Below are 56,033 nucleotides of genomic sequence, written 5' to 3'. Positions count from 1 at the left end.
CGACCAGACCCGCGCCCGGCAGATTCTGTGCGTCCCGCGGCCCGACGATTACCGCGGCGGCGGCGGTGCTGCCGAGCTGCGCGCGCAACTTGGGATTGGACAGAAAACCCAGGTGCCCGGCCTGGCCCGGCTGCAGGGTGCAGACACCACTGATGGGCGTGCTGCCATCCCCTTTGAGCTCCAGTTCGAAACGGCGCGCCAGTTCGTCCAGACGAATCGCGGACATTGCGACAGCCGGTCGATCCGGACTGCGGCTTACTTGCCGCCCTGCAGACGCTTGATGACCAGATCGGTGACGTCGACTCCAGGGGCGGCGAACACCGGATCCTGAACCACCATGTCGGCGCCTTGCTCGGTGGCGATCTCCACCACCACCTGCTTGATGCTGTTCATCAGGCTTTCGCTGAGTTCGCGATCGCGCTTCTGGAAATCCTCGCCGAACTGACGCTGCTTGTAATCGATATCGATACGCCGTGTCTGCAGGTCCTTTTCGGCCTTGGCGCGCGCATCGCTGCTCATCACGTCGGCTTCGCGGCGGAACTTCTGGGTGTCCTCGGCAAACTTGCGCGCCTCGGCTTCGAGATCGGCTTTGCGCTTCTCGAACTCGGTCTTCATCTGGTTCTGGCTGGCGGCGAACTGCGGAGAGGCCGCGACGATCTCGGCAGCACGAATGGACAGGATCTTGAGTTCGGCGTGCGCAGGCACGACAGCTCCGAAAGCAAGAACGGCAACAGCAAGGATTTTGGTCAGATTACGCATGGCGGTTTTCGGTGGTGGCACAAAAACGGGGACGGGGTTCCGGAATGATCAGAAGCCGGAGCCGAAATTGATCTGGAAGCGATCGGTGCGATCGCCGGGTTCGTTATCCAGCGGGATGGCGTACGACAAATCGAGCAGACCGAGAAACGGTGTGAACCACTGGAAGGCGAAACCGGCCGACGACCGCAGCAGATCGGCGTCGAAGTCGTTGGGCGATTCGAACACGCGGCCGATATCGTAGAACAGACTGATGCGGGTCGAGCGCTGGTCGCTCTCGAACGGCGTGGGGATCACCAGTTCGGTCTGCGCGGTGGTGCGCAGGCGGCCGCCATACGGGTTGTCGAACGGAGTGTCGCGTGGGCTCAGGGCACCGTCGCGATAACCGCGCACCGTACGCGCGCCGCCCGCGAAGAAATTCTCGTACGGTGGCACCTGCGACGCACCGCTGCCGTAATCGTCGCTGTACGCCAGATTGGTGGTGATTTCGGCGAAGAACTTCCACAGCAGCGGTACATACTGCTGGTAGCGATACGTGGTGGTGAAGTATTCCAGATCGCTACCCGGAACCTTGAGGTCCAGGTTGAGCTGGTGCAGCGATCCGCGCGAGGCGAAGAAGGTACGGTTGCGGGTGTCTCGCGCAATACCGGTTCGCAGTTCGAAGTCGGTGTATTTGGTGCCGTTGTCGGTCACGAACGCCAGCACCTGGTCCGACGAGGAATTGGCGAAGGTATCGATGGCGGTCTGTTCGACACCGAAACCTGCCCGCAGCGCGGTGTACTCGGACAGCGGGATACCGTAGGTCAGTGCCGCACCGATGGTGTTGTAGTTGAATCCGGAACTGAAGCGGATGACGGAGTCGGCGCGGCGATACGACAGCGAGATGGTCTGGCTGATACCGTCCTTGGTGAAATACGGATCGCTCCAGGACGCGTTGATAGACCGCGCGATGGTGTTGTTGTTGACCTCGAAGCTGACGCGGTTGCCGGTGCCGAGGAAGTTGGTGTGAGTCAGGCTGCCGGTGACCTGGAATCCTTGCGAACCCGAGAAACCAACGCCGAACTGTACCGATCCCGGCGGACGTTCCTTGATGTTGAAGTTGATGTCGACCAGATCGTCGGTGCCGGGCACCGGCTGGGTTTCGACCTCCGCCTCTTCGATGAACGGCAGACGCGCCAGACGCACGCGCGAACGCTCCACGCTGCTCTTGGAGAACGGCGCTGCCTCGAGCTGGCGCATCTCGCGTCGCAGCGTTTCGTCGTGGGTACGGCCATGGCCGGAGAAATTGATGCGGCGGACGTAGGCGCGCTTGCCAGGATCGACCACGAAATTCAGCGTGACTTCCTTGCTGTCCTCGTCGACTTCGGGAATCGGCGTCACCTTGGCGAACGCAAAGCCGACGTCGGACAATGCCGCTTCCACGCGGTTGGCGCTTTCGGTTGCTTCCTTGCGCGAGAACCACTCGCCGTCGCGAGTCGACAGGAACAGCTTGAGAAAGTCCGGGGTGAGCACGGTGTCGCCGGAGAAGCGGGCATCCTTGACCTTGTAGCGGTCGCCCTCCTCGACGTTGATGGTGATGTAGATGTCTTCTTTGTTGGGTGACAACTGCACCTGCACCGAGGCAATCTCGAACTTCAGGTAGCCGCGGTCCTGGTAATAGGACGACAACGCCTCCAGGTCTCCGTTTAGCTGCTGCTTGGAGTAGCGATCGGATTTCTGGAACGGCTCCCATTTATTGCTTTTGGACAGCTTGAAACTGTCCAGCAGCTCCTCGCGGCCGTAGATGGTGGCGCCGATCAGGTTGATGTCGCGGATGGTGGTGACCTTGTTCTCGGTCACGTCGATCTTCAGGTCCACCCGGTTGTTCGGCAACGGCTCCACCGTGGTCTCGATCTCCACGTCGTAGTAGCCGTTGGCGTAGTACTGGCGCTGCAATTCCTGTTCGACGCCGTCGAGTAGCTCGCGTTTGAACAGTTCGCCCTCGGTCAGCCCCAGGCTCTTGAGAGAGTCCATCAGCTCGTCGCCGCCGACCGCCTTGTTGCCCTCGATCTCGAACGAGGCGATGGCCGGTCGCTCGCGCAGCCGCACCACCAGGACTTCGCCCTCGCGTTCCAGGCGGATGTCTTCAAACAGGCCGGATGCGTACAAGCCACGCATCGCCTGGCGTGAAGTCTGGGCGTTGAGCGTGTCGCCGACCGACAGCGGCAGGTAGGTGAGCACCGTACCGACGTCAAGGCGCTCGAGTCCTTCGGCGCGTATTCCGCCAATGACGAAAGGATCGAAGGCCAGCGCGCCCGGCAGCCACATGGCCGCTGCCGCGCCCGCGATCAATCGGAGCATGAAACGCTTGTTTTTTTGACCCATCGCGGGTTTTGTCTTCCGCACCTTCAAACGAGGCGCATGATGTCGTTGAACAAAGCCAGCACCATCAGCATGCCGATGAACGCCAGACCCACGTATTGCGCTGCCACCTGGGTCCGTTCAGATAAAGGCCTGCCCTTGACCCCCTCGATCGCGTACATCACCAGATGTCCGCCGTCCAGCAGCGGAACCGGCAGCAGGTTCAGCACACCAAGACTGACGCTGACTACCGCCATGAAACTGAGGAAAGAAACCAGCCCGATCTGAGCTGAATCTCCGGCCACCTGCGCGATCTGTATCGGACCGCTGACGTTCTTGACCGAAACCTCACCGAGCACCATGTGCCAAAGCACCCGCAGCGTGAGCTGCGTGACTTGCCAAGCCTGTTCCATGGCTGCAGGAACCGCATCCATGGGGCCCAGCTGGCGCGCGGCGCGCAGATTCTGCCACAACTCCTCGTCCACGACCGGCCCCGCGCCCAGGCGCCCGACCTGGCGACCGGCTTCTTCGGCGGCGCCGACGACGACCTGGATCTCGGAACGCTGCCCGGCCCGTTCGATCTCGATGCGGGTAACACTGGCCGGTCGTTCGCGAACGGCGGCGACCAGCGCACTCCAGTCCTCGATCGGCTGGCCCTCGATGGCCAGGACCCGGTCCTGCGTTCGCAGCCCCGCAGCCTCGGCCGCGCTGCCCGGCAGGATCTGCCCCAGCACCGGTTCGATCCGGGGTTGCCACACCTCCAGGCCCAGATCGCCGAACAGGAACTGCGGGTCGCTACGCACGTTCTGCAGCGACAGCGCCACCTGACGCTCGCCGCCGTCGGCATCGCGTATCGTCAACGGCAGACTGGCGCCGCCGAGACTGCCGTCGATCAGTTCCATGCGCAGTTCGTTCCACGTCGGCACCGGCTTGCCGTCTACGGCCAGCACTTCGTCACCGGAACGCAACCCGGCTTGTGCCGCGGCGGTGCCTTCGAGCGGCGTGTCAATCAGCGGCCGCAGCCCCTGCACGCCGATCATGAACATCAGCCAGTACAGCGCGATCGCCAGCAGGAAATTGGCCGCAGGTCCGGCCACCAGTACCGCCATGCGCGTGGGCACCGACTGCCGATTGAACGCCAGATGTCGCTCGGCCGGCTCCACCGGTCCTTCGCGTTCGTCGAGCATCTTGACGTAGCCGCCGATGGGATACGGCGCCAACGCCCATTCCACGCCGTCACGGGTGCGGAAGCTCTTCCACGGCTTGCCCCAGCCCAGCGAAAAGCGCAGCACCTTGATGCCCAGCTTGCGTGCCACCCAGTAGTGGCCGAACTCGTGAAAGCACACCAGGATGCTCAGCGCCACGATGAAGCCCGCAATCGACCAGATCAGGTCAAGCATGGGTCGCTCCGCGGAGGAGGTCGTGGCAGCGTCGCCGCGCCCAAAGGTCGACGTCGAGGACCGTCTCGATGTCGGCGGGCTCGCCCAGATCGGCACCCGCCGCATCGCTGCAACACTGGTCCACCATCGCTGCGATCCCCATGAACCCCATCCGCCCTTCCAGAAACGCTCCGACCGCCACTTCGTTGGCGGCGTTCAATACATTGGGCAGATTGCCGCCGGCCTCCAGCGCCGCACGCGCCAGCCCCAGGCAGGGAAAGCGTGCGACATCCGGCGGCGCAAACCGCAACTGCCCCAGGCGCGCCAGATCCAGACCGTCGACCCCCGACCCCCAACGCTCCGGCCACGCCAGGGCGTGGGCGATAGGCACCCGCATGTCGGGCTGGCCGAGCTGCGCCAGCAGTGAGCCGTCCACGTATTCGACCAGGGAATGCACGATGCTTTCGGGGTGGATCACGACGTCGAGGTGCTCGGAGGACAGGCGATAGAGCGCACGCGCTTCAATCAGTTCCAAGCCCTTGTTCATCAACGTGGCGGAATCCACCGAGATCTTCGGTCCCATCGCCCAGTTGGGATGGCGCACAGCCTGCTCCGGCGTGACCGCCGCGAGCTGCTCGCGCGACCATTCGCGAAACGGCCCACCCGAGGCGGTGAGCACCAGCCGGCGCACGCCGCGAGGTGCCTGGCCACAGGCGTAACCCTCAGGCAGGCACTGGAAGATCGCGTTGTGCTCGCTGTCGATGGGGATGATGGTGGCGCGATGCGCCTGCGCCTCGCGCATCATCAGATCGCCCGCCATCACCAGCGGCTCCTTGTTGGCGATCAGCACGCGCTTGCCCGCGCCGATGGCGGCCCGCGTCGGCGCCAGACCCGCCGCACCGACGATGGCCGACATCACCGTGTCGGAATCGGCGGCAGCGGCCAGCGCAATGACGGCATCGGGTCCCTCCAGCACTTCGCAGGGCTGGCCGGTTACCCGCAGCTGCGCGCGCAATCTTGCCGCGGCGCCCAGGTCGGCCAGGGCCACCCGCGGCGGACGGAAGCGGCGGATCTGCCCAAACAGCGTCTCCACATCGTGGTGCGCCGCCAGGCCCACCACCGCAACGCGCTCGGCATGGCGCGCCGCAACGTCCAGCGTGCTGTGGCCAACGCTGCCGGTAGAGCCTAGAACCAGAAGCTTGCGCATGGGGCTCAGATTTTCAGCACGATCAGGCCCAGCGCCATGGTCGGCGCCGCGGCGAGCACGCTGTCCACGCGGTCCAGCATGCCGCCGTGTCCGGGCAGGATGCGACCGCTGTCCTTGATACCGGCGGCACGCTTGAACAGGCTTTCGCACAGATCGCCGACGACGGAAAAGCCCGCGACCAGCAGGCACAGCCCCAGCAGCGGCAGAACCGCCAGCGGCGTCTGCAGCCCGAACACGAAAGGCCCGGCCAGCAGCGTCCACACTGCGCTCAGGCCCAGCCCTCCGCACAGACCCTCCACGGTCTTGCCCGGCGATATCGATGGCGCCAGCTTGCGTCGCCCGTAGCGCCGGCCCGCGAAATAGGCGCCGGTATCGGCCGCGAAGACCAGGAAAAACAGGAACAGCACGCGCAAGGCCCCCTCGGGCATGGCATGCAGGACCCACAAACCCAGCATGGTCGGGACCACCATCAGCAGGCCGAACCCCAGCATCGCCGACGCCTGTGGCCGCGCATGCTGAAAATTCTCCGGGTAGCCCCGCAGCAGCGCCAACAACACGTATAGCCACCACAGCAGGGCTGCGGCCAATACCCATACCGCGTGTTGCCGGAAAAACCAGGCTACCAGCAACGCAACCGCGCAGATCGCCACAACGACCGCGCGGCCGGTAGTCGTCGATGCCGGGGCGCCCATCAGGCCGGCCCACTCCCACATAGCCAGCAAGCCGGCGACACAGAACACCGCGTAGAGGGCGGGCGGCTCCAGAAACCAGACCGCGGCAAGCAGCATCGGCAACAACACCAGGGCGGTGAGCACGCGCTGGATCAGCATGAAGAAACACCTGTAGCGACGGCGATCCGCCAGTGTATGGCCTTGGCCACTGTTTGGGGGTGGCGAGCTTGGGAGGGCCCGGTGCGCTCAGGTTCTCAGGCGCCTTCCGGGACCCGCCCGAACCGCCGCTGACGCGAGGCATACCACGCCAGCGCCTCGGCGAAATGGGTGTCGTCGAAATCCGGCCACAACACTTCGCTGAAATACAGCTCGGAGTAGGCCAGCTGCCACAGCAGAAAATTGCTGATGCGCCGCTCGCCTCCGGTGCGGATCAGCAGGTCCGGCGGCGGAATGCCGGCGGTGTCGAGTTGAGTCTCCAGGGCTTCCGGAGTGATGGTCTGCCCCCGGTCGGCGAGCTTCTGCGCGGCGGCGGCGATGTCCCACTGCCCCCCATAGCCGACCGCGACGTTCAGCTTGAGCCCGTCGTTACCGCGCGTGATCTCGACCGATCGCCGCATTTCCTCGCGCAGCGACGGCGCAAACGCACTGTGGTCGCCAATGAAGCGCATGCGCACGCCATTACGGTGCAGGGCGTCGGTCTCGCGTGCCAGCGTGCGCACGAACAACTGCATGAGCATGCTGACCTCGGTCTGCGGCCGCCGCCAGTTTTCCTGGCTGAAGGCGAACATGGTCAGGTACTCCACGCCCTGACGCCAGGCACAGCGCAAGGTGCGACGGGCGGCCCGGACGCCGGCACGATGGCCACTGGAACGCGGCTGATCGCGCTGCGTCGCCCAGCGACCGTTGCCGTCCATGATGACGGCCACGTGCAAGGGGATGCGTTCTGCAGGCAGTGGCGGCGGAACTTGGATCACGAATGGAAGGTGGAAGCCGGGTGATACTGTGGATCAGCGAACGGCGGACGGCAGCGCCTTCGCGAGCGTAGCGAATGGCCGTAAGGCAAACGACCCGGCCACCGTGCTCCAGTTCACAGCGACATCAGTTCTTTTTCCTTGGCCGCAGACATCTCGTCGATCTTGCCGACGAACTGGTCGGTCAGCTTCTGGATATCGGCTTCGCCGCGCTTTTCCTCGTCGCCGCCGATCAGCTTTTCCTTGGCCAGTTCCTTGATGTCCTGGTTGGCGTCCCGGCGCACATTGCGGATCGCCACCTTGGCCTGCTCGGCTTCAGAGCGCACCACTTTGGTCAGGTCGCGACGGCGCTCCTCGGTCAGCGGCGGCATGATGATGCGGATGATGGTGCCGGCGGTGTTGGGGGTCAGACCCAGGTCCGATTTCATGATCGCCTTCTCGATCACGGCGGTCATGTTCTTGTCCCAGGCGGTGATCGAAATGGTGCGCGCGTCTTCCACCACCACGTTGGCGGCCTGCGACAGCGGCACTTCGGAGCCGTAGTAGTCCACCGTCACATGGTCCAGCAGGCCGGCGCTGGCGCGACCCGTACGGATCTTGGCCAGACCGGACTTGAGCACGTCGATGCACTTCTGCATCCGCTCGCCGGCGTCTTTCTTGATGTCGTTGATCATGGCGTTTCACATCCTCCTGCGGGATTTGAAGCTCGCCGCGGCTCGCAGCGCGCGGCGGTTCTAACTCCGGTTGAAAGTAGGGTCGGACAGGTCCTCAGGCATGGACATGGGTGCCGATGCCGGCATCGCCCATCACGATCTGCCGCAGTGCGTGCGGGCGCTGCATGTCGTACACGCACAGCTTGATGCGGTGATCGCGGCACAACACCATGGCGGTCTGATCCATCACCCCCAGACGCCGGTCCAGCGCCTCGTCGTAGGTCAGTTCTGCGTAGCGGGTGGCCCGAGGGTCTTTCTTCGGGTCCGCGGTGTAGATGCCGTCCACCTTGGTGGCCTTGAGCATCAGGTCGGCGCCGATCTCCACCGCCCGCAGCGCTGCGGCCGAGTCGGTGGTGAAAAACGGATTGCCGGTCCCGGCGCCGAACACCAGCACCCGACCCTTCTCCAGATGACGGATGGCGCGGCGGCGGATGAAGTCCTCGCACACCTCGTTGATGCGGATGGCGGATTGAACCCGCGCCTGCAGCCCGACCCGCTCAATGGCGTCCTGCAACGCCAGCGCGTTGATAACCGTTGCCAGCATGCCCATCTGATCGCCGGTGACGCGATCCATGCCCGCACGCGCCAAGCCTTCGCCGCGAAAGATATTGCCGCCTCCCACCACCAGCGCCACCTCCACGCCGGCCGACACCACGTCACGCAACTCCTCGGCGACGAAACTCATGACCTTGGGCGAGATGCCGAAGTCGAAGTCGCCCATCAGGGCTTCTCCGCTGAGTTTCAGCAGGATGCGTTTGTAGACGGGCTGTTCGCTCATGGCCAGGGTCGCGGAGTCGATAGGAAGAGGCCCCGTTTCCGGGGCCTCCTTGCAACAGCGGGAGTCTACTGCAAGCGCTCAGACCTGCGTGGCTGCGGCGACCTCGGCTGCAAAGTCGGCCTGCTTCTTCTCGATGCCCTCGCCCACCGCCAGACGCACGAAGGCGGCGACGGCGGCCTTCTGCGCGGCCAGCACCTCGCGCACCTTGGCGTCGGACTTCAGCCCGTAGGCGTCGTTCTTGACGAAGGGCTGGCCCACCAGGGTCTGCTCGTCGAGAAACTTGGCGATCTTGCCGTCCAGCATCTTGGCGACGATCTCGGCCGGCTTGGGCTTCTTGCCGGCCTCCGCCTCTTCGGCCTGTTCCTGCGCCACCTGGGCCTCGATGATGCGACGCTCGGAGGCGACCACCTCGGCCGGGATACTGGCCGGGTCCACCGCACGCGGCGCCATGGCGGCAATGTGCATGGCCAGATCCTTGCCCAGATCCTCGCTGCCGGCCTTGAGCGCTAGCGCCACCGCGATCTTGTCGCCCGGATGGATATAGGTCACCAGCGGGCCACCGGCGGCGGTCACGATCTCCACCCGGCGGATGGTCAGGTTCTCGCCGATCCGGCCGACCAGTTCGCGGCGACGCTCGTCCAGGCTCTTGCCGCCGGATTGCAATGCCACCAGCGCTTCGATTCCGGCCGGACGCTGGTCCAGGGCCAGTTCCGCGGCGTCGCGCGCCAGGCTGCGGAAATCTTCACCCTTGGCGACGAAGTCGGTCTCGCAGTTGACCTCGACCAGGGCGATGGCCTCGGCGTTGGAGGCGACCGCCACGATGCCCTCGGCGGCGGTACGTCCGGCCTTCTTGTCGGCCTTGGCGGCACCATCCATGCGCAGCTTTTCGACCGCCTTGTCGAGATCGCCGTCGACGGCTTCGAGGGCTTTCTTGCAATCGCCCATGCCGGCGCCGGTGCGCTCGCGCAGCTCCTTGATCAGGCTGACGGAAATTGCTGCCATCGTTCAGGCCTCCGCGCGTTCGTTGCGGCCGCCGGGCTTGCGCGGGCCACGGGGGGGACGACGATCGTTACGACCTTCGGAAGCTTCGGCCTCCGGCGCTTCTTCACGCGGGGCCACCGTGTTGGAGCCGCGGCCCTCGATCACGGCGTCGGCCACGCACTGGGCGTAAACCTTGATGGCGCGGGTGGCGTCATCGTTACCCGGGATGACGATGTCCACCACCTCCGGATCGTTGTTGGAGTCGACCACCGCGATGACCGGAATGCCGAGCTTGCGCGCTTCGGCCACTGCGATCTTCTCGTAGCCGGTGTCGATCACGAACAGGCAGTCCGGCAGGCTGGGCATGTCCTTGATGCCGCCCAGCGAACGGCGCAGCTTTTCCAGCTCGCGGGTGAACATGAGCTGCTCTTTCTTGGACAGGCGGTTGATGGTGCCGTCCTCGAACTGCTTTTCCATCTCGTGCAGACGCTTGATCGAGCCCTTGATGGTCTTGAAGTTGGTCAAGGTGCCGCCCAGCCAGCGCTGGCTCACGAACGGCATGCCGCAGCGCTGTGCCTCGGCCTCGATGGCCTCGCGGGCCGCGCGCTTGGTGCCGACAAACAGCACCCGCCCGCCGCTGGCGGCCATCTTGCCGGCGTAGGCGCAGGCGTCCTTGAGCAAGGGCAGCGTGTGCTCGAGATTGATGATGTGGATCTTGTTGCGGCTGCCGAAGATGTAGGAATCCATCTTCGGGTTCCAGTAGCGGGTACGGTGGCCGAAGTGGGCCCCCGCCTCCAGCAGCTGGCGCATGGTGATGCTCGACATGTAAACCACTCCTTGGGTTGGTTCAGACCGCGCCGGTAGTGACTAAAGCAGGCACCCAAGGCCGGGGCGGATGAGTTTGCGCGTGGCGGAATACCCGCAACGTCGCTTCATTGCTAAAAAAAGCGCGGCTTTATAGCATGCGCGACGCACTCACTCAACAGCGCGCGTGCGCGTTCACTTTCCCTCCGTCGATCTCGCCGATGTATTCCGAAAGCAGCTCCAGCAAGGGCATCTCGATCAAGTCTCCGGAAGAGCAGCAGAAAATGCGCGAAGCCGGCCGCGCCGCCGCGCAGGTGCTGGAAATGATCGCGCCCCAGGTGGTCGCCGGCATCAGCACTCAGACCCTGGACGACATCTGCCACCGCTATATCACCGAAGAGCTTGGCTGCGTGCCGGCGCCGCTCAACTACCGCGGCTTTCCCAAGTCGATCTGCACCTCGGTCAATCACGTCGTATGCCACGGCATCCCGGCGGCCGCCAAGGTGCTCAAGCGCGGCGACATCATCAACATCGACATCACCGTCATTAAGGACGGCTGGCACGGCGATACCAGCCAGACTTTCTACATCGGCGAACCCGGCGTACTGGCCCGGCGTCTGGTGGAAACCACTCGCGAAGCCATGGTGACCGGCATCCGCATGATCCGCCCCGGTGTGCGCCTGGGCGACCTCGGGCAGGCCATTCAGCGCATCGCCGAACAGCATCGCTACTCGGTGGTGCGGGAATACTGCGGCCACGGCATCGGTCGCGTCTTCCACGAGGAGCCCCAGGTGCTGCACTACGGCAAGGCCGGCACCGGGGTCGAACTGCAGGCCGGCATGTGTTTTACGGTGGAACCCATGCTCAACGCCGGCCGCGCCGAGGTCAAACTGCTGCCCGATGGCTGGACCGTGGTGACCAAGGACCATTCGCTGTCGGCGCAATGGGAACATACGGTGCTGGTCACCGACAGCGGTTACGAGGTGCTGACCCTGCGTCAGGACGAAACGGTTTGAACCCGCTTGCAGGCGCCGGCTCCCGGTCCGCGGAAAGGCGTGCAACCCCGTTAGTGGAAACCGGCCACCGGAAGCCGGAGACTGTCTTCCATGGCTGAGCTCGATTTGGCGGAAGACGAAGGCGCCAGCGTATTTTCCGCGCGCAAGGTCCGCGCACGGCTGCGCGCCGACGATGGCCGGGCGATCCCGGCGTTTCGGGCCACCCTGGCCTGGGGCCGCGAGCGCCTGGTCAACCTGTTTCACGACGGCCAATCGGCCGAGTCGCTGGTGCGGGCGCGGGCACATCTGGTCGACGAAGTGCTGTCCCAAGGCTGGGAGCGGCACCTGGCCGGCGCGTCCGAAGGCGTCGCCCTGGTGGCGGTGGGCGGCTACGGCCGTGGCGAACTGCTGCCGGCTTCCGACATCGACATCCTGATCCTGCACGACGGCGCCGGCCTGGAGCGCTCGCGCAAGGCCCTGGAACTGCTCACTGCTTTCTTCTGGGACATCGGACTGGAAGTGGGCAGCAGCGTGCGCTCGGTGGAAGATTGCGTGGCCGAATCCGGCAAGGACATCACGGTCATCACCAACCTGATGGAAGCGCGCTTCCTCACCGGCGACCGCGAGCTGTTCGACCGCATGCAAGCGCAACTCACGCCCGATCGGGTGTGGCCGGTGGCGGAGTTCTTCCGCGCCAAGAAAGCCGAGCAGCAGGCGCGCTACCGCAAGTACGACGATACCGGCTACAAGCTGGAACCCAACGTCAAGGAGTCGCCCGGCGGCCTGCGCGACATCCACACCATCGCCTGGGTGGCCAAGCGCCATTTCGGCGCCGGCACCTTGGGCGAGCTGCGCGACCACGGCTTTCTGACCAAGCAGGAATGCGACGAACTGTTCGCCGGCCAGGACTTCCTGTGGCGCGTGCGCTTTGCCCTGCACATGATCACAGGCCGGCGCGAAGACCGCCTGCTGTTCGACCACCAGGTCAAGGTCGCCAGCCTGTTCGGCTACGTCAATCTCGACCCGGAGCATCCCAACCAGGCGGTCGAGCAGTTCATGCAGCTGTACTACCGCACCATCAAGTCGCTGAGCTGCCTCAACGATATGCTGCTGCAGCTCTTCGAGGAAGCCATCCTGCACCCACCCGCCGGCAACAACCCGGCCGAGATCGCCGTCAAGGCACTCAATCCGCGTTTCCAGTCGCGCAACGGCTATCTGGAAGCCCGCGACGACGCTGTATTCCGGCGCCATCCGCAGGCGCTGGTGGAACTATTCCTGCTGCTGCAGCAAAACCCTGCGCTGGAGGGCATCCGGGCGCAGACCATGCGCATGATCCTGCGCGACTCGCGACTGCTCACCGACGAAGTGCGCCGCGACGTGCGCACCCGCGCGCTGTTCATGGAAATGTTCCGCGAAGGGCGCGGCCTCACCCGCAACCTGCGCCGCATGAACCGCTACGGCGTGCTCGGCCGCTATCTGCCGCAGTTCGGCAAGATTGTCGGTCTGATGCAGTACGACCTGTTCCACACGCTGACGGTCGACGAGCACATCCTCTACGTGGTGCGCAACCTGCGGCGCTTTGCCATGGAGCGCTTCCGCAACGAGCTGCCGTTCTGCAGCGCCCTGTTCGCAAAACTGGCCAAGCCCGACGTGCTCTACCTGGCCGGTTTCTTCCACGACATGGCCAAGGGTCGCGGCGGCGATCATTCCGACATCGGCGCCAGCGAGGCGCGCGACTTCTGTCTGGATCACGGTCTGTCGCATGCCGACGCCGAACTGGTGGCCTGGCTGGTCAAGAATCACCTGGTGATGTCGCTCACCGCCCAGCGCGCCGATATCTCCGATCCGCAGGTGGTGGCCGACTTCACCCGCAAGGTCGGCGATCGCACGCATCTGGACTATCTGTTCCTGCTCACGGTGGCCGATATCCGCGCCACCAATCCGGCGCTGTGGAATTCCTGGCGCGCCTCGCTGCTGATGGACCTGTACAAGGCGACCAGCCGCTCGCTGGAGCGCGGCGTGGAAAATCCGCTGCGGCAGGAGGAAATGGTGGCGGAGACCCAGCGCGATGCGCTGGCCATTCTGGCCAGGCGCGGCGTCGACGAAGCCGCCGCGCGCAGCGTCTGGATCCGGTTCGGCGACGAGTATTTCCTGCGCCACTCGGCTGAAGAGCTGGCCTGGCATTTCCCCGCCATCCGCGATGCCACCGACGCGGACCTGCCGCTGATCCTGGTGGAAAACGTCGGCGGCCGCGGCACCACCGTGTTCGTCTACATGCGCGACCGCGATCATCTGTTCGCATTGTCCACCGGCGTGCTGTCGCGGCTGGGACTGAACATTCTCGACGCCCGCATCAACACCACCGCCGACGACTTCGTGCTCGACTCCTATGTGGTGATGGAAGGCGACGGCAGCGCCATCCAGAACCCGCATCGCTTCGGCGAGATCCGGGAACAACTGCGCGAGGTGCTGGCCGATGAGAAGCGTTCGGCCATCGCGGTCAATCGGCGCGCCTCGCAACGCCTGCGCAATTTCAATACGCCGACCAGCGTCTATTTCGGCCAGGACACCGCGCGCGAACGCACCGTGCTGGAACTGGTCACGGCCGACCAGCCAGGGCTGCTGTCCATGATCGGTCGCGTCTTCCACAAGCGCGGCATCCTGCTGGACGCCGCCAAGATCGCCACCATCGGCGAGCGCGCCGAGGACGTGTTCTTCATCACCGACCGCCAGGGCCGTCCGATCGAGGATGAACACAAGCTCGACCAGCTTGCCGAAGTGCTCACCCGCACTCTGGATCGCAGCGACAATCCTTAGTTCGAGATGACCGAGATCATGCGGCGGCGCGAAGGGCGACCATGCCCTCGACGTCACCGTTTCCCGCAGCGACTGCTGAGTGTGGCGACCCGCAGCGGGCATGATTTACCTTGCGCCTCCGCGCACATTTTTCTTCGACCCTGCAGGCCCCAAAGCCCATGAACAGCCTCATCCAAACTATCGAATCCGCCTGGGAAGGCCGCGCCGACCTTGACCGAAACGACACCACCCTCCACGAAGCGGTCAGCAGCGCAATCGCCCTGCTCGACAGCGGCAAGGCCCGCGTGGCCGAACCCGGCGCCAATGGCTGGGTGGTCAACCAGTGGCTGAAGAAAGCGGTGCTGCTGTATTTCCGCCTGCACGACAACGCGCCGATCGGCCTGGGCGCCCTGCAGGCCTACGACAAGGTGCCGCTCAAGTTCGAAGGCTGGAGCGCCAACGACTTCGTACAGCAGGGCGCCCGCGTGGTGCCGCCGGCGGCGGTGCGCAAGGGTGCCTATATCGCGCCCACTGCGGTGCTGATGCCCAGCTACGTCAACATCGGCGCCTACGTGGGCAGCGGAACCATGGTGGATACCTGGGCCAGTGTCGGTTCCTGTGCCCAGGTCGGCGCCAACTGCCACATCTCGGCGGGTTCCGGTATCGGCGGCGTGCTGGAGCCGCTGCAGGCCAACCCCACCATCATCGAAGACGACTGCTTCATCGGTGCCCGTTCGGAGGTGGTGGAGGGCGTGATCGTGGGCAAAGGCTCGGTAATCTCGATGGGCGTGTTCATCACCCAGTCCACGCCGATCTACAACCGCGAGACCCGCGAGACGATTTACGGCCGCGTTCCACCCGGCTCGGTGGTGGTGGCCGGCTCGCTACCCAAGGATGGAGGCGCTTACGCCCTGAGCTGCGCAGTCATCGTCAAGACCGTGGACGAGAAGACGCGCGCCAAGGTCGGCATCAACGAGTTGCTGCGCGATCTGTGAGCCGCACGTGAGCGAGCATCCCGACCACTCGGTCCTGGCGCTGGCGCGAGCCCTGATCGGGCGGCGGTCGCTGACCCCGGACGATGCCGGCTGCTGCGAGCTGCTGGCCGCGCGCCTGCAGGCGCTGGGATTCGCCGTTGAGTATCTCAACGCGGGCGGCGTCACCAATCTTTGGGCACGGCGCGGCGATCAGGGTCCGCTGACCGTCCTCGCCGGCCACACCGATGTGGTGCCCACCGGTCCGCTCGACCACTGGCATAGCGACCCCTTTGCGCCGGAGGTTCGCGACGGCCTGCTTTACGGCCGCGGCGCCGCCGACATGAAGTCGGGCATCGCCGCCATGGTTTGCGCGGTGGAACGCCTGCTGGCAAGCGGCGACTACGCCGGTTCGCTGGCGTTTCTGATCACCAGCGACGAAGAGGGTGCAGCAATCCACGGCACCCAACACGTGGTGCGCGAACTGCACGCGCGCGGCGTGGTGCCGGACTACGCCATCGTTGGCGAGGCCTCCAGCGACCGGAACCTCGGCGATCGCATCGTGGTCGGCCGACGCGGCTCGCTGGGCTGCAATCTCAAGGTCATCGGCCGACAGGGTCACGTGGCCTATCCGCACAAGGGCGACAACCCGATACACCGGCTGACATCGGCGCTGGCCGAGCTGGTAGCCACGCAGTGGGATCAGGGCAACGCCCACTTTCCACCCACCTCGTTCCAGATCTCCAACATCCGCGCCGGCACCGGTGCCAACAACGTGATTCCGGGCAGCGCCGAGGTCGTGTTCAATTTCCGCTACTGCACCGAATCGACCGCCGAGGATCTCAAGGCGCGCGTACAGGGCGTGCTGGACCGCTGGTGCCCTCAGTACGAGGCCGACTGGTGGCATACCGGCCAGCCTTTCCTGACCCGCAGCGGCAGGCTGATCGAGGCGGCACGCGAGGCGATCATCGAGGTCGCCGGGCTGACGCCCGCGCTGTTCACCGGCGGCGGCACCTCCGATGCGCGCTTCATTGCACCCTGGGGCGCTGAAGTGGTGGAAATCGGACCGATCAACGACAGCATCCACAAAGTCGATGAACACGTGCGGGTGGAGGACCTGATGCCGCTGTCGCGGATCTACGAGTCCGTATTGCGACGCGTCGCACAGCACTGAAGCTTGGACGCCGGATCGCCACCGACGCCGGTCGGATTTCGGCCCAGCCTGGGCCTGCGCAATGCCGCGATGCAGTCGACGCTGGCCAGCAAGCGACCGGTGCAGCGCATGTGGCGACGGCGCGGCATCGAGCTGAACCGCTTGTCCACCGCGCAGGTGCTGGACTGCCGCGAGAGTGCGCGCCTGAGCGGATACCTGACGCCACGCAGACCGGACGCGCCTGCTCGCGGTGTGGCGGTGCTGATCCACGGCTGGGCTGGCTGTCACGATTCGACCTATCTGTACTCGATGGCCGCCCGGCTGCACCACGACGGCTACGACGTGTTCCGGCTCAACCTGCGCGACCACGGCGGCAGCCATCACCTCAACCGCGACATGTTTCACTCGGCGCGCATGGGCGAGGTGCTGGACGCCGTGCAGGCCGCGAGGCGCCTGGCGCCGGAAGGTCCGCTGTTCGTCATCGGCTTTTCCCTGGGCGGCAATTTCGCCCTGCGGGTCGCCTTGCAGGGGCCGGCGATCGGGATCGACCCGGCGTTGACGATCGCGATTTCGCCTTCGATAAACCCCGGTGCCACCCTGCAGGCCATCGACCGCGGGCCGCGGCTGATCCGCTGGTATTTTCTCGACCGATGGCGCCGCACTCTGGCAATCAAACGCGAGGCGTGGCCCCACTACGATTTTTCGGCCTATGCGGGTCTCGACAGTTTCGTCGCCGTGACCCGCCGATTCGTCGCCGATTTCACCGAATACCCGAGTTGCGAAGACTATCTGGCGCAGTACACCCTGACGCCGCGGATGCTGATGGACGCACCCTCGCCCATCGCGATACTGAGCGCGGCGGACGACTCGGTGATTCCGGTCGGCGATTTCCAAGGCCTGTCGGTCCGCGGTTCGGTGGTGGGCGCCGATCTGACCGCCTACGGCGGCCACTGCGGTTTCATCTCCGACTGGCGTTTTTCCAGTTGGGCCGAGTCGCGCGTGATGCACTGGCTGCAGCCGTTTGCCGGAGCACCCAGCCGGAACTGAGGCCAGCCGCGCCGCCGCGATTCAGCGGTGGCCGCCCTTGCCCTTGACGCGTGGTTTGACGTACAGCACCAGGCTGTGGCCGACGATCTCGAAACCGTGCTTCTCGGCGATCTGGTGCTGCAGCTTCTCGATCTCGTCACTGATGAACTCGACCACCTTGCCCGAGTCCACGTCCACCATGTGATCGTGGTGCTCACCGCGATCCAGTTCGAACACCGCATGCCCGTCTTCGAAATGGTGGCGCTTGACCAGCCCCGCCTGCTCGAACTGGGTCAGCACGCGGTAAACGGTGGCCAGGCCGATGTCCTCCTCATGCTTGATCAGATCCTTGTAGATGTCTTCGGCGGACAGATGCTTGGCATCGTTGCGCTCCAGAATCTCCAGGATCTTCAGGCGCGGCAGGGTGACCTTGAGGCCGGCGTTACGCAGGTCGGTAGATTCCACGGTCGGGTCCAGGGTCGGGAGGAACGCGGTATTATCCGCGACTCACTTCAAGCGGCAACTCGAATGCGCGCTATTTTGCTCTCCTTGGTGCTGGTCGGCCTGTGCGGCTGCCAGATCATCTACAAGCTGCCGACCCGCCAGGGCAACGTTCTGGAACAGAAGGACCTCAACAAGCTGCAGCCCGGCATGACCCGCGAGCAGGTCCGCTTCGTCATGGGCACGCCGCTGGCCGCCACCCCGTTCCGCGCGGATCGCTGGGATTACGTGGGCTACTACAAGTCGCCGCGCGGCGATGTCACCCAACGTACGGTGACCGCTTTCTTCGAGGGCGACACCCTGGCACGCCTGGAAGGTGCCGAACCCGAAGCCGGCGACGCCGCGCTGTCGTCGCCCGACGCCGAGGAGATTTACGACGCCGAGGAGCGCGACCGCGCCGAAGCACGCCGGGCTGCGGAGGAAAACGATTCGGGCGTCATCCTCAATCCCGATACCCCGCGCCCTTGAGGGAAGGATTGCGCGCGCGCTGGCGGCGGCGCGTCTTGGGGTCCACCAGCAGCAGCCGGTAGATTTCCACGCGGTCGCCGTCCTGCACCGGGGTGTCCGGCGCCTGCAACCGGCCGAAGACGCCGATCCGCTCCGGCGACAGCGCCCCGGGCTCCAGCGCGACCAGGCCACTGAGTTCCACCGTCTGCAGGATCGACGTCCCGGGAGGCACCGCCAGCCGCACGCTCAACACCCGGTCCGGCGCGGCGTAGACCACCTCCACATTCAGCTGCCCGCCCACAGCCCGGCGAACCAGTCGAGCAGCCCCAGACCGTGCAGCAGCACCACCACCAGGCCCAGCCGCGCCGGGTAACGCAGGGCAAAGCGCCAGCCGGCATGCAGCCATTGCTCGCGCGGCCCCCACACCGCCAGACTTTGGTCGCGCGGTAGCACACGGGCCACGTAGATGCACAGCATCAGCCCGCCTACCGGCACGATCACGAAGCTGGTCAGAAACTGCATCCACTCGAAATAGTTCTGCCCGAACAGCCGCAGCTCGGCGGTCACCCCAAACGACAGCAGGGTGCCCACGCCCAGGGTCCATACGATCACCGCCCCGCCGGTGGCTGCAAACACGCGGGTCTGCCGATAGCGCTCCATCAGGAAACGCGTCACCGGTTCCAGCAAGGTGGCACCGGCCAGCAGGGTGACCAGGAACAGCAGCATGTAGAAGAGGATGGCCAGGGTCACGCCGACCCCACCGGCCGGTAAGGCCAGCGGAAAAGACTGAAAAAACAGGGTCAGGCCGTTGCTGGTCGGCACGCCGGCGCCCATCAGCAAGGCCAGCAGGCCCATCCCCAGCACCAGCCCGAACACACAATCGATGGCGATCACCCACAGACCCAGTTGCACCAGCGGCACGCTGGCGGGCAGATACGCGCCCAGGGTCATCATCACACCCAGCCCGAGGCCAACGGTGAAGAACGCGAGATACAGCGCCTCCACCACGCCGCGCCAGCCCAGGCGCGACAGGTCCAGGGTGAACATGGCATCGAAAGCCTCTTGCGGCGCGCCCACCCACAAGGCCAGCCCGGCAAAGGCCAGCGCCAGCAGCAAGGCCGCCGGCAACAAGCGCCGCGCGGCGCGCTCGATACCTTCGCGAAAGCCGTAGCTGACCGTCACCGTCACCATCACCATGAACAAGGTATGCCAGGCCAGGCTGCGTTCGGGATCGCGCGCCAGCTTGAGAAAAATGCGCGAAGCATCCGCGGCGTCGCGCCCGGCCAGAAACCCGCCGGCGCCGCGGAACAGATAACCCAGGCTCCAGCCGGCGATGACGCTGTAGTAGGAAAGAATGGTCACCGCGCCCACCACCGCCAGCCGGCCCAGCCATTTCCAGTGCCGATTGGCACCGCAGCTCTGCGACAGACGCGCAAACCCCGCACCCAGCTCGTCGCGCATCCAGCGGCCCAGCGACCACTCCGCCACCAGGATCGGCAGGGCCACCATCAGCAGGCACAGCAGGTACACCGCCAGGAAGGCCGGACCGCCGTACTCGCTCATCAGAAACGGCACGCGTGCGCTGCTGCCAATCCCCAGAGCCGCACCGCAGGCCACGGCCAGAAAGGCGGGCTGACTCGACCAGTAACCGTAACTGCTTTCGCGAATCTGCATGGTCGAAGTGTAGCTTCGGCGCGGTACCGAGTTCGGTGTGCGGCGACATGCCCGGCATCATCGCGATCCGTTAGCATCGACGATCCATCCCTGTTCGTCCGGAGCCCGGCATGCGTCGCGTGGTGTTCAATCAGAAAGGCGGAGTCGGCAAGACCACCATCGTCTGCAACCTCGCCGCCATTGCTGCCGCCCGCGGACTGCGCACCCTGGTGGTGGACCTGGACACCCAGGGCAACGCCACGCAGTACCTGCTCGGCGCCAACGGCGCGGTGCCCTCACGCGACATCGCCGACTTCTTCGACTCCACGCTGGCTTTCAGTCTGCAGTCGCCCGCGTTTGCCAGCTACGCCACGACCTCGCCGTTCGCAAACCTGGACGTGATCGCCTCCAGTCCGCGGCTGGAGGAACTGATCGTCAAGCTCGAAGCCAAGCAGAAGATCTACAAGCTGCGCGACGCGCTCAAGAAACTGCGCGGTTACGACGCCGTCTTCATCGATACCCCGCCGGCGATGAATTTCTATTCGCGCTCCGCGCTGATCGCTGCCGAGCGCGTACTGATCCCGTTCGATTGCGACGAGTTCGCGCGTCAGGCGCTCTACACCCTGCTGGAGAACATCCAGGAACTGCGCGCCGACCATAACGAAACGCTGATGGTCGAAGGCATCGTGGTCAACCAGTTCCAGCCGCGAGCCAAGCTGCCCATCCGCGTGGTGGAGGCGCTGCGCGAAGAGAAGCTACCGGTGCTGGCGCAGATGCTGTCCAGCTCGGTACGGGTGCGCGAATCGCACGAGCAGCATCGTCCACTGATCGCGCTGGAGCCGGGCCACCGGGTGACGCAGGAATACGTGGCGCTGTACGAGGCCCTTGCCGGCGCCGCTCGCGCGGCCTGAGGCGCGGTCGCCAACTCCGGAGCGGAGGCTGGATCCGTTTGTCGGCGGCGGTTCTTTCGCACCGCTCGCGCCCACCCGCCCCAACGAGTTCCCGGACCGGTCCGGAGAAGGACCGCGGGAATCGCCACGCTGTTGAAAGATAACTGGTGCCGGAAAGAGGAATCGAACCTCCGACCTACTGATTACGAATCAGTCGCTCTACCGACTGAGCTATCCCGGCAAGGGCGCGGATTATAGGGTCGGCGTGCGGGGCTCACAACGCAAAGCCCGGGCCGCCCCACCCCGCAATCGACCGTCCAGGCCCTTCTTCCGGGCCTGAAAACGCCGGGGGCTGACTGCGGCGCCACCCACGATCACCGGTCCAGACGCCCCGCGCACGACCGTTCGAGGCGCCAAACCGACCGATCAGCGGTCGCCGCCGCCGTTCATCGGCCTGCAAACGCCACTCGTCCCCAGACGCTGAACGGCCGATCAGCCCGCTCCGTACCTTGCTGCGATATGAACGCCAGACCCGGATTCACGCTGATCGAGCTCGTGGTGACGATCGCCATCGCCGGGATTCTGCTGGCCCTGGCCATCCCGAGCTTTCGGGAGACCACGCTTAATAATCAGCGGGCGTCGCGAACCAACCAACTGGTTACGGCCCTGAACTACGCGCGCGGACAGGCGCTGGCGCTGCGCACGAACGTCGAAATTTGCCGAACCAAAGACAGTGCCGCAGAGCCTCCCGTCTGCGATACCGGTACTGGCGGCTGGGAGGATGGGTGGGTGGTATTTGCAGACAACAATGGCGACGGGGAGCCCTCTGCCGGAGAAACGTTGAGGCGACAAGACGCGCTCCTGCCCTCCAGTCAGGCGAGCTTGGCTGATTCCGCGAAGTTCACGATGCGCGGAAACAATAACGTCAGTGACTCGATCACGTTCGCTACGACCGGGATGTCGCCCGGTTCGGTTGGAACTATTGTCGCTTGCGATTCGCGAAACGATTTCAAGAAGGGCCGAGCCGTGGTCGTCGCCAGAACCGGACGAATCCTAAGCTTTGACACCTACACCAAGAACGGGTCGGGAAGCCGCGACCCGAGACTGTCGCCCGGGGTAACGACATGCGAGCGCTGAAATGACGTCCAGCCCATGCCAAGGCGATGCCCGGCGCAGATCGTTGGGGTTCTCGCTTCTGGAGGTCCTGATCGCAATCGTTGTGCTATCGATCGGACTGCTCGGACTGGCAGGCCTCCAGTTCTCCGCTCTTCGCGGAAACAACCAAAGCTACGAACGCAGCCAGGCGCATCTTCTAGCTCAGGAGATTGCCGATTCGATGCGAGTCAATCGCCGAGAAGCAGCAACAGGTGCGTTCAGTATTGAACCTGGCGTTATTCCACCCGAAATGGATTGCCAAGGCGCCACCGTCACCTGTACGCAAGCGCAGGCGGCCGCGCATGACCTGTTTCGCTGGCACCGACGGATGCGGGAAATACTGCCCGGCAGCACCGCACGAATTTTTTGCTCCACCGACCCTTGCGCGCCCGGCGTAATGCACTCCGTGATCGTCATATGGGACGAGTACCGCAAAGGGCTACCCGTTGACAACGCCACAGCGACAAGTTGCCCACCAGGCCCGGTGGAGCCGAACGACGCCAACCCGTCAACTGACGTGTTCGACGAAGAAGATCATTTAGCTTGCGTCCGCGTGGCGTTAGTGCCATGACCAAGGCAAACAAATCGATCCACTGCCCGTTTAGGCATTTTGGTCAGCGCGGCTTTTCCCTAGTTGAACTGCTGATCGCGGTAACCCTGGGTCTGCTGATTCTGGTCGGCGTAGGGTCCGTGTTTCTGGGCAGCAAGCAGTCGTTCCGGTCTCAGGAAAGCCTCAGCCAAGTGCAGGAGGCCGGCCGTTTCGCCAATTTCATGATGGTTCCATACATCCGAAACGCCGGATTCGTAGACGACCCGCTTTCGCAGGTGGACCCCACGCTGATTTTCCTCCCGCCTAACCCGAACGACAATGCCGACGATCAGCTACGCGCAGTTTGGGGAGAGGACGACGTCGCCGATGGCACCGGAAATTTCTGGGGAGTCGATGCTGAGGAGGGCACAGACATACTCGTTGTTCGCTCTACCGGGAGGACACCGTTTGGGTCTGACCCGCCGGTAATAGAGGACGGCCATCTAGGAAACTGCCTCGGCACGCAAGGCGACCGAGATCAAATCGTAGAAAGTATATTTTTTGTCCGAAATCGCGACAACAACGCCGCAAACCCGGAATACACCCTGAGTTGTCGCGCTCGAAGATTAGGTGCCGGCGCACTAATCGTCGACACGCAGCCGTTGATCTCCGGTGTCAGGGATATGCAGATCCTCTACGGCATCGACACTGATCCTGGAGATGACAGCCCCGCCCCCCCGGCGCTGCCGGGGCTGTTCCCGAATCGGTTCGTAACTGCTGCAGATATCGCTGCCGATCCGACGCTGGACTGGCAGCGGGTCGTGGCTATAAAGCTGGAAGTTACCAATGTGGGTAGCGATCAAACAGAGAGTGCCGTAGCGGGTGCTGCCGTGACGTCGATCGACGAAGGCGCAGCCGATGCTATTGACAACGTTGAGGGACGCCGGCTGCAGCGGAGTTTCTCCACGACCGTCTCGATCCGAAATCGGCTGCGAGAATGATGATGCGAAACCGAAACTGTTGTCTCGACACGCGACCCCGGTCCCGCCAAACCGGTGCGGCCCTGGTCATCGCGCTGGTGTTCCTGATTGCCCTGACCTTGCTGGGGATCGCATCAATGGGCGGCAATGTTCTTCAGCAACGCATGACCTATAGCGTCGGCGAATCGAACCGAGCGTTTCAGGGCGCCGAAACTGGCATCGTCAACGGCGAGAACTGGTTGGATAACCAGGATCTGCGGCCCGTTCCTGATTGCGGCGAGACCGATCCGACGACCTGTTGGGACTCGCTGTCCATTTGGCGTGGGCGGCCTACGCTGCCGGAGACACCCGAAGTCAGTATCGCGAATCTGCGGACTCCGAATTGGTGGCAGAGCCGCGGACGTCCGGTCGGATGGATGTATGAGGAGGGGGCCGTAATCGGGCCAGTTGCAGGCCAGGAATATCGCGTTGGTGGCGAGGCAGTCGCCGCGAACACTGACAGCTACCCGCGCTACGTGGTCGAAGAGCTTGGGAAAGATCCGACCGGGTCGAGGACCATCGGCGGTCCAGCGGTACCAGAGCTTTGGTACTACCAAATCTCGGCGCGAGGTGGCGGCAGCTTGGCTGGCGGGCCGCCCACGATTACGCAGAGCGTTTACACCCGCGTTTACTAGCGTGCAAGGGCTCCCCCGAGCCTTTTGACGCACGCACGGAGTCAGATATGAAAGGTCCACAAACTCGCTGCGACACACCGACCGGATCTTTCGGCCCACGCAGAGTTGCGCTTGCACTGCTGGCTGGTGGCCTGATCATGATGGCGGGCCACGCAGGCGCGGCGCCGCTCACTCTGCCCGTCAACCCGCTGTTCGTCAGCACATCGATCAACCCGAACGTGATGATGATCGTGGACAACTCCGGGTCCATGGACAACGTGATCTGGGCAGATGGATTCGACCCCCTGGTCTCGTATCCAAACTACTCGCCCAACTGCAATTTTGGTGGAGGCGTCGCGCCTTGCTGGTCGCCGCTCAATGGCAACGTGATCCGAGGCAATCTGCCCAACGGTGCAGGCGGATGCGCCAGTGATCACCTGCCGGGCTTTCGAAGTGGAGACAGTGCTTTCCGCTGCATCCGCCTGCCCGACGTCCGCGGAACGCTGACCCGCTTCAACGGCAACTACATCAATTATCTCTTTGACACTTTCAGCACTCAGGGTCAGAACATCGATGTTCGCAGCTCGGTGCCCAACATCGTTCGGCTGACAGTGGCGAAGGAGGTTTCGGAAGACATCGTGGTTGCCAACCCGGATGTGAGATTCGGCATTTCATCGTTCAATCCTCCCGGAGGCAGCAGTGGGCCCGGCGGTCGAGTCAACGCGGCTTGCGGTGCCACTCAGACCAACGTCCTTTCTGCGATAGATGGATTGGACCCGGAGGCCAACACGCCACTGGCGGAAACTTACTACGAGGTCACCCGCTATTTTCGGGGCCTCGGTTCGTTCTACAACTCCAACACCAACTACACGAGTCCAGTGCAATACCGCTGTCAGAAAAATTTCGTGATTGCGGTGACCGACGGCTTCCCAACCTACGACGGCACGTTTCCCACCAACGATCCAGACGATGTCGCGAATGCGGGTGCAGCGCTCCCGAACTGGGACGGTTTGGCGCCTGCCACCTTGGCGAGCACGTATCCGAATTTCCCCCAGTTCTCGGACGGCACCACTGGACAGGACCAGCAACCCGAAGGCGCCTCGTTGTACCTGGATGATCTGGCCAAGTTTGGATACGACATCGACCTCAAGAAATCAGGCACCGATCTGACCGGCGGCTCCTATCAGGACCCGGACTTTCTTCAGCAGAATATTCTGACCTACACGGTCGGCTTCGCGGTAGAAAACCAGATGATGGAAGACGCCGCCTTCTACGGACTCGGCGGTCACGATCCCGATGCACCGCCGGCTGGCACTAGCGGCTATTTCACCGCTTCCAACGCCGATCAGTTGACGACCGCCTTGCAGACGGCGCTCAACGACATTGCTGCCCGCGCCGGCAGCTTTTCCAGTGCCTCGCTCAATTCGACCAGCCTCAATGCCGGCAGCCGGTTGTTCCAGGCCAGCTTCAACAGTGCCAACTGGACCGGCCAACTCACGTCCACGCCTATTTCCACCGGTGATGATGAGGGATCCTGCGAGGACGTCGACTTGGGACAACTTTGTGCTCAGCAATGGAACGCGGCCAGTGTGCTCAATGGCCAGAACTGGAACACCGGCCGAAACATCTTCACGTACAAACCGTCCACGGAAGCCGGTATCGCGTTTCGCTGGGGGCAGCTCGACACCGCGCAGCAGAACGCGCTGCGACTACCCTCCGATGCGGACGGCACCTTGCGGCAACCGCGTCTGCAGTACATACGCGGCAACCGCGATCAGGAATCGCCGACCGGCTTCCGCGTACGCGGCGGCGTGTTGGGCGACATCGTCAACTCCGATCCGTTCTTTGTCGGCGCGCCCAATTCCGCGCTGCCGTTCAAGGGATACTCGGCATTTCGCTCCGCCAATGCCGCTCGCGAACCAATGGTCTACGTGGGCGCCAACGATGGCATGCTGCACGGCTTTCGGGCATCGGATGGACGCGAACTGCTGGCCTACGTACCCAACATGATGTTCGGCACGTCCACTGCACCCAAGCTCGCCAGGCTCACAGCCAACCCTTACACGCACGTCTGGGGCGTCAACGGCTCGCCCAACGTGGCAGATGTGGATATCGGGTCCGAGAGCACGCCCAACTGGCGAAGCTATCTCGTCAGTGGCATGGGTTATGGCGCTCAAGGGATCTTTGCGCTTGATGTGACGAATCCCGCCAACTTCAGCGAGGCCAATGCCGCAAGTATCGTGAAATGGGAATTCTCCGACGCCAATGACGCGGACATGGGAAATGTCATGGGCACGCCGTCCATCGTCAAGATGAAGAACGGCAAGTGGGCCGCGATCTTCGGCAACGGCTACAACAGCGGCGTCAGCGATGGCAGCGCCAGCGGCACCGAGCAGGCGGCGTTGTTCATCGTGTTCCTGGACAGCCCCGGCGGAACCTGGACCCCGGGCACCCACTACGTGAAGCTGCTGGTCGGCTCGCCGAACGACGATAACGGCCTCTCCGGTCCTGCTGCCGTGGACCTGGACGGCGACAGCCTCGTGGACTACATCTACGCGGGCGACATCAAAGGCAACCTGTGGCAGTTCAACGTCAACAACGAAGATCCTGCTCTGTGGACGGTCGGCTACAGCAGCAGCCCTCTGTTCACTGCGCGCGATGCCGGCGGCGTGGCGCAACCCATTACCGCGCCCCCTGAAGTCGGCTTCAACCTGCTGACGCCGGACAAGGATGATCTCACCGTCTACGTCGGCACCGGCCGTTACGTCGCGGCAGGCGACAACACCCGGATCGGCCAGCGTACCCAGAGCTTCTACGGCATCTTCGCCAATCCGATCGAAGCGGCGGGCACCCCGCCCACCGAGACGACTACCTCGCCCAACCCCGGGCGCGGAGATCTGCTGCAGCAGTTCGTCGAGCAGGAAGTCAACCTTCCCAGTGGCGATCAAGGTCGTATCACTTCGCAGAATCCGCTGACCATCGGCACTCACAAGGGCTGGTTCATCGACCTGTTCAACACCAACGGAAACACCGCTGCCACTGGCCCCAATCTCGGCGAACGCCAGATCAGCCGACCCATCATCCGGTTCGGCCGCATTGTCTTCACCACGCTGGTGCCGTCTGACGACGCCTGCGATCCGGACGGCACTGGCTGGCTGATGGAGCTCGATGCCCGTGACGGAGGCCGGCCGCGCAAGCCTGCGCTGGATATCACCGACGATCTGATCGTCGATAACAACGACATCTATGACGAGGGCGACGCAGACGATCCGGACGACGACATCAATGTCAGTGGTATCGGTTCGCCCCAGGGCATTCTCTCGACTCCCGCGGTGCTCTATGTGGGCCGAGAGGGCATCGGCGAAGTCAAGTACTCGACTCGTTCCGACGGCAGCACGCTGGTCATCGGCGAAGCCGCTTCGGGTCGCGTCGGCCGTGTCACCTGGCGGGAGATCGCGCCTTGATCGCAAAGACTGAAACGCACCGCCGCCAGTTCGGCATCACCCTGCTGGAGCTCATGATCGCGGTGGCGATCGTGGGCATCCTGGCGGCGATTGCTTATCCGAGTTATGTCGAGTATGTGAAGCGAAGCAACCGCGCGGACGCAATGCAGGCGCTGCAACAGGGAGCCCAGCAGGCCGAGCGGTGGTTTACTCAGCAGAACAGCTATGTCGGACTAACCGACGTTTTCGCATTTGCTGGGGAAAGTACAGTCGAGGGCGACATCTACGATCTGAGCGTGGGCACTCCAACCGCAGTCACCTTTACTCTGACGGCCACACCCAAGGCTGGAACTGTCAATGCTGGTGATGGCGCCATCACCATCAACCAGGACGGCACCAAGCTCTGGAATGGCAAGGGCTGGAATGAGCGCTGACGAAGTTGGCGCGGCCTGCATCTACCAACCAGTCCTCCAAAATGAGAAAAGCCCCCAATGTATCGGGGGCTTTTCTCATTCCGGTGCTGATCGGAGCCTGATTGGCGGAGAGAGAGGGATTCGAACCCTCGATACGGTTTGACCCGTATACACGCTTTCCAGGCGTGCTCCTTAAACCACTCGGACATCTCTCCGGGGGCGGGATTATAGCCGGAGCGCCCGGCAGGACGCTGCGGCTTTAACCGGGTGTCTCTTCTACCGCGGGCGGCGGTTCGACCGGTGGCATCGGCGGCGGTTGATCGAGACAGGAGATGGTGCCGTCTTCCGCTCTTTCTCCGAATGGCACGCGATTGGCCGGGGGCGGCGGCAGTCGCAGTGCGGAGGGCGAATCCGGCAACTGGAGTCCGGCCGCGGGACGCAGTTCGGGCACGACGCCGGCGATCTGGTAGTCCTGTTGGGTGACGCAATACTTGTTGACGCCACATGCGGACAGGCTGCAGCAGGCAGCCAGCACAACCACTCGTATCATCAAATCGCTCCCGCTTGGCTCAGGGCCTTGGTCACGGTGGGTTGGAACTGCGGGTCCAGCGGGACCAGCGGCAGGCGGATACCGGACCCGATACGCCCCATCTGCTGGAGCGCCCACTTCACCGGGATGGGACTGGCCTGGCAGAACAGGTCGCGATGCAGACCCGCCAGCGGCGCATCGAGTTCCGCGGCCAGCGTTGCGTTGCGGTCAAGCGCGGCCCGGCACATGCGCTGCATGGCCCCCGGGACGACGTTGGCGGTCACCGAAATATTGCCGACAAAGCCGAGCAGGATGGACTCGCGTGCGGTGGCATCATCGCCAGAATAAAGGGCGAAGGACTGCGGCAGATTCAGTGCCAGCAGTTCGCGCACACGGCTCAGGTCGCCCTTGGCCTCCTTGGTGCCGACGATGCGGGGCACCTGCGCCAGTCGCGCGACGGTGGCCGGCAGCATGTCGACGCCCGTGCGACCGGGCACGTTGTAGAGAATCTGCGGGATGTCGACCGCCTCGGCGATCGCGCGGTGATGGCGATACAGCCCTTCCTGCGGCGGCTTGTTGTAGTAGGGCGAGACCAGCAGCACGGCGTCGACGCCCACGTCCTTGGCGGCCCGCGTCAGCTCGATGGCCTCGCTGGTGGAGTTGGCGCCGGTGCCGCCGATCACCGGCACGCGGCCGGCGGCGCGGCGGACCACGCGGCGGATCACGTCGATGTGCTCTTCGACGTCCAGCGTCGGCGACTCGCCGGTGGTGCCCACCGCGACGAGGGCGTCGGTGCCCTCGGCCAGGTGCCAGTCGACCAGCCGATCCAGGGCGTCGGTGTCGACGCGACCGTCGGCGTGCATCGGGGTCACCAGGGCAACAAGGCTGCCGTAAATCATGCGCAGGCCGCATCGGGGCTGGAAAAGGGCCGCGAAGTATACGCCGGCCTTGCGCGCCCCGCGGAAATTCGACGCGCCCCGCGGAACGCCCGAGCCCGTCCGGGGCCGCGTCCGATGCCGCCCGCAGGTTGGTCATTTGTGCCCTGCACCAATAAACTGCGGCGCATGACAGAACCCCCCCGGACCATGGCTGGACAAGACACCCTCCTCTCCATTTCCGTGCTGGCGCGCACCCGCGCCAATGTGCCGCTGGAGCTGTTTCGCGCCATCCGCGAGCGAGGTTGCGAGGTCGAGGATAGTCGCATCGCGCCCATCGGCGACCGCCTGGCCGCGAATCTGGTGGTGTCGGGCAACTGGAGCGCGCTGGGCCGGCTGGAAACCGCATTGCCGGGCATTGCCACCAAACTGGACCTGCAGGTGCGCTTCGAGCGCTGCGGACCGCGCGAGCAGAACCCGGAGTTCCGCCCCTACGCCGCCGATGTGATCGCCCCGCAGCAGCCCGACCTGCTGGTGCATCTGCTGGAATTCTTCAGCGGCCAGGACGTGGAGGTCGCCGAGATTTCCGCCCAGAAGTACGCTTCCAACTACACCGGAGCGGAGATGTGCAGCGTTCAGATGGTGCTGCACGTGCCGGTCAACCAGCACCCGCAGGCCCTGCGCGAATCCTTCATGGATCTCTGCGACGATCTGAACGCGGACGGCATGCTGGACCCGATCAAGACGTGACAACACGTGATGGGTCACCGCTGATCGGTGACTGATCGGATAGTTGAAGGCCAACCCATCGCAAATCACCGATCACCCATCACTCGGAGAACAAATGACCCTGAGCGTCGGCGACAAGATTCCCGATCTGACCCTCCCCGCCAACGGCGGCCGCGACGTCGCCTTCAAGGACTTCAAGGGCAAGAAGCTGGTGGTGTACTTCTACCCCAAGGACAACACGCCAGGCTGCACGCAGGAAGGCCAGGATTTTCGCGACCTCTACCCGCAATTCATCAAGGCCGGCGCCGACATCGTCGGCATCTCCAAGGACAGCGTGAAGTCGCACGACAACTTCGTCGCCAAGTACGAGTTTCCGTTCACCCTGCTGTCGGACAAGGACGGCGCTGCCTGCGACGCCTTTGGCGCCATCGTCGAAAAAAGCATGTACGGCAGGAAGTACATGGGGATCGACCGTTGCACCTGGCTGTTCGACGGCAAGGGCAAACTCAAACAGGTGTGGCGCGGCGTGAAGGTCAAGGACCACGCCGCCGAAGTGCTCGAAGCCGTCAAAACCCTCTGAACCCCGCAGCGCCCCGGTTTGCCTCGTCCTGACTGCGCATGCAGCCGGGCGGCCCCCTCCTCGCCATTCGACGACGACGTCCGTGAAGAAAAAAATCTTCGTGCTGGACACCAACGTGCTGATGCACGACCCCACCAGCCTGTTCCGTTTCGAGGAACATGACCTGTTCGTGCCCATGGTGGTGCTGGAAGAACTGGACGGACTCAAAAAAGGCACCAGCGAGCCTGCCCGCACCGCGCGCCAGGTCAGCCGCATGCTCGACGATATCGTCGCCGATCGCGATCAGGCGCAGATCGAACAGGGGCTCACCCTGCCGACCAGCTTCGCCAAGCGCGGTGCGACCCAGGGCGGGCGCCATGGCGAGCCGGCCAGCGGCCGGCTGTATTTCCAGACCAAGCCGACCGCCGGTTCGCTGCCCGGCATCCTGCCCGGCAACAAGCCGGACAACGCCATCCTGCTCAGCGCGCTGTCCTTGCAGGAGCAGCATCCCGACCGTCGCGTCACCCTGGTCAGCAAGGACATCAACCTTCGCATCAAGGCCACCATCGTCGGCGTCCATACCGAGGACTATCACAACGACCAGGTCCTGGAGGATGCCGATCTCCTCCCCACCGGCTACGCCGAGCTGCCGGAGAATTTCTGGGACACCCACGGCGACAAGATGGAGAGCTGGCAGGATGACCGTGGCCGCGCCTGCTACCGCATTCACGGTCCCAGCGTGAAGGACCTGTATCTGAATCAGTTCCTGTACCTGCCCGACGACGACCGCGAGCGCGGCCTGGAACTGGAGGTGCACCGGCTCGACGCCGACAGCGCGGTGCTGCGCGTCACCCGCGACTACCGCGCCGCCAAGGCGCCGGTGTGGGGCATTCACGCCAAGAACCGCGAGCAGAACTTTGCCCTCAACCTGCTGCTGGATCCCGAGATCGACTTCGTCACCATCCTGGGCACCGCCGGCACCGGCAAGACCCTGCTGACCCTGGCCGCCGGGCTTGCCCAGGTGCTGGACGAGCCACGTTATCGCGAGATCATCATGACCCGCGTCACCGTACCTCTGGGCGAGGACATCGGCTTCCTGCCCGGCACCGAGGAGGAAAAGATGACGCCCTGGATGGGCGCCTTGATGGACAACCTGGAAGTGCTCACCCAGAACGCCCACAGCGGCGACTGGGAACGCGCCGCCACCAACGACCTGCTGTCCAAGCGCATCAAGATCCGTTCGCTCAACTTCATGCGCGGCCGCACCTTCCTGAACCGCTTCATCATTCTGGACGAGGCGCAGAACCTGACCGCCAAGCAGATGAAGACCCTGATCACCCGCTGCGGGCCGGGCTCCAAGATCGTCTGCCTGGGCAACCTGTCGCAGATCGACACGCCTTACCTGTCGGAAACCACCTCGGGCCTGACCTATGTGGTCGACCGCTTCCGCGGCTGGCAGCATGGCGGCCACGTCACCCTGGCGCGCGGCGAACGTTCACGTCTGGCGGCGTACGCTTCGGACGTACTTTAGGTCGGGGGAAGCAGCATGCTGGGAAGAATCGCCAAGGGCATGAAGAACGGCGCGCTGGGAATCGCGCTGCGCGCCTATCTCAACGACCGCCTCAGCCAGTACGGCGAGGTGCTGGACTGCGACGTCGACACCGGCCGTGGCCGCATCTCCGTTCGCGCCCATCTCAAGGGCGAAAAGGAAGCCCTCAACGCCGCGGTCGAACGCTACGAACTGGTGCGCGAGGGCGACCATGTCTACGCCATCCTGCGTACCTTCTCCAGCTCGCGGCCCTGGCTGACCCTGCTCCTCGGCAAGCTGTTCACCGACAAGCGCTACAAGCTGCCGGCGGCGGTCGCCAATCTGCTGGAATGAGCACCAACCGCGAACTGCGCGTCGGCCTGGTGCAGCAGCCCTGCGTCGACAACCGCGAGCAGAATCTGGCGACCTCCGAAGCCGGCATCCGCGAGGCCGCCGAGATGGGCGCCAGACTGGTGCTGCTGCAGGAACTCCACACCTCGCTGTACTTCTGCCAGCACGAATCCACCGAGCTGTTCGACCTGGCCGAAGCCATTCCGGGGCCGTCCACACAAAGGCTGTCGGCTTTGGCCAGGGAACTGGGCATCGTGCTGGTGGGTTCGCTGTTCGAACGCCGCGCCGCCGGGCTCTATCACAACACTGCGGTGGTGTTCGAAACCGACGGCAGCATCGCCGGCCGCTATCGAAAAATGCACATCCCGGACGATCCGGGCTACTACGAGAAGTTCTACTTCACGCCCGGCGACGCCGCCTCGGATACCGGCGGCGGCTTCACGCCCATTGCCACCAGCGTCGGCAAGCTCGGCCTGCTGGTGTGCTGGGACCAGTGGTATCCCGAGGCCGCGCGCCTGATGGCCCTGGCCGGCGCCGACCTGCTGCTCTACCCCACTGCGATCGGCTGGAATCCTGCCGATGACGCGGACGAGCAGCAGCGCCAGCGCGAGGCCTGGGTCACCATCCAGCGCGCGCACGCCGTGGCCAACGGCCTGCCGGTGCTGGTCGCCAATCGCGTCGGATTCGAACCCGATCCCAGCGGCCAGACGCAGGGCTCGCGTTTCTGGGGACACAGCTTCGTCGCAGGCCCTCAGGGCGAATACCTGGCCCGTGCCGGCGAGGGTCCCGATGTGCTGGTGGTGGACGTCGACCTCAAGCGCAGCGAAGACGTGCGCAGGTGGTGGCCGTTCCTGCGTGATCGTCGCGTGGATGCTTATGCTGATCTAACCAAGCGCTATCGAGATTAAGGGGGGCGTACCGGGGCAGTGTTGTAGCCCGGGTGCAACCCGGGAAAGCTCGAGTTCAATCGACACCACACCCCCGCGTTTCACGCGGGCTACGGTCAGTTCCTACTCCGCCGGCTTCACCAGCTCGAAATCGCGAATCACTGTGCGCACCGCCTCTGGAATCGGGGCGGTTTTCTGTGCCGCGTAATCGAACCAGGCCACCACGCCTTCGGTCCTCGCGTGGCAGGTGTCGCCGACGAACAGCGCGCCCTGGGTGCCGAAACTGGAGCGCCCGATCCGCGTCACCCGCATGGCGTAATCGATCACCGCCGGGTGATGCAATTGTTCGAGGAAGTCGCAGGCGATGCGCGCCAGGATGATGTGGCTGCCTTGCGCGGCCGCTGCCAGCCGCTGCTCGAAGTAGTCGATGCGAACGTTTTCGTCGTAGGTGAAATACTTGGCGTTGTTGACGTGGCCGATACGGTCGACGTCGCCCCAGCGCGTCTGCAGGCGGCAGAAGTGGCGGAACTGCTCGCGACGCGGTCGTTCGATCATGGCTGGTCTGGGGCCCCACTCATCGGCATGCGTGTCTGCGCCTGGCGCCGGATTTCGCGGCGCCGCGCTTCGCTGACCCGCGGCCATTCGACGATCTCGCTCATCAGCCGCCCGCAGCCGATACACATGGACGACGCATCGAGCTGGCAGATGCCGATGCAGGGCGACTCCACTGCCGGCTCCGGTCGGGTTGCGGACGGCGTCATCGACCCGGCTACTGCACCGTCACCGCGAAATCCACGCGCCGGTTGGCAACGCGACCTTCCTCGCTCGCATTGTCCGCCACCGGCTCGGCTTCACCCATGCCGATGGCGACCAGCCGCGCGGGGGCGATGCCGCGCCCGACCAGGTATTGGCGCACGGACTCGGCACGCTCCTGCGACAGCAGCAGATTGAAGTTGTCGTTGCCCTCGTCGTCGGTATGGCCGGTGATCTGCGCACTGAGGTTGGGCTGGTTCTTGAGCGTGCGGGCCACCTCGTTCAGGGCGGTCTTGGCGTCGGCGGTGAGCCGGGCCGACGCCGATTCGAAGTTCACCGCACGCAGGGTCACCGACTGATCGATCAGGCAGCCGGTACCGTCGACGATCATGCCCTTGGGTGTTTCCGGACAGGCATCGACTTCGTCGAGCACGCCGTCGTCGTCGGAGTCGATCACCACACCGGCGATGATGCAGCCCTTGCTGTCCACCGCCGTGCCGGTCGGTGTTCCCGGACATTGGTCCAGGTTGTCGGCGACGCCGTCGCGATCGGAATCCGAGATGCAGTCGCTGCGCCCGGTCACCGGATCGACCACGCGGGTCGGACAATCTTCGGCCGGCGGCAGCTCAGGCGGCGCAGCGTGCGGGAAGAAGTCCAGCGGAATCTGCAGCGACAGGCGCAGATGAAAGTCGAGCAGGTAATCCTCGTCGGGCACCGATTCGTCGTTGAGCTGCGCTTGCGCCAGCGCCTCGCCACGCAGCGCCCAGCCACGCACCGGCAAGGGGAACAGAGCGCCCAGGCCGGCATCCAGCCCGGCATGAATGTGATCGTCGCCGCGTACGTCTTCCTGGATGGCGCCCAGGCCGACCAGCAGAAACGGCTTGACCTTGCCGTAAGCCGCGGGCGGGGTGAGATCGCGCACCCAGTTGGCGAACAGGCTGTGCTGATAGTCGCTGCGGCCGTCGATATCGCGATCGCGCTCGAGTGACTTGAAAGTCAGCTCCACGGCCTCGCCCGGCCGGCTCTTCAGCGGAAAGCCGACGCCGCCGAAGAACCCCACCCCATCGTCGGAATCGCGATTGGAGTCCGAAAATTCGTAGACGCCGCCGAGCAATCCGTAGGGAACATCGTATCCCTCGGTATTGACCGCGCCGGCAGTTCCCGAAACCAGCAGGGCGGTGGCAAGGGCAACGCCCGTCAGCAGAGTGCGCATGTGTTTGGAGTCCAGTGGAAGAGCCGACGACGGCGCAGATCCATCATCGAGGAACCTAGCCTCGCAGTGTACCGGAGGGTTTGGTCCGTTCGCCGTCAAGCCGCCAGCGTACGGGCGCAGGCCGCGATCAGCGCCGGACCTTCGTAGATGAATCCGGTGTACAGCTGCACCAGGTCGGCGCCGGCGGCGCGCTTGGCCAGTGCATCCTGTGCGGAGGCGATGCCGCCAACGCCGACCAGCACGAAGTCGGCGCCCACCCGTGTCCTGAGCTCGCGCAGCGTAGCGTCGGCCCTGTCTTTGAGCGGCGCACCGGACAGGCCACCGGCCTGGTCGGCGTGCACATGCCCTTCCACGCCCGCACGCGACAAGGTGGTGTTGGTGGCGATCAGCCCATCGATGCCGTGCGTGCGCGCTGCCAAGGCGATCCCTTCGATCTGCCCCCCGGAGACGTCCGGCGCAATCTTGACCAGCAGCGGCGCACGTCGCCCCTGGCGTTGCGCCAGCACCTCGCGCTCGGCGGCGATCTGCGCCAGCAGTTGGTTGAGCATCTGCTCGTCCTGCAGATCGCGCAGGTTGCGGGTGTTGGGCGAGGAGATATTGACCGTCACGTAGCTGGCGTGCGCGTGCACCTTGCGCAGGCCGGTCAGGTAATCGTCCACCGCGTGCGCCATTGGTGTGTCCGCGTTCTTGCCGATGTTGATGCCGAGCACGCCGCGGTAGGACGACTCGCGCACCCGTGCCAGCAGGTAATCCACGCCCTTGTTGTTGAAGCCCAGCCGATTGATCAGCGCGCCGTGCTCCGGCAGGCGGAACATGCGCGGCTTCGGATTGCCGGGCTGCGGTCGCGGCGTGACGGTGCCGATCTCGACAAAGCCGAACCCCAGTCGCTGCCAGGCATCGAGACACTCCCCGTTCTTGTCCAGGCCCGCGGACAAGCCGACCCGGTTGGCAAAGCGCAGGCCGAGCAACTCGACCGGATCGCTCACCGCACTGCCGGCAAAGGCTGCGGTGGCCAGCTTCGGCGAGTGCCGGAAGCTGGCGATAGTGAGGTCGTGCGCGGTTTCCGCATCCAGCTTGAACAGGGCGCTGCGCGCCAGCCGATACAGCATGCGCTCAGCTCACCTTGGCCGGGTCGCGATACCCGGGCGGCAGGATGATCGGTTTGGGCACGGCGCGCGTGATGTGCTTGGGCGTGAGCTTGGGCGGTCCACGCAGGCGCTTGCGCACGAAGTCCGGCAGCGGCAGCCGCCGCGCGAGGCGCTGACGCCAGCTGCTGGCCTGTTGGAACAGCAGGTCCTGGGTCACCGTCAACGGCAGCCGCGCCAGCGACCAGGCCATGTCGCGCGCCAGCAGCCGCTTGGAGGTGTCTTCGTACAGAGAACCGAAGCTGCCGGCAGCGGCGAACAGCGCGCGCGACAGATGCAGGTAGTCGCGCTTGATCACCACGCCGGTCTGTTGGGTGTTGGACATCAGGTGCAGCAGCGACTGCCCACGTCGATGCAGACCTTCCATGCCGCCGCGGCGCAGTTCGAACAGGAAGTTGCGCGCGGTCAGCGGCGTGACACCCTTCTTCATCAGGGTTTCGTCCAGAGCGGACTTGATCTCGCCCCAACGCTTGGCATGTTCTTCGGGCTGGGTGGACATGCGCACCAGCGAATTGGCAATCAGCGTGGTGTCCGCCAGCAGCACCGCGACCAGGTAATCCCATACCGGACCGAGCTTGCCTTCCAGGGCCACCACATTGCCCCAGTCGATCAGGTGCAGCCGACCGTCCGAGCCCACCATCACATTGCCCGGATGCAGATCGCCGTGCATTTCGTTGTAGAGGAGCAGGTGTTGCAACACCGCATAAGTCAGGCGTTCGGCGACCTGGGCCTGGAAGCGCCTGCGTTCGCGCCGGCCCATACGCGCCAGGGCGCGGGTCAGACTGGCGGCATCGGACAGGTACTCCATCTCCAGGATGCGGTGAGAATGTGCGTACAGCTCCGGTACCCGCCACTGCCGCGTGCGCAGGCTGCGCTCGTAGAAGCGCTGGTGGTTGTGCGCTTCGGATTCGAAATCCAGTTCTTCGACAAAGCCGGCAACGAACTCATCCACCTGTTCCTGCATCGCGCGCAGAAAGGGCGTGAGTTTCGAATGTGGCGCCCAGTACTGGGTGGACATGATGGCCAGCCCCAGCACCATCTTGCCGATGGCGAACTCGCGGTCGATGTTGTGGCGACCGACCTTGATCACCACCGGCTTGAGCACCTCGCGGCCGTCTTCGAGAAACGGCTTCTTGGCGAAGTAGACGCTGCCGATGGAGCCGGATTTCACCGGCTGGCTGGCATCGAAATCCAGGAACAACTGGTTGGGCAGTTTGCCGTAGCACTCCATGAACGCCTGCTCGACCTCGGCTGGGTTCATGGGCGGCACGTCTTCGTGGAACACCGCCAGTTCGCGCGCGATCTCTTCGGGCAGGAAATCGGCGTTGGCAGCAGCGACCTGCGCCATCTTCACGAAGAACGGCCCGAACTCGCCGACCATGCGCGCGACGATCTGCGCCTGCCCGGAGTAATCCTTGGGGTCGGTCTGAAAGAACGGCCGGATGTAGCGCAGTGCCTTGATCTGGCGCCGCACGATGGTCAGGTCATGACGGACCACGCCAGCGCGGCGCAGCACTTCGCGCACCTGCCACTCGTTGAAGCGGCGTCCGGCCTTGAGCACGTTGATCACTTCCACCAACAGCGGCTCGTAGGTGCGCAGCACCAGCCGCACCATGTCCACCGTCAGCTCACCCAGACCCTTGAGCTCGGGGGTGGAGAACAGCTCGTCGAAGAAATCCCAGAACTCCTGCACCAGCGCCTCGGGTACCGGCACCGGGCTGCGCGACAGCACCTGGTCCACTACATAGCGCAGCAGCTCTTCGGTGGACTGTTCGTTGGGGATGAGGTGCTTGGCGCGCAGATACGTGGTGAGGCGCCCGGTGCCTCTCATCAGCGGATGGCGATAGAAACCGTCGACCGCCTGGTCGATGGCCTGCGCCAGTTCACCGCGGGTGACATCGTGCTCGCCGGCAATGAGTTTGAGCAGGCTGCCGAATCCGCGGGTCAGCCGGTAGGTGGACACCGAAAAGCGGCTGATCTCGCGCAGCACACCGCCTTCACGTCGAGCGGCGGGCGTGGAGGCGGCGGGGCCATCGGCCACCGGCGGCTGCGGCGGGTCTTGCGGCAGCTTGGGCGCGCGGCTCACGGCAGACTGAGCCAGTGACCCAGTTTGTCGGCCTTGGCGCGCAGATAGGCCTCGTTATAAGGATTGCGTCCGGACTCCACCGGCACCCGCTCGACCACCTCGATACCGTCGCGGTTGAGGGCGTCGAGCTTGCGCGGGTTGTTGGTCATCAGGCGGATGCGCTTGAGGCCCAGCATATGCAGCAACTGCACCGCCAGGCCGTACTCGCGGGCGTCGGCTGGAAAACCAAGCTGGTGATTGGCCTCCACTGTGTCGCTGCCCCGATCCTGCAGCGCATACGCGCGAATCTTGTTGCCAAGCCCGATGCCGCGACCTTCCTGACGCAGGTACAGCACCGCGCCGCACCCCGCCTGCGCGATGGCCGACAGCGCGGCGTTGAGCTGGAAGCCACAGTCGCAGCGCAGCGAAAACAGCGCATCGCCGGTCAGGCATTCGGAATGCACGCGCACCAGCGGCGGCTCGCCGGTGGTCAGATCGCCCAGCGAAATCACCACGTGCTCCTTGGCATCGGGCGTCGCATAGACCTGGATGTTGAATTCGGCGAACGGCGTGGGTAGCCGCGCCTGGGCGATGCGTTGCAGCTCGCTCATGGTGTCAGGCAAAGGGGTCGTCGGTTTCACGGGCCGCAATGGTAGGGCAGATGGCGTCGACGCGGGGTCTATGCGCCAGCCGCTCTCCACCCTTGCGGTCCGGAATTCCGCCTTACGCGCCGACGAAATTCTGCCCACACACGCGCAAGGTCTGACCGTTGACCCCGGTCGACAACGGCGAGGCGAAGAACGTCACCGCTTCGGCGATGTCGATCGGCAGTCCGCCCTGCGACAGCGAATTCAGCCGCCGGCCCACCTCGCGATTGACCAGCGGCATGGCGGCCGTCATCTGCGTTTCGATGAAACCCGGCGCCACCGCGTTGATCGCACCGCCACGACGCGCCAGCTCGGGTGCCAGCGCTTCGGCGTAGCCGATGATGCCGGCCTTGGTGGCACCATAGTTGGTCTGGCCGGCGTTGCCGGCGATGCCGCCGATGGACGAGATGCACACCAGTCGCGCGCCATCGGCCAGGCCGTCCTGCAGCAGGCGCTCATTGATGCGCACGATGGCGCCGAGGTTGATGTCCAGCACCATGTCCCACAGATGCGGCGCCATGTTGCGCAGCATCTTGTCGCGGGTCACACCGGCGTTGTGCACCACCACGTCAAGCGGGCCACATTCGCTCACGATGCGCTCGGCCGCGTCGGCCGCGGTCACGTCCAGGGCCAGCCCGCGTCCACCGATGCGGCTCATCGATTCGCCCAGCGCGCCTTCCTCCTGCGGCCGATCCATGCCGATGACCTGCGCGCCCTCGCGTGCCAGGGTCTGCGCGATGGACGCGCCGATACCGCGTGCTGCGCCGGTCACCAGCGCGCGCTTGCCGAACAGGCTCTGACCGAACTGCGACAGCGGCGCGCCACCGGCGCCCAGGACCAAGGTCTGGCCGGTCACGAACGCCGAGTGTTCGCTCAGAAAGAACCGCAGCACGCCGGCCAGATTGTTCTGCCCGTCGTTCCCGACCTCCACCAGATTTGCGGTGGCGCCCTTGCGTCCGATCTCCTTGCCCAGCGACCGCACGAAACCGCGCAGTGCGCTGGCGGCAGTGCGTTCGCCGACCGCCGACAGCTCGCGCGGCGCGCGCGACAACACCAGCACGCGACCATGGGCGGCCAGTCGCGAAATGCGGGGCTGCAGAAAATCGTAGATCGTCCGCAAAGCGGATGCGGAATCCACCCCGCTGGCGTCGAAGACGAAGGCCTGCGGCACAAATCGTTCGCCCGAGGGCTCACCCTTGAGGGTCACGCCGAGCTTGGTCGCAGCAAACTTGATCGGCGCCAGGCCGTTGTGTTCGGGTGCCACGTAAAGGTCGGCGCCCATACCGGACAGCGCCGCCAGCACCGCCTCACCCCACTGCGCGTTCGGCGCACCTCCGATCAGGGTGGCGCGGCTTTCCAGCGGCTGTTCGCTATACCCGCCGACCGCCCGACGCAAGTGCGGCGGCGACGGCAGCCCCATCATCGAGGCGAGTTGCCTGCCGAACGCAGAGTGCGTGAACTCGAGATATCGGTCGCTCATCGGAAATCCTGCAAGTGGGAATATCGTTCGCCGCCATGCACCGGCGTATGGTGCGCATGCGTAGTGGCACGAGCTTACGAGCCCGCATGTTGCAGCCACACTGACGACAGCGACGCACATTGACGGCCGACCAGCCCCTGCGGGATAGTTCGGGGCTGTTGCGATGTAGACAACAAAGGATTGCGTTGCGGCCAATCGGAGCCAGCGGCGCCCGATAACGGGGTTATTGCATGGAGAGGGGTATGAATGGCAAGGCGCTGGTGCTGACCGCGGCGACCATCGGAGTGGCGATCTTCACGTCCGTAGGTCTCAGCTTGGTGGCGCCGATCGGGGAGGCCCAGGAAGGTCACCCGGAAAGCTTGAGCCCGGATTCTGTGTTTGACACCTCCATCGAGACCCGCGGCGAAACCGCGGAGCCGGCTCTGCAGGTCGCGGCGGCAGATACCGAAGGCAGCATGAGCGATGCGACCGCCGCCGAAGCAGCTCCAGAAGAAACAGCGCCGGCAGAGGTCGACCCGGTGGCCGAAGACGTGCCGGCCGCTGCACAGGCGGTGACGCCTGACGCCACCAGCGGTGAGCCCGCCGAGCAAAGCGACGATGCCAACGGCGACGCGGCCGAAGTTGCACCCGCGCCCACCCCTCAACTCGCCACCGCAGGTGGTGTGCCCGAAGGCGCCGGCGGCTCCTGCGCCGTGGCCGGCGTCAACACCCCTGGCGAACCCGTCGCCGCCACAATCGATGGCGCCGAGGCGACGCCCGCGGCCGAAGCGGCCCCTGCGGCTGAGCCGGCGATGGAAATTGCGCAAGCGGATACGACATCCGAATCTGCGCCGGCCGAGCCCGACGCAAGCGCGCCCGCGGAACCGGTCGCTGCAGACGATTCCGGTAGCGAAGCCGCGCCGATGGACGACAGCGCCGCTGTCACCGATACCAGCGAGGTCCAGGCGACCGGCCCGGCAGCCGAGTTTGCTGCGGCGGAAGGCACCGGCGGCTCCTGTGCGACCGGTCTGACCGACTCGGGCGAAGCACCTACGACGGTGGTTGCAGGCGGCTACCCCGGCGGCAGCGCCGACGCCACCGACGCCACGGGCTCCGCGCCGGCCGCAAGCGATTCAATGGCCCAGGATTCAGTGCCAGAGACAGAAGTGGCCGCCGCACCGGAACCCTCAACGGAGACAGCGCCTGCGGAAGCCGAGCCGGCGGCGGACACTGCTCCCTCCGAACCGGCGCCAGCTGCAGCGCCCGAGCCGACACCGGAACCTGCGCCGGAACCGGAGCCCGCACCGGAACCGGAGCCCGCGCCGGCAGCTGAACCCGAGCCGGCACCGGAGCCCGAGCCGGCGGCAGCCGAGGCGCCCGAACCCGCCGCTGCGGCACCTGCCCCCAAGCCCAAACCCGCCACACCCAAGCCGGCTCCCAAGCCGCGTGTGGCGCCGCCGGAGATCAAGAAGGCTTGGTGGCCGGCCGCGACCGCCGGCAAGCTGAACCTGGTGTACGCGGGCGAAGCCTCGTTCACCAAGGCCATCGCGCTGCTGTTCGACGGCGAGTTCGCGACGCCCGAAAGTGCGAACGCCAACATCAAGGTCAAGAACGAAAACGGCAAGACCGTTTCCGGCCGCTGGCTGGTTGCCTCCAACCCGCGCATGCTGCTGTTCAGTGCCGATCCGGGCCTGTATACGGTGGAAGTCGGCGACGGGTTGAAAGACAAGAACGATCGGGCGTTGTCGGCCGCGTCCAGCGGTCCGGTATTCGTGCCCTGAGACCGGCCCAGCTGTATCGCCAACGGCCGGTATCCGCGGCTGTCGGAATCGGGGCCGGACGTCGCGTCCGGCCCTTTTTCTTGGTGGTGATCGATCGCCTTGGCATGAAGCATTGTCCTTCGTTGCCGTTGACCGGAGAAACTGGATGACAACCCGACTGTTCGACCTCACCGGCCGCGTGGCACTGGTCACTGGCGCATCGCGTGGTATCGGCGAGGCCACCGCCCGGCTCTTGGCCGGCCAGGGCGCCCACGTGGTGCTGGCCAGCCGCAAGCAGGAAGAGCTGGATCGCGTAGCGCAGGACATCGGCGCCAACGGCGGCCGGGCCACGGCGATCGCTGCGCACCAAGGTGATTCTGCAGCGCTCAAACATCTGGTGGAGCGCATCGCCACCGAGCTCGGAAGACTGGACATCCTGGTCAACAACGCGGCCACCAATCCCTACTTCGGCCACGTCACCGATACCGATGCCGGCATGATCGACAAGACCCTGCAGGTCAACGTCAAGGGTTACTTCGAGCTGTCGTCGCTTGCGGCAAAAATGATGAAAGCGCAGGGTGGCGGCGCCATCGTCAACATCGCCAGTATCAATGGGCTGAGCCCCGGCATGTTCCAGGGCATCTACTCCATCACCAAGGCGGCGGTGATCAACATGACCCAGTCGTTTGCCAAGGAATGCGGCCCCTGGCACGTGCGCGTCAACGCAGTGCTACCCGGCCTGACCGACACCAAATTCGCCTCCGCATTGACACGCCAGGAAGCCGTCCTGAAGGGATTTCTGAGTCAGGTTCCGCTGCAACGCATGGCCCTGCCGGAGGAGATCGCACCCGCGGTGCTTTACCTGGTCAGCGACGCCGCCAGCTATGTCACCGGGGCCTGCCTGACGGTCGATGGCGGTTACACAGCCTGAAACCGGCCTGCATGGAGGGTCCCGGAACACGCGACTTGGTCGGCGCTGGAACGCCCCGGTTGCCGTCAGCGCAAGGCTGAACCAAATTCCGACACGCGACTCCAAGCGGCATACACTGTCCTGTCCTCGCCGCTGAACGTACCCATGCGCCGCATCCTGGTCCCCGTGTTGATGGCCGCCTTGATCGGCGGCGCGTGGACGGCAGCGCGTGCACAGACCGCGACCGCGGCACTGCAGTCGCCGCTGGTGGACACCGCAATCCCGCTGCCACGCGACCTCAACCTGCCGCAGATCGGCGATCCCGCCGACTCGGCCCTGTCGCCCGCCGAGGAGGCGCGGCTCGGCGCCAGCGTGGTCGCGCAGCTTTACGCCTACGAGTACCTGCTGGAAGACCCGCAACTCACCGAGTACCTGACCGCGATGGGCTGGCGCCTGGCGGCTGCCAGCGGCACTAATCCGGAGCACCTCGAACTGTTCGTGGTCAAGGATCCGCGTATCAACGCCTTCGCCCTGCCGGGCGGCTACATGGGCTTCAACGCCGGTCTGCTCACCGCCAGCAGTTCCGAAAGCGAGCTGGCGGGCGTGATGGCGCACGAACTCGCGCACGTCACCCAACGCCACATCGCGCGCGGTGCAGCGCAGAGCGGCGGCCTCAGCACCATCGCCACCTGGGCCGCGGTGCTGGCGGCCATCATTGCGGGCTCGGCCGACCCCGACGTGATCCTGGCCGCCGTCGCCGCCGGGCAGTCGATCAGCTATCAGCGGCAGGTCAATTTCACCCGAGCGCACGAACTGGAAGCCGACCGCATCGGCATCCAGACGCTGGCCGAGGCCGGCTTCGACCCGGACGGCATGGCCGGCTTCTTCCAGACCCTCGAACAGCAGTCGCGTCTCTACGGCTCGGGCATTCCCGAGTTCCTGCGCACCCACCCGGTCAACACCACGCGCGTCGCCGAAGCGCAGGCGCGGGCCGCCTCCATGCCCAAGCGCGAGGTCGCCAACTCGCTGGAGTACGGCCTGATGCGGGCACGCACACAGGTGTATGCCTCGCGCCAGCCCAGCGACGCCGTCGACGGATTTTCCGCCCTGATCGAAGCCGGCGAGGACACGCCGGCCCATCGTTACGGCCTGGCGTTCGCGCTGCATCAGCTCGGCCAGAACGAGCGTGCCATGGAAGCACTGCAACCGGTCCTCGACCGCTATCCGCGCCAGGCCAATCTCGGTCTGCTGCAGGCGTCCATCCAGGCCGGCCAGGGCCAGACCGACCCGGCGCTGGCGACCTACCTGCGCACGCTCAACCTGCACCCGCGCTGGACGCCCGCGGTGCTGGAGTACGCCGAAGCGCTCATCCATGCCGGCCAGCCGGAACTGGCGCGCGAGGTCCTGCTGTCGCACGAGCAGGCGTTTGGCACGCGGCTGGACACCTACCGTCTGCTGTCGCACGCCGCGCGCGATGTCGGCAACAACGCCGAAGCCAGCTACCAGATGGCCACGTATCTGTTTCTGCGCGGCGACCCCGGCGGTGCCCTGTCGCAACTCGACGCCGGGCTGCGCATCGCCAGCCTCACTCCGCAGGACCGCGCGCGGCTCGCCGCACGTCGCGCGGAAGTGCGCGAGGCTCTGCCGCGGAACTGGGACCCGGATCGCCGGCCGTTGCCGCGTCGCTAGCGCGCGAAGCCCGGACCGCGCCGGCTGCGGCGGACAGACCCGCCAGCGCCACACCGGTCACGCCCCGATTCAGCGCCGCTTCGATCAGGGCCGCACATTGCAACGCCGCCTCGTCGTAGCTCATTCCGGCTTGGTGGATGTTGGAGATGCAATTGCGCTCGGCATCGACGCGACCCACGCGCGGCTGCGCGGTGAGATAGATGCCCAGGCTGTCGGGCGAGGAAAGCCCGGGCCGCTCGCCGATGATGCTGGCCGCGACCCTGGCGCCGAAGCGTTGCCCGAGTTCGTCGGCCAGCGCCACGCGTGCCTGGGTGGCGACCACCACCGGTGCCACGCGCAGATGCCCGAGTCGGGGCCTGAGCGCGCGCAGCAGCGCAGGGGCGTGACGCTGCACAGCGGCGGACGACAGACCATCGCCGAGCACCAGCAACAGATCGACCCCGCGCACGCCCGGCGCGTCGTGCGCATGGTCGAGCTCGGCCCGCGATGCGTCGGACAGCGTGCGCCCCCAGTCGGGCCGCGCGAGATAACGGGCGCGGTCCTGGGCGCGACTGCAAACCTGCAGCACGGCGGGCCAGCCGTCCGCCACCAGTTCGCCGATCAACCGGGTCACGTCCAGAGGCGTGTGCACGGCGTCGCGCGCCCGCGCATGCGCCAACCCGAGCGACAGCAGCTCGCGGGTCGGCAGGCTGACGCCGCTGCGGCCCAGCGCAACCCGCGCAGGGGTCAACACCGCCAGCTCTTTCCAGCCAGCGGCCGGCTCGGTGATGGCAGTGCTGACGTCTGGAGCGGGCAGTCGTTTCATGCGTTCGCAGCGTCCACGAATCGACGCAGGTCGGTCAGCACGGCGGCCGCACCGTCGGCCGCCGGTGTGCCGGTTGCATCGACGATGCCCTGGCGCTGCAGCCAGGTCTCGAACTCCGGCGCCGGTCGCAAGCCCAACACACGACGCAGATACAGTGCATCGTGAAAGCTGGTGGACTGGTAGTTGAGCATGACGTCGTCGGCACCCGGCACGCCCATGATGTAGTTCACGCCGGCAGCACCCAGCACCGTCAGCAGGGTGTCCATGTCGTCTTGGTCGGCCTCGGCGTGGTTGGTGTAGCAGACATCCACGCCCATCGGCAGGCCCAGCAGCTTGCCGCAGAAATGGTCCTCCAGCGCCGCACGCAGAATCTGCTTGCCGTCGTACAGATACTCCGGCCCGATGAAACCGACCACGCTATTGACCAGCAGCGGCGAAAACTCCCGCGCCACCGCGTAGGCACGCGCTTCCAGGGTTTGCTGATCGACGCCATGGTGGGCATTGGCCGACAGCGCACTGCCCTGCCCGGTTTCGAAGTACATCAGGTTGGCGTCCGCGTCGCCGCGCTTGAGCGAGCGCACCGCGTCATGCGCTTCGCGCAGCCGTTCGAGATTGACGCCGAAGCTGTCGTTGAGCGCTTGCGTGCCGCCGATGGACTGGAACACCAGGTCCAGCGGCAACCCGGCCTCGATCGCCGCAATCTGGCGGGTGACGTGGGCGAGAACGCAGGACTGGGTAGGGATCTCGAAGCGCGCGATCAGTTCGTCCAGCAGCCGCCATAGCGACGCCAGCTGCGCAGGCTCGTCGCTGGCCGGATTGATGCCGATGCAGGCGTCGCCGCAGCCGAGCAGCAGACCGTCGAGTATCGACGCTGCGATGCCGCGAGCATCGTCGACCGGGTGATTGGGCTGCAGGCGCACCGCAAGAACGCCGGGGCCGCCCAGACCGCTGCGAAAGTGCGTGCGCACACGGACCTTGCGCGCCACCAGAATCAGATCCTGGTTGCGCATCAGCTTGCTCACCGCCGCCAGCATCTCCGGCATCAGGCCGGACGCCAGCGAGTTCAGCATGTTGCCGTCCACGGCGTCCGACAGCAGCCAGTCGCGAAGCGCGCCGACGCTCATCGAACGCAGCGGCGCGAAGGCCTCGGGCTCGAACCGGGTCTGGATCAGCGCCGACACCTCGTCGATCCCCGGGTCGATCACCCACTCGTCCAGAAAGCGCGTCAACGGCAGATCGGCCAGGGCCAGGCGTGCGGCCCAGCGCTCCTCGGCGCTGACCGCGGCGATGCCCGCAAGACGATCGCCTGAGCGTTCCGGCGAAGCCTTGGACAGCAATTCGCGCAGGTCCGCAAAGCGATAGCCGCGAACGCCGACGTGCGAGGTGTAGGCCATGGCCGCATTGTGGCGCGCTGCGCCGCCGTCGTCGCCTGCGATCAGGTTTGCGGCCTGCGACTGCGGCCGCTAAGTTGAGGCCCGATCATCATTTCTGGACTCGGTTGCCGATGAAACCGTGGAAGGCCGCGATGCTGGCCCTGTTCGCCGTGGCCGGCGCGCGCGCGGCAACCATCAGCGCTGACGATTCCTACCTGTGGCTGGAGGAGGTCGAGAGCGACCGCGCCCTGACCTGGGTGCGCGAACGCAACGACATTTCGCGCAAGGAATTGGAGGCCTCGCCAGCCTTCGACGCGCTGTATCAACGCCTGCTGCGGATCTACAACTCCGAAGCGCGCATTCCATCGGTCGAACAGCTGGGGGGCTGGGTCTACAACTTCTGGCGGGACGCCGCGCAGCCACGCGGGATATGGCGACGCACCACGCGCGAGGAATACCGCAAGGCGGCGCCGGCATGGGAAACGGTGCTGGACCTGGACCGCCTGGCAGCCGACGAAAACGAGAACTGGGTGTGGAAGGGCGCAACCTGCCTGTATCCCCGGTACGAGAGCTGCTTGCTCAAATTGTCGCGCGGCGGCGCCGACGCGCACGTGGTGCGCGAGTTCGATATTCCGCGCAGACGCTTCGTGGACGACGGCTTCCAACTGGCCGAGGCCAAACATGACATCGTCTGGCGCAATGCCGACAGCGTGCTGGTGGCCAGCGACTTCGGTCCAGGCAGCCTCACCGAATCCGGCTATCCGCGCATCGTCAAGCAATGGACGCGCGGCACCCCGATCAACGCGGCGCAGACCCTCTACGCGGGCGACACCAGCGATGTCGGCGTCGATGCGCTGGTCTATAACGAGCCCGACCGCCAGCGCGAGATCCTGCGCCGCGCGATCAGTTTTTTCTCGTTCGAGTACGTCCTGCGCGTCGGCGACCATCTGGCCCGACTCGACGTTCCGCAGGATGCGGAGCTGGAGCTGTTCCAGGATCACCTGCTGCTGCATCTGCGCAGCCCCTGGCGCATCACCGGCCACACATATGCCAATGGCAGCCTGATCGCGATTCCGCTGGTGGACTTCATCGAAGGACAGCGCGGCTTTGAAGTGCTGTTCGCGCCGACCCCGCAGATCACGCTGGACAGCTACAGCCGAACCCGCAACGGTCTGCTGCTCAATCTGCTCGACAGCGTGAGGGGACGTGTCCTGGCGCTGCGCTACAGCGACGGTCGCTGGCAGCGCATACCGATTGCGGTACCGGAACTGGCCGAGGTTCAGGCCGAAGGCATCGACCCCGACCACAGCGACGACTACTTCCTCACGGTGGAGGATTTCCTCAACCCCACACGCCTGCTGGAAGGCAGCATCGGCCGCACCGATCAGGAACTGCTCAAGCAATTGCCCGCCTACTTCGATACCACCGGTCTGGTCGTCGAACAGCGGCAGGCCCGCTCCCGCGACGGCACCGCGGTGCCCTACTTCCAGGTCAGCCGGCGCAAACTTGACGCCGACGGCAGCCATCCCACCTTGTTGTACGGTTATGGCGGCTTCCAGATTTCGCTGACGCCGGGTTATCAGGCCGCCACCGGCGCCGCCTGGCTCGAACAGGGCGGCGTCTACGTGGTGGCCAATATCCGCGGCGGCGGCGAATTCGGGCCCGCCTGGCACCAGGCGGCGCTGCGCGAACATCGCCAGCGCGCCTTCGACGATTTCATCGCGGTGGCCGAAGACCTGATTGCACGCCGAATCACCTCGCCAAAGCACCTCGGCATCAGCGGCGGCAGCAACGGCGGCCTGCTGGTAGGCGCCGTCATGACGCAGCGACCGGAGTTGTTTGGCGCGGTGGTGTGCCGCGTACCTTTGCTCGACATGCGCCGCTACCACCGCCTGCTCGCTGGTGCCAGCTGGATGAGCGAGTACGGCAATCCCGACCTGCCCGCGGACTGGGCGTATCTGTCGAAGTACTCGCCGTACCAGAACCTGCACAAGGACCGCGACTACCCGCGCGTATTTCTGAGCACCTCGACGCGTGACGATCGCGTGCACCCGGGGCATGCACGCAAGTTCGCCGCGCGCCTGCTCGAACAAGGCCACGACACGCTGTACTACGAGAACATCGAGGGCGGACACGGCGGCGCGGCCAACCTCGAACAACACGCCTACATGGACGCGCTGGCTTATGCGTTCCTGCTCAAGCAGCTTCGATGAATGGCGCGCATCACCTGCGCCTATCCCACTGACCTTGGGCATTGCTTACGTTGGCGGCGCCGCCCCAGAACCCGTCTGTCTCAAGCATCGGCGTGCGATCAGCCCAGGAGCAAACGATGGCCGTATTCATCACCGTGAAGGTCAAAGGCGAACACGCGCATCTGCTGGCCGCCTACGACCGCATCGCCGATTACGAGGAAGCCAACATCCCCGAACTCGGCTGCCATGTCTGCGCCCGCACCGGCGACGGCATGCTCGTCAGCGGCGTGTGGGAATCGCGGGAAGCCTTCGAACGGCTGATGGCGAGTGCGCCGTTTCAGTCCATACTCGCGGACTGCAATCTGCCGGCGCCGGAAGTCGAGTTCTACGAGGTTTACCGCTCGCGCCACTGAGCTGCGATGAACGGCCACCGCTCCGGGTCGGGAAACAGCCTCTGCGAAATTTTCGGCCTCGACCTACAAGAAGCACTTAACGCAGATGGCGTCAAACGCCTGCTGGCGACTGTAAACCTGGAAAAAGCATTTGCCACGGATGACACGGATGACACGGATGACACGGCTTGAAAATCGTCTGGTTGCCAACGCCGATCAAGTCAAACAACCCGGTAAAGCAACGATCCTCAGCAGAGCTATTTTTAATCCGTGTCATCCGTGGCCAACTACCGTTTTTACGGAGAGTGCAACGTTCGAACGCGCTATCGGCGTCCAGCTGTAGTTTTCGAGCTCAAGGGGACTGGGTTTCTGAAGCACCGGTTTCGGCGTCAGCACCCAGCTCGCGCGTGAGCCCGTACTTGCGTAGCTTTTCCACCAAGGTGGTGCGACGCGTATTGAGCAGCTTGGCGGCATGGGCGACCACGCCGTTGGATTGCGCCAGAGCCTGCTTGATCAGGGCCAGCTCGATGTTCTCGATGTGGTCCTTGAGATTGACGCCATCGGGCGGCAGCACCGTCTCTGCGCCTTCCAGCCCGCGCAGCGGCATGGTGCTCTGGGCTCCCGGCAAGGCTTGCGCCGATTGCATTGCCGGAACCGGTGGTGATGCCGGGCGCGGAACAGCGGTTGATGGCAGCGGGCCGGCGGGGGTGTCGCCGGACAGGGTCGATGTCGTGGCAGCCGCGGCGACAGCAGCGATACCGGGGCGATAGCGAGTCGGCAGATCGGCGGTCTGCACGGTTGCATGCGGATGCAACACGGCCAGGCGCTCGATCAGATTGGCCAGCTCGCGGACGTTGCCCGGCCAGTGATAGGTGCGCAGCACCTGTACAGCGTCGGACGACAGGGCGACATTGCCGTGGCCGTTGCGATCCAGGTGATGGATGAGGTCCTGGATCAGCAGCGGCAGATCGTCCAGACGCTCGCGCAGCGGCGGCATCTCGATGGGGAACACGTTGAGACGATAGAACAGATCCTCGCGGAAGCTGCCCTTGATGATGTTCTGTTCCAGATTGCGGTGGGTGGCCGCGATGATGCGTACGTCGCAGCGCTGACTGCGGTTGGAACCAACGCGCTCGTATGTGCGCTCCTGCAGCGCGCGCAGGATCTTGACCTGCATCGGCAGACTCATGTCGCCGATCTCGTCCAGAAACAGAGTGCCGCCGTCAGCCATCTCGAAGCGACCGCGCCGCGTGGTAATGGCGCCGGTGAACGCGCCTTTTTCGTGGCCGAAAAGTTCGGATTCCAGCAGGTCGGCGGGGATGGCTCCGCAATTCACCGCGACGAAAGGCTTGTCCCGCCGCGCGGAATTTTCATGGACCGCACGCGCCACCACTTCCTTGCCGGTGCCGGACTCGCCGGTGATGAGCACGGTGGTGTCATGCGGCGCCACCTGCTCGATCAGCCGCTTGACGCGCCGGATCGCCACCGAGGTTCCGGACGGACCGGCCACGCGTACGGTGGCGGCCTGCTGTTCCATGCGCACCAGTCCGGCGCGACGCAGCAGCTCGTTGAGCTGCGCATATTTCACCGGGTAATCCACCGGCAGACAGGCGCTGCGATCCAGTTCGAAGGCCGAGACCGTTTTCTCGTGATTGGGCGGCAGCACCAGCAGTGGCGGATGCAGCCGATCCCGCTTGAGCCATTGCACGAAGCCATCCAGCCCCGACCAGTCGGCCACACCGCCGACCATCACCGCCAGCCAATCCTGCGGACGATGCTCGGCCAGACTCAGGTCCTGCACGCGATCGATCAGGACCGGGTTGTAATCGATGAATTGCAGGCAGGCGCCGATGGCCTGCGCCCGCGACTCGTCGTTGTCGACCACCAGCACTCTGGACTCAGGCATGCGTGGCCCCCGCCGCGAAGCTGCGCACAATCTCGGGAATACGGTGTTCGAATTCCTGCTTGTTGACGAAGCCGTCGGCGCCCGCACCGGCGGCATGCTCGCGGTGGCTGGCGTCGTCGTAGTGACTGGCGATGACGATGCGCGGCGGTGCGTCCTGCGCCTTGATCAGCCGCGTGGCCTGCAGCCCGCCCATGCCGGGCATGGCCAGGTCCATGATGATCAGATCCGGACGCAGCTCTTCAGCCAGACGCACGGCGTCATAACCGTCGTAGCCGCAACCGACCACGTCGACCTCCGGCACCGTCGCCAACAGGTGCCGCGCCAGCACCACGAAGCCCTTGTTGTCGTCGATCAGCAGTGTTCGCACTTTTTCCATCACGCTCCCCCGCAGGCCCGGTTCACGCTAACCCACCAGGCTCAGGTGGCCGCGCCTGACCGGCACTTCGCGCCGTGCAGTGGCGGGCGCGATCTTCATCGCTTCACGGTACTTGGCGACCGTACGCCGCGCAACACGAATACCGTTGCGCAGCAGGATCGCCGCGATGGCGCCGTCGCACAGCGGATTGCGGCGACTCTCGCCATCGACGATGCGGCGGATCATGGCCTTCACCGCGGTGCCGGAGGCCTCGCTGTCGGAACCGGTGATCTGGCTCGGGAAGAACGCCTTGAAGTCGTACACGCCCCAAGGGGTCTGGATGAACTTGGCCATGGTGACGCGGCACACGGTGGACTCGTGCATGCCGATGGCCTCGGCCACCTCGCGCAAGGTCAGTGGCACCATCTTTTCTTCGCCGGATTCCAGGAAACCCTTCTGGCGCTCGAACACGGCACGGGCGGTCTTGAGCAGCGTTTCGTGGCGCATTTCCAGTCCGCGTACCAGCCAGCGCGCTTCCTGCAGCTTGTCCTTGAGCGCCTTGTGGGTGGATGAAGTCGCCACCGCACGCTCATAGGTGCTGTTGACGCGCACACGCGGCAGGCGATGCGGGTTGAGTTCGACTTTCCATGCACCGGGACGACCACTGACGATCACGTCCGGAATGGCGGCCTCGGCCGGCGCGCCCTGCGAGGCGCCGGGCTTGGGGTCCAGCGCCAGGATCAGATTGAACGCGGCCTTCATCTCGGCTTCGCCGACCTTGAGTTCAATACGAACCTGCTCCAGGCGGCGCTCGGCCACCAGGTCGAGGCAATGCGCGACCAGGTACAGCGCCACTTCGCGACCCAGCGTGTCACCTGGCAAGGCCTGCAACTGCAGCGACAGGCACTCCGGCAGGTTGCGTGCGCCAAAGCCGGTGGGCTCCACGCTCTGTACCAGCGCCAACGCCGCTTCGAGTTCAACGGCGCTGGCGTCGAATTCAGCGCCCAGCGCCGAGCCGATCTCGCCGAGCGATCCTTCCAGATAGCCGTTGTCGTCGATGTTCTCCAGGATCCTGGCGACGATGGCAGCCTCGCGCGGGGTGCCGATGATCAGGCGCAACTGCTCCAGCGCGGCAATGCGGGCATCGGAGGTTTCCGGCGCTGCGGTACGGGCGGTCCAGTGCTCCTCGTCGTCATCACCAGGCTCGCCGCCGGACCAGCTTTCGCGACTGGACCAGTCGAAGTCCGCTTCCACCTCGGAATGGGCATTGGCATCGCAGCCGGTGGCCGCGTTCACCTCGGCTTCGCCGGCGTCGCCCGCCGGCATTTCCGCGACCGCCTCGGGCACGGAATCGTCGGCGCCTTCGTCAGCTTCCAGCATGACGTTGTCTTCCAGGGCCTGCTCCACCTCCTGCTCCAGCTCCATCGCCGACAACTGCAGCAGACGGATGGACTGCAGCAACTGCGGCGTCAGCACCATCGACTGGGTGGCGCGAACGTTGAGGTTGGTTTTCATGTGGACTCCCTGGGTCATGCGTTCTCGGTGACCCATGGTTGCCCGCGGCGCTCATTCAGCTAAGCGGTCTTTTCCTGACGGCTTGTCAGGGTTTCCCTGAGGGCTGACGGAATTCCGTCAAGCTCGCCCGCCCTCACAAGCTGCGCGCGCTTGGGGCCCCAGCCCCAAGCCTTCGCCGGGCAGGACGTGCCACTGGCACGTCCTGAAACCCCCGGCTCAGTGTTCGTGCGCGTCCAGGCCCCAGCGCAGGGCAACCCGCATCAGGGCATTGGTGCCATACAGGCCCAGGGTCTGCATCAGCCGCGCTCGATGGGTTTCCACCGTCTTGACGCTCACACCCAGCAACTGCGCGATCTCCTTGGTGGAGCGCCCCTTGCCGATCAGGGTGAGCACTTGCCGTTGGCGCAAGGTGAGCTGGGCACTGTCTTCCACGCGCGTAGCGTCGCGACGGTCCAGCAGCAGATGCGACACCGCAGGGCTGATGTAGACCTGCTGCTTTTCCACCGCGCGCAGCGCCAAGCCAAGCTCCTGCGGCTCGGCCTGGCGGGTCAGGATCCCGGCCGCGCCCTGGCGCAACGCCGCCTTGACCTGCCCGGCGTCGGGCCGGCTGGCGAGCAACAGAACGGCCACCTCCGGGTAATGGCGACGGATCTGCGCCAGCGCGTCGATCCCGCTGACCACGGGAAGGTCCAGCTCCACCATGGCCGCCCGCGGGCGCAAGCGACCGACCGCAGACAGCAGCTCCTGCCCGTCAGCCACTTCGGCAACCACCTCGGCATGCGCCTGGGTTTCCAGCAGCAGGCGCAAGGCGGCGCGTATCAGGGTCTGGCTTTCGGCCAGAACGATCTTGACGGGACTCAGGCGTGGTGGGTTGGTCATTGGCACTACTGTGCCCGCATCACGCGCCGGTATGCACCCCGGCACGTTCAAAGGCCGATATCTGCAGCCATCCGGCGGGCGCGGCACCTGCGCACCAACGCGCGGGCCGTGGCGGCGATCGGACGGGGCGTCCCTTCCCGGCACCTCAGCCACCCGCGCGGGTGGTGTCACGCACCGCGGGCGTATATTACGGTCAAAGACTTCCCGAACCGACTGCCGCGAAGCGGCCCGCCCTGGCAGCGGCGATCGGAAGCTTCAACCAAGAGGAGATCTGAACGATGAATGCGCCTGCAAGCACCCCGCCGGGGACTCTCGATGCCGTGGTCATCGGCGCCGGCTTTGCCGGCCTGTACGCGCTGCACCGGCTGCGCGGAATGGGACTGAACGTGCACGGCTTCGAGGCAGGAACCGGCGTCGCCGGCACCTGGTATTGGAACCGCTATCCGGGGGCGCGTACCGATTCCGCTGCTGAGGTCTACCAATACTGGTTTTCCGACGAACTTCTCAACGACTGGAACTGGAGCGAACGCTTTCCGGCCCAGGAGGAAACCGAGCGCTATCTCAATTTCGTCGCCGACCGCCTGCAACTGCGACCACTGATCAGCTTCAACAGCCGGGTGAACGCGGCGCACTGGGACCCGGCCGCAAATGTCTGGGTGGTCAGCACCGACAAGGGTGAATCGGTTCGTTGCCGGTACCTGCTGTCCTGCCTGGGCCCGCTGTCGGAACCCAAGGTGCCGCCGTTCAAGGGACACGAAAACTTCAAGGGTCGGTTCCTGCATACCTCGCGCTGGCCCAAGGGCGGGATCGACCTGAGCGGCAAGCGGGTCGGCGTCATCGGCACCGGTGCGACAGGCGTGCAGGTGATCCAGACCATCGCCAGCCAGGTCGGCGAACTGTTCGTCTTTCAACGCACCCCGACCTACGCGATCGCGATGCGCAACAAGAAGCTGACCGACGAAGATCGCGCGGCGCTGCGCGGCCGTTACAAGGATCTGGGCGAACAGGTCAAACACTCGTTGACCGGTTTTGCCTTCAACATGCAGCCCAAGGCCTGGGCGCAGACCACCCCGGAAGAGCGCCGCAAGATCTTCGAGGAGCTGTACGCCGACGGCTCGCTGATCATGTGGGGCGGCAATTTCGGCGAGGTGCTGGTCGACCCGGTCGCAAATGAAGAGCTCTCGGAGTTCATGCGGGAGAAGATGCGCGCGCGGCTCACCAAGCCCGGCGTCGCCGACAAGCTCATCCCGAAGTACGGATTCGGCACGCGACGCCCGCCGCTGGACACCGGCTATCTGGAGGCCTACAACCG

General features: G+C 65.2%; 54 protein-coding genes and 2 tRNA genes (2 of these 56 cut by a window edge). 25 read left to right on the top strand and 31 right to left on the bottom strand.

The genetic code is table 11. The features are described from left to right. From lpxD to rpsB, 11 genes are all read right to left on the bottom strand, one after another. Positions 1-226, bottom strand: the 5' end (the start) of a protein-coding gene (gene lpxD / locus ACOOHP_RS22205; RefSeq protein WP_420468634.1) for a UDP-3-O-(3-hydroxymyristoyl)glucosamine N-acyltransferase. It extends 836 nt beyond the left edge of the window; the window shows 226 of its 1,062 coding nt (coding positions 1-226); the start codon lies at positions 224-226; its stop codon lies beyond the left edge, outside the window. A 29-nt stretch (positions 227-255) separates the two neighbouring features. Then, complete coding sequence (locus ACOOHP_RS22200) at positions 256-705, bottom strand: OmpH family outer membrane protein (RefSeq protein WP_420468633.1); 450 nt, start codon at positions 703-705, stop codon at positions 256-258. A 102-nt stretch (positions 706-807) separates the two neighbouring features. Then, the gene (gene bamA, locus ACOOHP_RS22195; protein WP_420468632.1) at positions 808-3,096 is read right to left on the bottom strand and encodes an outer membrane protein assembly factor BamA; all 2,289 of its coding nucleotides are present in this window, start codon (positions 3,094-3,096) and stop codon (positions 808-810) included. Positions 3,097-3,143: 47 nt separating this feature from the next. Continuing rightward, positions 3,144-4,496 (bottom strand): RIP metalloprotease RseP, encoded by a 1,353-nt coding sequence (gene rseP, locus ACOOHP_RS22190; protein WP_420468631.1) that lies wholly within the window; start codon positions 4,494-4,496, stop codon positions 3,144-3,146. Continuing rightward, a complete protein-coding gene (locus tag ACOOHP_RS22185; protein WP_420468630.1) occupies positions 4,489-5,682 on the bottom strand; it encodes a 1-deoxy-D-xylulose-5-phosphate reductoisomerase in 1,194 nt (397 codons plus the stop codon). The genes rseP and ACOOHP_RS22185 overlap by 8 nt, the downstream gene beginning before the upstream one ends. Before the next feature lie 5 nt (positions 5,683-5,687). Beyond that, positions 5,688-6,512, bottom strand: a complete 825-nt coding sequence (locus ACOOHP_RS22180; protein WP_420468629.1) for a phosphatidate cytidylyltransferase — start codon at positions 6,510-6,512, stop codon at positions 5,688-5,690. A 95-nt stretch (positions 6,513-6,607) separates the two neighbouring features. Continuing rightward, entirely contained in the window at positions 6,608-7,327 is a 720-nt protein-coding gene (gene uppS, locus ACOOHP_RS22175; protein WP_420468628.1) for a polyprenyl diphosphate synthase, read from the bottom strand. Positions 7,328-7,440: 113 nt separating this feature from the next. Continuing rightward, positions 7,441-7,998 (bottom strand): ribosome recycling factor, encoded by a 558-nt coding sequence (frr, locus tag ACOOHP_RS22170; protein WP_420468627.1) that lies wholly within the window; start codon positions 7,996-7,998, stop codon positions 7,441-7,443. 94 nt (positions 7,999-8,092) lie between these two features. Beyond that, entirely contained in the window at positions 8,093-8,821 is a 729-nt protein-coding gene (gene pyrH / locus ACOOHP_RS22165; protein ID WP_420468773.1) for a UMP kinase, read from the bottom strand. Between the two features lie 72 nt (positions 8,822-8,893). Further along, the gene (tsf, locus tag ACOOHP_RS22160) at positions 8,894-9,817 is read right to left on the bottom strand and encodes a translation elongation factor Ts (RefSeq protein ID WP_420468626.1); all 924 of its coding nucleotides are present in this window, start codon (positions 9,815-9,817) and stop codon (positions 8,894-8,896) included. A 3-nt stretch (positions 9,818-9,820) separates the two neighbouring features. Then, positions 9,821-10,621, bottom strand: a complete 801-nt coding sequence (gene rpsB / locus ACOOHP_RS22155; protein WP_420468625.1) for a 30S ribosomal protein S2 — start codon at positions 10,619-10,621, stop codon at positions 9,821-9,823. Positions 10,622-10,821: 200 nt separating this feature from the next. Here rpsB and map point away from each other — a divergent pair, with 200 nt between their 5' ends. The 5 genes from map to ACOOHP_RS22130 all read left to right on the top strand — a co-directional run bounded on the left by map (position 10,822) and on the right by ACOOHP_RS22130 (position 17,562). Next, positions 10,822-11,616 (top strand): type I methionyl aminopeptidase, encoded by a 795-nt coding sequence (gene map / locus ACOOHP_RS22150; RefSeq protein ID WP_420468624.1) that lies wholly within the window; start codon positions 10,822-10,824, stop codon positions 11,614-11,616. Positions 11,617-11,706: 90 nt separating this feature from the next. Continuing rightward, a complete protein-coding gene (gene glnD / locus ACOOHP_RS22145; protein ID WP_420468623.1) occupies positions 11,707-14,412 on the top strand; it encodes a [protein-PII] uridylyltransferase in 2,706 nt (901 codons plus the stop codon). Positions 14,413-14,570: 158 nt separating this feature from the next. Continuing rightward, complete coding sequence (dapD, locus tag ACOOHP_RS22140) at positions 14,571-15,386, top strand: 2,3,4,5-tetrahydropyridine-2,6-dicarboxylate N-succinyltransferase (RefSeq protein ID WP_420468622.1); 816 nt, start codon at positions 14,571-14,573, stop codon at positions 15,384-15,386. Positions 15,387-15,393: 7 nt separating this feature from the next. Then, positions 15,394-16,536, top strand: coding sequence for a succinyl-diaminopimelate desuccinylase (gene dapE / locus ACOOHP_RS22135; RefSeq protein WP_420468621.1), 1,143 nt, complete (start codon positions 15,394-15,396; stop codon positions 16,534-16,536). A 3-nt stretch (positions 16,537-16,539) separates the two neighbouring features. Then, the gene (locus tag ACOOHP_RS22130; protein WP_420468620.1) at positions 16,540-17,562 is read left to right on the top strand and encodes a YheT family hydrolase; all 1,023 of its coding nucleotides are present in this window, start codon (positions 16,540-16,542) and stop codon (positions 17,560-17,562) included. A 21-nt stretch (positions 17,563-17,583) separates the two neighbouring features. Here the strand turns inward: ACOOHP_RS22130 and fur are convergent, their stop codons facing one another. Continuing rightward, the gene (fur, locus tag ACOOHP_RS22125; protein ID WP_420468619.1) at positions 17,584-18,006 is read right to left on the bottom strand and encodes a ferric iron uptake transcriptional regulator; all 423 of its coding nucleotides are present in this window, start codon (positions 18,004-18,006) and stop codon (positions 17,584-17,586) included. A 63-nt stretch (positions 18,007-18,069) separates the two neighbouring features. On the opposite strand from fur, the gene ACOOHP_RS22120 reads away from it, so the two are divergent. After that, complete coding sequence (locus tag ACOOHP_RS22120) at positions 18,070-18,510, top strand: outer membrane protein assembly factor BamE (RefSeq protein ID WP_420468618.1); 441 nt, start codon at positions 18,070-18,072, stop codon at positions 18,508-18,510. Here the strand turns inward: ACOOHP_RS22120 and ACOOHP_RS22115 are convergent. Continuing rightward, on the bottom strand, positions 18,485-18,772 hold the full coding sequence (locus ACOOHP_RS22115; protein ID WP_420468617.1) for an RnfH family protein: 288 nt from the start codon (positions 18,770-18,772) through the stop codon (positions 18,485-18,487). The two genes, ACOOHP_RS22120 and ACOOHP_RS22115, sit on opposite strands and share 26 nt — an antisense overlap. Before the next feature lie 2 nt (positions 18,773-18,774). Next, entirely contained in the window at positions 18,775-20,163 is a 1,389-nt protein-coding gene (locus ACOOHP_RS22110; protein ID WP_420468616.1) for a sodium-dependent transporter, read from the bottom strand. 110 nt (positions 20,164-20,273) lie between these two features. On the opposite strand from ACOOHP_RS22110, the gene ACOOHP_RS22105 reads away from it, so the two are divergent. Continuing rightward, positions 20,274-21,053 carry a ParA family protein gene (locus ACOOHP_RS22105; protein ID WP_420468615.1) on the top strand — a complete coding sequence of 260 codons (780 nt, stop codon included), beginning with the start codon at positions 20,274-20,276 and terminating at the stop codon, positions 21,051-21,053. A 144-nt stretch (positions 21,054-21,197) separates the two neighbouring features. Here the strand turns inward: ACOOHP_RS22105 and ACOOHP_RS22100 are convergent. Then, positions 21,198-21,273 (bottom strand) — tRNA-Thr (locus tag ACOOHP_RS22100). 278 nt (positions 21,274-21,551) lie between these two features. On the opposite strand from ACOOHP_RS22100, the gene ACOOHP_RS22095 reads away from it, so the two are divergent. From ACOOHP_RS22095 to ACOOHP_RS22070, 6 genes are read left to right on the top strand one after another with little or no spacing between them, the layout of a single operon-like run. After that, a complete protein-coding gene (locus ACOOHP_RS22095; RefSeq protein ID WP_420468614.1) occupies positions 21,552-22,169 on the top strand; it encodes a GspH/FimT family pseudopilin in 618 nt (205 codons plus the stop codon). 1 nt (position 22,170) lies between these two features. Beyond that, positions 22,171-22,758, top strand: coding sequence for a type IV pilus modification protein PilV (pilV, locus tag ACOOHP_RS22090; RefSeq protein WP_420468613.1), 588 nt, complete (start codon positions 22,171-22,173; stop codon positions 22,756-22,758). Next, the gene (locus ACOOHP_RS22085) at positions 22,755-23,717 is read left to right on the top strand and encodes a PilW family protein (protein ID WP_420468612.1); all 963 of its coding nucleotides are present in this window, start codon (positions 22,755-22,757) and stop codon (positions 23,715-23,717) included. The genes pilV and ACOOHP_RS22085 overlap by 4 nt, the downstream gene beginning before the upstream one ends. Then, on the top strand, positions 23,714-24,370 hold the full coding sequence (locus tag ACOOHP_RS22080) for a pilus assembly PilX family protein (RefSeq protein WP_420468611.1): 657 nt from the start codon (positions 23,714-23,716) through the stop codon (positions 24,368-24,370). The genes ACOOHP_RS22085 and ACOOHP_RS22080 overlap by 4 nt, the downstream gene beginning before the upstream one ends. Then, positions 24,280-27,813, top strand: a complete 3,534-nt coding sequence (locus tag ACOOHP_RS22075) for a pilus assembly protein (RefSeq protein WP_420468610.1) — start codon at positions 24,280-24,282, stop codon at positions 27,811-27,813. Before ACOOHP_RS22080 ends, ACOOHP_RS22075 begins: the two co-directional genes overlap by 91 nt. Beyond that, the gene (locus tag ACOOHP_RS22070) at positions 27,810-28,226 is read left to right on the top strand and encodes a type IV pilin protein (protein ID WP_420468609.1); all 417 of its coding nucleotides are present in this window, start codon (positions 27,810-27,812) and stop codon (positions 28,224-28,226) included. The genes ACOOHP_RS22075 and ACOOHP_RS22070 overlap by 4 nt, the downstream gene beginning before the upstream one ends. Positions 28,227-28,328: 102 nt before the next feature. Here the strand turns inward: ACOOHP_RS22070 and ACOOHP_RS22065 are convergent. The 3 genes from ACOOHP_RS22065 to dapA all read right to left on the bottom strand — a co-directional run bounded on the left by ACOOHP_RS22065 (position 28,329) and on the right by dapA (position 29,633). Beyond that, positions 28,329-28,420 (bottom strand) — tRNA-Ser (locus ACOOHP_RS22065). A 44-nt stretch (positions 28,421-28,464) separates the two neighbouring features. Next, on the bottom strand, positions 28,465-28,755 hold the full coding sequence (locus ACOOHP_RS22060; RefSeq protein ID WP_420468608.1) for a hypothetical protein: 291 nt from the start codon (positions 28,753-28,755) through the stop codon (positions 28,465-28,467). Next, positions 28,755-29,633 (bottom strand): 4-hydroxy-tetrahydrodipicolinate synthase, encoded by an 879-nt coding sequence (gene dapA, locus ACOOHP_RS22055; protein WP_420468607.1) that lies wholly within the window; start codon positions 29,631-29,633, stop codon positions 28,755-28,757. Before dapA ends, ACOOHP_RS22060 begins: the two co-directional genes overlap by 1 nt. 186 nt (positions 29,634-29,819) lie before the next feature. Here dapA and ACOOHP_RS22050 point away from each other — a divergent pair, with 186 nt between their 5' ends. The 5 genes from ACOOHP_RS22050 to ACOOHP_RS22030 all read left to right on the top strand — a co-directional run bounded on the left by ACOOHP_RS22050 (position 29,820) and on the right by ACOOHP_RS22030 (position 33,684). Continuing rightward, positions 29,820-30,359: a glycine cleavage system protein R gene (locus ACOOHP_RS22050; protein ID WP_420468606.1), complete on the top strand. Its 540-nt coding sequence runs from the start codon at positions 29,820-29,822 to the stop codon at positions 30,357-30,359. Between the two features lie 94 nt (positions 30,360-30,453). Beyond that, the gene (locus ACOOHP_RS22045; RefSeq protein WP_420468605.1) at positions 30,454-30,918 is read left to right on the top strand and encodes a peroxiredoxin; all 465 of its coding nucleotides are present in this window, start codon (positions 30,454-30,456) and stop codon (positions 30,916-30,918) included. A gap of 82 nt (positions 30,919-31,000) precedes the next feature. Next, positions 31,001-32,428, top strand: coding sequence for a PhoH family protein (locus ACOOHP_RS22040; protein WP_420468604.1), 1,428 nt, complete (start codon positions 31,001-31,003; stop codon positions 32,426-32,428). Positions 32,429-32,443: 15 nt separating this feature from the next. Then, positions 32,444-32,779, top strand: coding sequence for a hypothetical protein (locus ACOOHP_RS22035; protein ID WP_420468603.1), 336 nt, complete (start codon positions 32,444-32,446; stop codon positions 32,777-32,779). After that, positions 32,776-33,684 (top strand): carbon-nitrogen hydrolase, encoded by a 909-nt coding sequence (locus ACOOHP_RS22030; protein ID WP_420468602.1) that lies wholly within the window; start codon positions 32,776-32,778, stop codon positions 33,682-33,684. Before ACOOHP_RS22035 ends, ACOOHP_RS22030 begins: the two co-directional genes overlap by 4 nt. 102 nt (positions 33,685-33,786) lie before the next feature. On the opposite strand, the gene ACOOHP_RS22025 is transcribed toward ACOOHP_RS22030, so the two are convergent. From ACOOHP_RS22025 to ACOOHP_RS21995, 7 genes are all read right to left on the bottom strand, one after another. Then, on the bottom strand, positions 33,787-34,218 hold the full coding sequence (locus tag ACOOHP_RS22025; protein WP_420468601.1) for an acyl-CoA thioesterase: 432 nt from the start codon (positions 34,216-34,218) through the stop codon (positions 33,787-33,789). Next, entirely contained in the window at positions 34,215-34,391 is a 177-nt protein-coding gene (locus ACOOHP_RS22020) for a DUF1289 domain-containing protein (RefSeq protein WP_420468600.1), read from the bottom strand. The genes ACOOHP_RS22025 and ACOOHP_RS22020 overlap by 4 nt, the downstream gene beginning before the upstream one ends. A gap of 41 nt (positions 34,392-34,432) precedes the next feature. After that, the gene (locus ACOOHP_RS22015; RefSeq protein WP_420468599.1) at positions 34,433-35,629 is read right to left on the bottom strand and encodes an OmpA family protein; all 1,197 of its coding nucleotides are present in this window, start codon (positions 35,627-35,629) and stop codon (positions 34,433-34,435) included. Between the two features lie 95 nt (positions 35,630-35,724). Beyond that, complete coding sequence (locus ACOOHP_RS22010; RefSeq protein ID WP_420468598.1) at positions 35,725-36,738, bottom strand: quinone-dependent dihydroorotate dehydrogenase; 1,014 nt, start codon at positions 36,736-36,738, stop codon at positions 35,725-35,727. A 4-nt stretch (positions 36,739-36,742) separates the two neighbouring features. Then, a complete protein-coding gene (locus tag ACOOHP_RS22005) occupies positions 36,743-38,860 on the bottom strand; it encodes an ABC1 kinase family protein (RefSeq protein ID WP_420468597.1) in 2,118 nt (705 codons plus the stop codon). Further along, positions 38,857-39,450 carry a GTP cyclohydrolase II gene (ribA, locus tag ACOOHP_RS22000; RefSeq protein WP_420468596.1) on the bottom strand — a complete coding sequence of 198 codons (594 nt, stop codon included), beginning with the start codon at positions 39,448-39,450 and terminating at the stop codon, positions 38,857-38,859. Before ribA ends, ACOOHP_RS22005 begins: the two co-directional genes overlap by 4 nt. A 112-nt stretch (positions 39,451-39,562) precedes the next feature. Beyond that, positions 39,563-40,966: a 3-oxoacyl-ACP reductase gene (locus ACOOHP_RS21995; protein WP_420468595.1), complete on the bottom strand. Its 1,404-nt coding sequence runs from the start codon at positions 40,964-40,966 to the stop codon at positions 39,563-39,565. Between the two features lie 242 nt (positions 40,967-41,208). On the opposite strand from ACOOHP_RS21995, the gene ACOOHP_RS21990 reads away from it, so the two are divergent. The 3 genes from ACOOHP_RS21990 to ACOOHP_RS21980 all read left to right on the top strand — a co-directional run bounded on the left by ACOOHP_RS21990 (position 41,209) and on the right by ACOOHP_RS21980 (position 45,304). After that, positions 41,209-42,726, top strand: coding sequence for a hypothetical protein (locus ACOOHP_RS21990; RefSeq protein ID WP_420468594.1), 1,518 nt, complete (start codon positions 41,209-41,211; stop codon positions 42,724-42,726). Between the two features lie 145 nt (positions 42,727-42,871). Then, positions 42,872-43,636 carry an SDR family oxidoreductase gene (locus tag ACOOHP_RS21985; protein WP_420468593.1) on the top strand — a complete coding sequence of 255 codons (765 nt, stop codon included), beginning with the start codon at positions 42,872-42,874 and terminating at the stop codon, positions 43,634-43,636. A 144-nt stretch (positions 43,637-43,780) separates the two neighbouring features. Next, positions 43,781-45,304, top strand: coding sequence for a M48 family metalloprotease (locus ACOOHP_RS21980; RefSeq protein WP_420468592.1), 1,524 nt, complete (start codon positions 43,781-43,783; stop codon positions 45,302-45,304). Here the strand turns inward: ACOOHP_RS21980 and eutC are convergent. Both eutC and ACOOHP_RS21970 read right to left on the bottom strand, forming a co-directional pair. Next, positions 45,201-46,109 carry an ethanolamine ammonia-lyase subunit EutC gene (gene eutC, locus ACOOHP_RS21975; RefSeq protein ID WP_420468591.1) on the bottom strand — a complete coding sequence of 303 codons (909 nt, stop codon included), beginning with the start codon at positions 46,107-46,109 and terminating at the stop codon, positions 45,201-45,203. The genes ACOOHP_RS21980 and eutC overlap by 104 nt on opposite strands. Further along, positions 46,106-47,503 (bottom strand): ethanolamine ammonia-lyase subunit EutB, encoded by a 1,398-nt coding sequence (locus ACOOHP_RS21970; RefSeq protein WP_420468590.1) that lies wholly within the window; start codon positions 47,501-47,503, stop codon positions 46,106-46,108. The genes eutC and ACOOHP_RS21970 overlap by 4 nt, the downstream gene beginning before the upstream one ends. A 110-nt stretch (positions 47,504-47,613) precedes the next feature. Between ACOOHP_RS21970 and ACOOHP_RS21965 the strand changes: the two genes are divergently transcribed. From ACOOHP_RS21965 to ACOOHP_RS21955, 3 genes are all read left to right on the top strand, one after another. Continuing rightward, positions 47,614-49,695, top strand: a complete 2,082-nt coding sequence (locus tag ACOOHP_RS21965) for a prolyl oligopeptidase family serine peptidase (protein ID WP_420468589.1) — start codon at positions 47,614-47,616, stop codon at positions 49,693-49,695. Between the two features lie 116 nt (positions 49,696-49,811). Continuing rightward, positions 49,812-50,087 carry a hypothetical protein gene (locus ACOOHP_RS21960; RefSeq protein ID WP_420468588.1) on the top strand — a complete coding sequence of 92 codons (276 nt, stop codon included), beginning with the start codon at positions 49,812-49,814 and terminating at the stop codon, positions 50,085-50,087. 6 nt (positions 50,088-50,093) lie between these two features. Beyond that, positions 50,094-50,258, top strand: a complete 165-nt coding sequence (locus ACOOHP_RS21955) for a hypothetical protein (protein ID WP_420468587.1) — start codon at positions 50,094-50,096, stop codon at positions 50,256-50,258. Between the two features lie 160 nt (positions 50,259-50,418). Here the strand turns inward: ACOOHP_RS21955 and ACOOHP_RS21950 are convergent, their stop codons facing one another. The 4 genes from ACOOHP_RS21950 to ACOOHP_RS21935 form a co-directional block, all read right to left on the bottom strand. Continuing rightward, a complete protein-coding gene (locus tag ACOOHP_RS21950; protein ID WP_420468586.1) occupies positions 50,419-51,972 on the bottom strand; it encodes a sigma-54 dependent transcriptional regulator in 1,554 nt (517 codons plus the stop codon). Next, positions 51,965-52,348 (bottom strand): response regulator, encoded by a 384-nt coding sequence (locus ACOOHP_RS21945; protein WP_420468585.1) that lies wholly within the window; start codon positions 52,346-52,348, stop codon positions 51,965-51,967. The genes ACOOHP_RS21950 and ACOOHP_RS21945 overlap by 8 nt, the downstream gene beginning before the upstream one ends. A gap of 27 nt (positions 52,349-52,375) precedes the next feature. Beyond that, a complete protein-coding gene (rpoN, locus tag ACOOHP_RS21940; RefSeq protein WP_420468584.1) occupies positions 52,376-53,842 on the bottom strand; it encodes an RNA polymerase factor sigma-54 in 1,467 nt (488 codons plus the stop codon). A gap of 216 nt (positions 53,843-54,058) precedes the next feature. Beyond that, complete coding sequence (locus ACOOHP_RS21935) at positions 54,059-54,721, bottom strand: response regulator (protein ID WP_420468583.1); 663 nt, start codon at positions 54,719-54,721, stop codon at positions 54,059-54,061. Positions 54,722-54,999: 278 nt separating this feature from the next. Between ACOOHP_RS21935 and ACOOHP_RS21930 the strand changes: the two genes are divergently transcribed. Beyond that, positions 55,000-56,033, top strand: the 5' portion of a protein-coding gene (locus tag ACOOHP_RS21930; RefSeq protein ID WP_420468582.1) for a flavin-containing monooxygenase. It continues 583 nt past the right edge of the window; the window shows 1,034 of its 1,617 coding nt (coding positions 1-1,034); it begins with the start codon at positions 55,000-55,002; its stop codon lies beyond the right edge, outside the window.

This window comes from Panacagrimonas sp., assembly GCF_965216805.1.
Taxonomy (GTDB): Bacteria; Pseudomonadota; Gammaproteobacteria; order Nevskiales; family Nevskiaceae; genus Panacagrimonas.
The sequence above is the reverse complement of the archived record's forward strand: the minus strand, read 5'-3'. Positions and strand labels throughout refer to the sequence as shown.

Excerpts from the sequence above, each read along its gene's own strand:
- bamA (WP_420468632.1), bottom strand. The coding sequence starts at position 3,096 with ATGCTCCGATTGATCGCGGGCGCGGCAGCGGCCATGTGGCTGCCGGGC.
- rseP (WP_420468631.1), bottom strand. The coding sequence starts at position 4,496 with ATGCTTGACCTGATCTGGTCGATTGCGGGCTTCATCGTGGCGCTGAGC.
- ACOOHP_RS22185 (WP_420468630.1), bottom strand. The coding sequence starts at position 5,682 with ATGCGCAAGCTTCTGGTTCTAGGCTCTACCGGCAGCGTTGGCCACAGC.
- ACOOHP_RS22180 (WP_420468629.1), bottom strand. The coding sequence starts at position 6,512 with ATGCTGATCCAGCGCGTGCTCACCGCCCTGGTGTTGTTGCCGATGCTG.
- frr (WP_420468627.1), bottom strand. The coding sequence starts at position 7,998 with ATGATCAACGACATCAAGAAAGACGCCGGCGAGCGGATGCAGAAGTGC.
- tsf (WP_420468626.1), bottom strand. The coding sequence starts at position 9,817 with ATGGCAGCAATTTCCGTCAGCCTGATCAAGGAGCTGCGCGAGCGCACC.
- rpsB (WP_420468625.1), bottom strand. The coding sequence starts at position 10,621 with ATGTCGAGCATCACCATGCGCCAGCTGCTGGAGGCGGGGGCCCACTTC.
- map (WP_420468624.1), top strand. The coding sequence starts at position 10,822 with ATGTATTCCGAAAGCAGCTCCAGCAAGGGCATCTCGATCAAGTCTCCG.
- glnD (WP_420468623.1), top strand. The coding sequence starts at position 11,707 with ATGGCTGAGCTCGATTTGGCGGAAGACGAAGGCGCCAGCGTATTTTCC.
- dapD (WP_420468622.1), top strand. The coding sequence starts at position 14,571 with ATGAACAGCCTCATCCAAACTATCGAATCCGCCTGGGAAGGCCGCGCC.
- ACOOHP_RS22120 (WP_420468618.1), top strand. The coding sequence starts at position 18,070 with ATGCGCGCTATTTTGCTCTCCTTGGTGCTGGTCGGCCTGTGCGGCTGC.
- ACOOHP_RS22110 (WP_420468616.1), bottom strand. The coding sequence starts at position 20,163 with ATGCAGATTCGCGAAAGCAGTTACGGTTACTGGTCGAGTCAGCCCGCC.
- ACOOHP_RS22105 (WP_420468615.1), top strand. The coding sequence starts at position 20,274 with ATGCGTCGCGTGGTGTTCAATCAGAAAGGCGGAGTCGGCAAGACCACC.
- ACOOHP_RS22095 (WP_420468614.1), top strand. The coding sequence starts at position 21,552 with ATGAACGCCAGACCCGGATTCACGCTGATCGAGCTCGTGGTGACGATC.
- pilV (WP_420468613.1), top strand. The coding sequence starts at position 22,171 with ATGACGTCCAGCCCATGCCAAGGCGATGCCCGGCGCAGATCGTTGGGG.
- ACOOHP_RS22085 (WP_420468612.1), top strand. The coding sequence starts at position 22,755 with ATGACCAAGGCAAACAAATCGATCCACTGCCCGTTTAGGCATTTTGGT.
- ACOOHP_RS22080 (WP_420468611.1), top strand. The coding sequence starts at position 23,714 with ATGATGATGCGAAACCGAAACTGTTGTCTCGACACGCGACCCCGGTCC.
- ACOOHP_RS22060 (WP_420468608.1), bottom strand. The coding sequence starts at position 28,755 with ATGATACGAGTGGTTGTGCTGGCTGCCTGCTGCAGCCTGTCCGCATGT.
- dapA (WP_420468607.1), bottom strand. The coding sequence starts at position 29,633 with ATGATTTACGGCAGCCTTGTTGCCCTGGTGACCCCGATGCACGCCGAC.
- ACOOHP_RS22050 (WP_420468606.1), top strand. The coding sequence starts at position 29,820 with ATGGCTGGACAAGACACCCTCCTCTCCATTTCCGTGCTGGCGCGCACC.
- ACOOHP_RS22045 (WP_420468605.1), top strand. The coding sequence starts at position 30,454 with ATGACCCTGAGCGTCGGCGACAAGATTCCCGATCTGACCCTCCCCGCC.
- ACOOHP_RS22035 (WP_420468603.1), top strand. The coding sequence starts at position 32,444 with ATGCTGGGAAGAATCGCCAAGGGCATGAAGAACGGCGCGCTGGGAATC.
- ACOOHP_RS22030 (WP_420468602.1), top strand. The coding sequence starts at position 32,776 with ATGAGCACCAACCGCGAACTGCGCGTCGGCCTGGTGCAGCAGCCCTGC.
- ACOOHP_RS22025 (WP_420468601.1), bottom strand. The coding sequence starts at position 34,218 with ATGATCGAACGACCGCGTCGCGAGCAGTTCCGCCACTTCTGCCGCCTG.
- ACOOHP_RS22015 (WP_420468599.1), bottom strand. The coding sequence starts at position 35,629 with ATGCGCACTCTGCTGACGGGCGTTGCCCTTGCCACCGCCCTGCTGGTT.
- ACOOHP_RS22010 (WP_420468598.1), bottom strand. The coding sequence starts at position 36,738 with ATGCTGTATCGGCTGGCGCGCAGCGCCCTGTTCAAGCTGGATGCGGAA.
- ribA (WP_420468596.1), bottom strand. The coding sequence starts at position 39,450 with ATGAGCGAGCTGCAACGCATCGCCCAGGCGCGGCTACCCACGCCGTTC.
- ACOOHP_RS21995 (WP_420468595.1), bottom strand. The coding sequence starts at position 40,966 with ATGAGCGACCGATATCTCGAGTTCACGCACTCTGCGTTCGGCAGGCAA.
- ACOOHP_RS21990 (WP_420468594.1), top strand. The coding sequence starts at position 41,209 with ATGAATGGCAAGGCGCTGGTGCTGACCGCGGCGACCATCGGAGTGGCG.
- ACOOHP_RS21985 (WP_420468593.1), top strand. The coding sequence starts at position 42,872 with ATGACAACCCGACTGTTCGACCTCACCGGCCGCGTGGCACTGGTCACT.
- ACOOHP_RS21980 (WP_420468592.1), top strand. The coding sequence starts at position 43,781 with ATGCGCCGCATCCTGGTCCCCGTGTTGATGGCCGCCTTGATCGGCGGC.
- eutC (WP_420468591.1), bottom strand. The coding sequence starts at position 46,109 with ATGAAACGACTGCCCGCTCCAGACGTCAGCACTGCCATCACCGAGCCG.
- ACOOHP_RS21970 (WP_420468590.1), bottom strand. The coding sequence starts at position 47,503 with ATGGCCTACACCTCGCACGTCGGCGTTCGCGGCTATCGCTTTGCGGAC.
- ACOOHP_RS21965 (WP_420468589.1), top strand. The coding sequence starts at position 47,614 with ATGAAACCGTGGAAGGCCGCGATGCTGGCCCTGTTCGCCGTGGCCGGC.
- ACOOHP_RS21960 (WP_420468588.1), top strand. The coding sequence starts at position 49,812 with ATGGCCGTATTCATCACCGTGAAGGTCAAAGGCGAACACGCGCATCTG.
- ACOOHP_RS21955 (WP_420468587.1), top strand. The coding sequence starts at position 50,094 with ATGAACGGCCACCGCTCCGGGTCGGGAAACAGCCTCTGCGAAATTTTC.
- ACOOHP_RS21950 (WP_420468586.1), bottom strand. The coding sequence starts at position 51,972 with ATGCCTGAGTCCAGAGTGCTGGTGGTCGACAACGACGAGTCGCGGGCG.
- ACOOHP_RS21945 (WP_420468585.1), bottom strand. The coding sequence starts at position 52,348 with ATGGAAAAAGTGCGAACACTGCTGATCGACGACAACAAGGGCTTCGTG.
- rpoN (WP_420468584.1), bottom strand. The coding sequence starts at position 53,842 with ATGAAAACCAACCTCAACGTTCGCGCCACCCAGTCGATGGTGCTGACG.
- ACOOHP_RS21935 (WP_420468583.1), bottom strand. The coding sequence starts at position 54,721 with ATGACCAACCCACCACGCCTGAGTCCCGTCAAGATCGTTCTGGCCGAA.